The 57,671-nt window shown below is 70.4% G+C and carries 41 protein-coding genes (2 of these 41 running past the window's edge); 19 read left to right on the top strand and 22 right to left on the bottom strand.

The annotated features are described in order from the left end of the window. Positions 1-1,336 carry the 3' portion of a glycoside hydrolase family 95-like protein gene (locus ACFRMN_RS20370; protein WP_383021394.1) on the top strand. 932 nt of this gene lie to the left of the window's left edge, so the window shows 1,336 of its 2,268 coding nt (coding positions 933-2,268); the start codon falls outside the window, past its left edge; it ends in the stop codon at positions 1,334-1,336. Between the two features lie 270 nt (positions 1,337-1,606). Beyond that, positions 1,607-1,804 (top strand): AlpA family transcriptional regulator, encoded by a 198-nt coding sequence (locus ACFRMN_RS20365; protein ID WP_030352509.1) that lies wholly within the window; start codon positions 1,607-1,609, stop codon positions 1,802-1,804. Positions 1,805-1,947: 143 nt separating this feature from the next. On the opposite strand, the gene ACFRMN_RS20360 is transcribed toward ACFRMN_RS20365, so the two are convergent. Further along, a complete protein-coding gene (locus ACFRMN_RS20360; RefSeq protein WP_383021391.1) occupies positions 1,948-4,209 on the bottom strand; it encodes an MMPL family transporter in 2,262 nt (753 codons plus the stop codon). A 144-nt stretch (positions 4,210-4,353) separates the two neighbouring features. Between ACFRMN_RS20360 and ACFRMN_RS20355 the strand changes: the two genes are divergently transcribed. Then, positions 4,354-4,995 (top strand): TetR/AcrR family transcriptional regulator, encoded by a 642-nt coding sequence (locus ACFRMN_RS20355; RefSeq protein WP_383021389.1) that lies wholly within the window; start codon positions 4,354-4,356, stop codon positions 4,993-4,995. Positions 4,996-5,131: 136 nt separating this feature from the next. Next, complete coding sequence (locus ACFRMN_RS20350; protein WP_383021386.1) at positions 5,132-5,356, top strand: heavy-metal-associated domain-containing protein; 225 nt, start codon at positions 5,132-5,134, stop codon at positions 5,354-5,356. Positions 5,357-5,870: 514 nt separating this feature from the next. On the opposite strand, the gene ACFRMN_RS20345 is transcribed toward ACFRMN_RS20350, so the two are convergent. The 5 genes from ACFRMN_RS20345 to ACFRMN_RS20325 all read right to left on the bottom strand — a co-directional run bounded on the left by ACFRMN_RS20345 (position 5,871) and on the right by ACFRMN_RS20325 (position 13,029). Continuing rightward, positions 5,871-7,169 (bottom strand): citrate synthase, encoded by a 1,299-nt coding sequence (locus ACFRMN_RS20345; RefSeq protein ID WP_365748483.1) that lies wholly within the window; start codon positions 7,167-7,169, stop codon positions 5,871-5,873. A 133-nt stretch (positions 7,170-7,302) separates the two neighbouring features. Next, the gene (locus ACFRMN_RS20340; RefSeq protein WP_383021383.1) at positions 7,303-9,552 is read right to left on the bottom strand and encodes an ATP-dependent RecD-like DNA helicase; all 2,250 of its coding nucleotides are present in this window, start codon (positions 9,550-9,552) and stop codon (positions 7,303-7,305) included. A 323-nt stretch (positions 9,553-9,875) separates the two neighbouring features. Continuing rightward, on the bottom strand, positions 9,876-10,700 hold the full coding sequence (locus ACFRMN_RS20335; RefSeq protein WP_383021438.1) for a sugar phosphate isomerase/epimerase family protein: 825 nt from the start codon (positions 10,698-10,700) through the stop codon (positions 9,876-9,878). A gap of 11 nt (positions 10,701-10,711) precedes the next feature. Further along, positions 10,712-11,881, bottom strand: a complete 1,170-nt coding sequence (locus ACFRMN_RS20330; RefSeq protein ID WP_383021380.1) for a dihydrodipicolinate synthase family protein — start codon at positions 11,879-11,881, stop codon at positions 10,712-10,714. Beyond that, positions 11,878-13,029, bottom strand: a complete 1,152-nt coding sequence (locus ACFRMN_RS20325) for a Gfo/Idh/MocA family protein (protein WP_383021378.1) — start codon at positions 13,027-13,029, stop codon at positions 11,878-11,880. The genes ACFRMN_RS20330 and ACFRMN_RS20325 overlap by 4 nt, the downstream gene beginning before the upstream one ends. Positions 13,030-13,200: 171 nt before the next feature. Here ACFRMN_RS20325 and ACFRMN_RS20320 point away from each other — a divergent pair, with 171 nt between their 5' ends. From ACFRMN_RS20320 to ACFRMN_RS20310, 3 genes are all read left to right on the top strand, one after another. Then, on the top strand, positions 13,201-14,322 hold the full coding sequence (locus tag ACFRMN_RS20320; protein WP_383021375.1) for a LacI family DNA-binding transcriptional regulator: 1,122 nt from the start codon (positions 13,201-13,203) through the stop codon (positions 14,320-14,322). 156 nt (positions 14,323-14,478) lie between these two features. Beyond that, positions 14,479-15,462 (top strand): GNAT family N-acetyltransferase, encoded by a 984-nt coding sequence (locus ACFRMN_RS20315; protein ID WP_383021372.1) that lies wholly within the window; start codon positions 14,479-14,481, stop codon positions 15,460-15,462. Next, positions 15,459-16,256, top strand: coding sequence for a sugar phosphate isomerase/epimerase family protein (locus tag ACFRMN_RS20310; protein ID WP_383021436.1), 798 nt, complete (start codon positions 15,459-15,461; stop codon positions 16,254-16,256). Before ACFRMN_RS20315 ends, ACFRMN_RS20310 begins: the two co-directional genes overlap by 4 nt. Positions 16,257-16,332: 76 nt before the next feature. Here the strand turns inward: ACFRMN_RS20310 and ACFRMN_RS20305 are convergent, their stop codons facing one another. Next, complete coding sequence (locus ACFRMN_RS20305; RefSeq protein ID WP_383021370.1) at positions 16,333-17,430, bottom strand: EamA family transporter; 1,098 nt, start codon at positions 17,428-17,430, stop codon at positions 16,333-16,335. A 97-nt stretch (positions 17,431-17,527) separates the two neighbouring features. Here ACFRMN_RS20305 and ACFRMN_RS20300 point away from each other — a divergent pair, with 97 nt between their 5' ends. Together ACFRMN_RS20300 and ACFRMN_RS20295 are read left to right on the top strand one after the other, a co-directional pair. After that, positions 17,528-18,436 carry a LysR family transcriptional regulator gene (locus ACFRMN_RS20300; RefSeq protein ID WP_383021367.1) on the top strand — a complete coding sequence of 303 codons (909 nt, stop codon included), beginning with the start codon at positions 17,528-17,530 and terminating at the stop codon, positions 18,434-18,436. A gap of 165 nt (positions 18,437-18,601) precedes the next feature. Beyond that, positions 18,602-20,467, top strand: coding sequence for a glycoside hydrolase family 3 protein (locus ACFRMN_RS20295; protein WP_383021365.1), 1,866 nt, complete (start codon positions 18,602-18,604; stop codon positions 20,465-20,467). Positions 20,468-20,627: 160 nt separating this feature from the next. On the opposite strand, the gene ACFRMN_RS20290 is transcribed toward ACFRMN_RS20295, so the two are convergent. The 7 genes from ACFRMN_RS20290 to ACFRMN_RS20260 all read right to left on the bottom strand — a co-directional run bounded on the left by ACFRMN_RS20290 (position 20,628) and on the right by ACFRMN_RS20260 (position 32,239). Then, entirely contained in the window at positions 20,628-22,067 is a 1,440-nt protein-coding gene (locus ACFRMN_RS20290) for a S28 family serine protease (RefSeq protein WP_383021362.1), read from the bottom strand. Between the two features lie 104 nt (positions 22,068-22,171). Further along, positions 22,172-22,525: a hypothetical protein gene (locus ACFRMN_RS20285; RefSeq protein ID WP_383021434.1), complete on the bottom strand. Its 354-nt coding sequence runs from the start codon at positions 22,523-22,525 to the stop codon at positions 22,172-22,174. A gap of 183 nt (positions 22,526-22,708) precedes the next feature. Next, positions 22,709-26,686 (bottom strand): ABC transporter ATP-binding protein, encoded by a 3,978-nt coding sequence (locus ACFRMN_RS20280; protein ID WP_383021359.1) that lies wholly within the window; start codon positions 26,684-26,686, stop codon positions 22,709-22,711. A gap of 85 nt (positions 26,687-26,771) precedes the next feature. Next, complete coding sequence (locus tag ACFRMN_RS20275; RefSeq protein WP_383021357.1) at positions 26,772-27,632, bottom strand: serine hydrolase; 861 nt, start codon at positions 27,630-27,632, stop codon at positions 26,772-26,774. Between the two features lie 202 nt (positions 27,633-27,834). After that, entirely contained in the window at positions 27,835-29,514 is a 1,680-nt protein-coding gene (locus tag ACFRMN_RS20270) for a thiamine pyrophosphate-binding protein (RefSeq protein WP_383021355.1), read from the bottom strand. Then, on the bottom strand, positions 29,511-30,521 hold the full coding sequence (gene speB, locus ACFRMN_RS20265) for an agmatinase (RefSeq protein WP_383021352.1): 1,011 nt from the start codon (positions 30,519-30,521) through the stop codon (positions 29,511-29,513). Before speB ends, ACFRMN_RS20270 begins: the two co-directional genes overlap by 4 nt. A 221-nt stretch (positions 30,522-30,742) precedes the next feature. Next, the gene (locus ACFRMN_RS20260; RefSeq protein WP_383021350.1) at positions 30,743-32,239 is read right to left on the bottom strand and encodes a sodium:solute symporter; all 1,497 of its coding nucleotides are present in this window, start codon (positions 32,237-32,239) and stop codon (positions 30,743-30,745) included. 114 nt (positions 32,240-32,353) lie between these two features. Here ACFRMN_RS20260 and ACFRMN_RS20255 point away from each other — a divergent pair, with 114 nt between their 5' ends. Beyond that, complete coding sequence (locus ACFRMN_RS20255) at positions 32,354-33,805, top strand: PucR family transcriptional regulator ligand-binding domain-containing protein (protein ID WP_383021347.1); 1,452 nt, start codon at positions 32,354-32,356, stop codon at positions 33,803-33,805. Between the two features lie 113 nt (positions 33,806-33,918). On the opposite strand, the gene ACFRMN_RS20250 is transcribed toward ACFRMN_RS20255, so the two are convergent. Together ACFRMN_RS20250 and ACFRMN_RS20245 are read right to left on the bottom strand one after the other, a co-directional pair. Next, complete coding sequence (locus tag ACFRMN_RS20250; RefSeq protein ID WP_383021344.1) at positions 33,919-34,104, bottom strand: hypothetical protein; 186 nt, start codon at positions 34,102-34,104, stop codon at positions 33,919-33,921. A gap of 105 nt (positions 34,105-34,209) precedes the next feature. After that, positions 34,210-40,437, bottom strand: coding sequence for a DNRLRE domain-containing protein (locus ACFRMN_RS20245; protein WP_383021432.1), 6,228 nt, complete (start codon positions 40,435-40,437; stop codon positions 34,210-34,212). A 272-nt stretch (positions 40,438-40,709) separates the two neighbouring features. Between ACFRMN_RS20245 and ACFRMN_RS20240 the strand changes: the two genes are divergently transcribed. Beyond that, complete coding sequence (locus ACFRMN_RS20240; protein WP_383021342.1) at positions 40,710-41,951, top strand: sensor histidine kinase; 1,242 nt, start codon at positions 40,710-40,712, stop codon at positions 41,949-41,951. On the opposite strand, the gene ACFRMN_RS20235 is transcribed toward ACFRMN_RS20240, so the two are convergent. Continuing rightward, positions 41,892-42,476: a response regulator gene (locus tag ACFRMN_RS20235; RefSeq protein ID WP_383021339.1), complete on the bottom strand. Its 585-nt coding sequence runs from the start codon at positions 42,474-42,476 to the stop codon at positions 41,892-41,894. The two genes, ACFRMN_RS20240 and ACFRMN_RS20235, sit on opposite strands and share 60 nt — an antisense overlap. 334 nt (positions 42,477-42,810) lie before the next feature. Here ACFRMN_RS20235 and ACFRMN_RS20230 point away from each other — a divergent pair, with 334 nt between their 5' ends. Next, entirely contained in the window at positions 42,811-43,968 is a 1,158-nt protein-coding gene (locus tag ACFRMN_RS20230) for an acyl-CoA dehydrogenase family protein (RefSeq protein ID WP_383021337.1), read from the top strand. A gap of 37 nt (positions 43,969-44,005) precedes the next feature. Here the strand turns inward: ACFRMN_RS20230 and ACFRMN_RS20225 are convergent, their stop codons facing one another. Continuing rightward, a complete protein-coding gene (locus tag ACFRMN_RS20225) occupies positions 44,006-44,785 on the bottom strand; it encodes a phosphatase (RefSeq protein WP_383021334.1) in 780 nt (259 codons plus the stop codon). A 190-nt stretch (positions 44,786-44,975) separates the two neighbouring features. Continuing rightward, positions 44,976-45,653 (bottom strand): TetR/AcrR family transcriptional regulator, encoded by a 678-nt coding sequence (locus tag ACFRMN_RS20220; protein WP_383021332.1) that lies wholly within the window; start codon positions 45,651-45,653, stop codon positions 44,976-44,978. A 114-nt stretch (positions 45,654-45,767) separates the two neighbouring features. On the opposite strand from ACFRMN_RS20220, the gene ACFRMN_RS20215 reads away from it, so the two are divergent. From ACFRMN_RS20215 to ACFRMN_RS20200, 4 genes are read left to right on the top strand one after another with little or no spacing between them, the layout of a single operon-like run. After that, a complete protein-coding gene (locus ACFRMN_RS20215) occupies positions 45,768-47,399 on the top strand; it encodes a carboxyl transferase domain-containing protein (protein WP_383021329.1) in 1,632 nt (543 codons plus the stop codon). Positions 47,400-47,407: 8 nt separating this feature from the next. Then, on the top strand, positions 47,408-49,381 hold the full coding sequence (locus ACFRMN_RS20210) for a biotin carboxylase N-terminal domain-containing protein (protein WP_383021327.1): 1,974 nt from the start codon (positions 47,408-47,410) through the stop codon (positions 49,379-49,381). Further along, on the top strand, positions 49,378-50,325 hold the full coding sequence (locus ACFRMN_RS20205; protein WP_383021325.1) for a hydroxymethylglutaryl-CoA lyase: 948 nt from the start codon (positions 49,378-49,380) through the stop codon (positions 50,323-50,325). Before ACFRMN_RS20210 ends, ACFRMN_RS20205 begins: the two co-directional genes overlap by 4 nt. Before the next feature lie 6 nt (positions 50,326-50,331). Continuing rightward, positions 50,332-51,507: an acyl-CoA dehydrogenase family protein gene (locus ACFRMN_RS20200; RefSeq protein ID WP_383021323.1), complete on the top strand. Its 1,176-nt coding sequence runs from the start codon at positions 50,332-50,334 to the stop codon at positions 51,505-51,507. 60 nt (positions 51,508-51,567) lie between these two features. On the opposite strand, the gene ACFRMN_RS20195 is transcribed toward ACFRMN_RS20200, so the two are convergent. Beyond that, positions 51,568-53,235: a beta-N-acetylhexosaminidase gene (locus ACFRMN_RS20195; protein WP_383021320.1), complete on the bottom strand. Its 1,668-nt coding sequence runs from the start codon at positions 53,233-53,235 to the stop codon at positions 51,568-51,570. A gap of 125 nt (positions 53,236-53,360) precedes the next feature. Between ACFRMN_RS20195 and ACFRMN_RS20190 the strand changes: the two genes are divergently transcribed. From ACFRMN_RS20190 to glmS, 3 genes are all read left to right on the top strand, one after another. After that, on the top strand, positions 53,361-54,287 hold the full coding sequence (locus ACFRMN_RS20190; RefSeq protein ID WP_383021318.1) for a DUF4429 domain-containing protein: 927 nt from the start codon (positions 53,361-53,363) through the stop codon (positions 54,285-54,287). 187 nt (positions 54,288-54,474) lie between these two features. Next, positions 54,475-54,750 (top strand): hypothetical protein, encoded by a 276-nt coding sequence (locus ACFRMN_RS20185; RefSeq protein WP_383021316.1) that lies wholly within the window; start codon positions 54,475-54,477, stop codon positions 54,748-54,750. Between the two features lie 54 nt (positions 54,751-54,804). Continuing rightward, a complete protein-coding gene (glmS, locus tag ACFRMN_RS20180; RefSeq protein ID WP_249949546.1) occupies positions 54,805-56,634 on the top strand; it encodes a glutamine--fructose-6-phosphate transaminase (isomerizing) in 1,830 nt (609 codons plus the stop codon). A 127-nt stretch (positions 56,635-56,761) separates the two neighbouring features. On the opposite strand, the gene ACFRMN_RS20175 is transcribed toward glmS, so the two are convergent. Together ACFRMN_RS20175 and ACFRMN_RS20170 are read right to left on the bottom strand one after the other, a co-directional pair. Beyond that, positions 56,762-57,340 (bottom strand): acetate uptake transporter, encoded by a 579-nt coding sequence (locus ACFRMN_RS20175; RefSeq protein WP_383021312.1) that lies wholly within the window; start codon positions 57,338-57,340, stop codon positions 56,762-56,764. A 288-nt stretch (positions 57,341-57,628) separates the two neighbouring features. Next, positions 57,629-57,671 carry the 3' end of a universal stress protein gene (locus ACFRMN_RS20170; protein WP_383021309.1) on the bottom strand. The gene runs 479 nt beyond the window's last position, so the window shows 43 of its 522 coding nt (coding positions 480-522); its start codon lies off the right edge, out of view; its stop codon occupies positions 57,629-57,631.

Raw genomic sequence — 57,671 nt, 5'->3', positions numbered from 1 at the left:
ACTGCCCGTCTTCGGGCCGTGGTTCCCGGAGACCGGCAACAACTGGACCAATATCTGGTGGAACCTCAACACCCAGGTCGCGTATCCGCTGATCAACGGCTCCAACCAGCTGGAACTGGACGCGATCACCCCCACCTTCCGTACGTACCACCGCAATCTGGAGCTCAATATCCACCCGGCCCACCGGGACGGGTCGAGCTATGCGCTGTGCCACCCGGGCGACCGGGAGCTGCGTCCGGGCCCGCGCTATGTGGGAGTGCCCGGCGTCAGCCCCAACGATCACACCGGCAATCTCACCTGGGCCATGCACAATGTATGGCTGTCCTACCGGCACTCCATGGACCGGCGGATTCTTCGGGACGTGCTGTATCCGGTGCTCAGCCGGGCCATCGCCTATTACGCGCGCTTCCTGACCGAAGGGTCCGACGGTCTGCTGCATCTGCCGGAGACCCGGTCACCGGAGTACGCCAACGCGTCCGACTGCACCTACGACCTGTCATTGATCCGCTGGGGCTGCCGGACACTGCTGGAGGCGGCGCGGGTACTGCGGATCGACGACGCGCCGACCGCGCGTCTGCGCGACATCCTGGCCCGGCTGGTGCCGTACCACCGGGGCGAGCAGGGTGTGCTGATCGGCGCGGAGGTGCCCCTCGCGGAGTCGCACCGGCACTACTCGCATCTGCTGTGGCTCTACCCCCTCCAGGAGTCGCTGGACCGTACGAGCTTCGAGCACTGGGCGAGCATGAGGGAGCGCTGGCACGGCTACAGCTTCGCGGCCGCCGCCTCGATGGAGACCCTCTTCGGCAACGCGGACCGGGCGCTGTCGTATCTGAAGTTCTTCACCGACGGGAACACCGTCGACGGCACGCAGTTGACGCCGAACACCATGTACCGGGAGGGCTCCAACTTCGCCATGGAGAGCCCGCTCGCCGCCGCCCAGTCACTGCTGGACATGCTGGTCCAGAGCCATGGCGGTACGGTCCGCGTGTTCCCCGCCGTCCCCTCGGGCTGGGCGGACGCGTCGGTCCAACGCCTGCGTACCCAGGGCGCGTTTCTCGTGGACGCGTCACGTTCGGCCGGCCGCACCGACTGGGTGACGGTACGGAGCGAGGCGGGTGCCCCGCTGGCGCTGGAGCACGGCATCGAGGGCGCGATCGACGTACGTGACGAGCACGGCCGGAAGCTGCCGTACCGGGGCACCGGAACCATCACCGTCGATCTGCCGAAGGGCCGTACCGCCGTGGTCACCCGAAGGGGCTCGAACCCGGTGCTACGAGCGCGCGACGTACGGGCGGACGGCACGTACCCGCGATGGGGGCTGCCCGAGCCGGACTGATGTGACGCGCCTGACGTCAGGCACCTGACATGAGTTATCCGCACCTCATGAGATGTACGCGTCATATGTGCCGCATGTGCCACAAAGATCCCTCTACCGTCACACATATCTCGATTACACGGTCCTTCCGTCACAGACAAGTGACAAATCCGCTCTCCTCATCACTCTGCGTCGCTCAGAGGGCACAGGCTGGTTGATCACCAGCGTCGTGCCGCAGCTCCCCCGACGGCCCACCGGCCTCCCTGCGGCGGACGCGGGGAGGTGCCACTGATGACGGACAAAAGGCTCTGGTCCTACAAGGAGATCGCGGCGCACATCAGGGTGCAGCCGGACACCGTCCGCTCGTACCGCAAGCACGGACTGCTTCCGCCGCCCGACCATGTGGAGAACGGAAAGCCCTACTGGTACGCGGACACCGTCCGCGCCTGGGTGGCCCAGCGTCCCGGCAACAGAAGCAACAGAGGCTGAGCGAGGCACCGGCTGTCCGCCCGCCGCGGGCCCGCACCGATCCGGTACGGGCCCACGGCCCCCGTTCCGCCCTCCGCACGCCCCCGTCCGCACGCCCTCGTTCCGCACGGCTGCCGCTGCGCACGGCCTCCGTTCCACCTCGGTCAGACGCCCGCCGTATCCCGGTCCCGGGCACGGAGCCCCGTCCGAGCGGGATCTCCCGCATCCCCTTCGGCGATCGGCTTCGACTCGCCCTCGCTCAGCCCGAACCGGTCATGGAAGCGGCGCAACGGCCCGGGAGCCCACCACGTCGCTCTGCCCGTCAGCTTCATCACCGCGGGCACCAGCAGGCTGCGGACCACCATCGCGTCCATCAGCACGGCGAGCGCGATACCGAGCCCCAGCATCTTGGTATTGGTCACCCGGGAGGTGCCTATGCCCACCATGACCACCGCGAGGATCACGGCCGCCGCGGTGATCAGTCCACCGGTGCGCCGGAGGCCGAAGGTCACCGCCTGTTCGTGGTCACCGCCGCGGTCGTACTCCTCCTTGATCCGGGAGAGCAGGAAAACGCCGTAGTCCATGGAAAGTCCGAAGGCGACACAGAACATCAGAACAGGGAGGTTCGTCTCGATATCGCCAGTGGCGGTGAAGCCGAGCAGCCCGGAGAGGTTGCCGTCCTGGAAGACCCAGACCACCGCCCCGAACATCGCCGTGAGACTCAGCGCGTTGAGCACGACCGCCTGGACCGGAATCAGCACGCTGCCGGTGAGCAGGAAGACCAGCAGCAGGGTCACCACCACGATGATGGCCACCGCCCAGGGCAGCCGGTCGGCGATCGCGTCCTTGGAGTCGACCAGGACGGCGGCCGTGCCGGTCACCGACGTGTCGAACGCGGCTGGTTCCGCGCGGATATCGCGGACGAGCTGCTGGGCCTGCTGCCCCACCGCCTCTCCCTCGGCCCGCACCGTGAAGTACCCGTGTTCGCCCGAGGTGACCGGACCGTCGACCCCGAGCGCCCCTGGCAGAGCCGCTATCCGGCTGCGGTAGTCGGAGTATTCGGCGGGCGTGGCGGCGCCCTCCACGAACACCTCCAGGCTTCCGCTGGGACTGCCGGGAAAGCCGTCCCGTATCTCCTCCTGGACCACCCGGGAGTCGGCGCTCGCCGGCAGCTGTCGGTAGTCGGCGGTACCGAACGTGGCTCCCAGGAAGGGCAGTCCGAGCACTATCAGCCCGGCCGCCGTCGCGAGGGCGAAGACCGGCGCCCTGCGCATCACCAGCGCTGCCGTACGCCCCCAGCCGGCCCCCGGCTCGGCGGGCGCGCCCGCGGCTCCCGATCCGTCCCGCGCCCCGGACTTCCGCCGCCGGCGCAGCAGCACCCGCAGATCCAGCGCGTTGACCCGATGGCCCAGCAGCATCAGCGCGGCCGGCAGCAGTATCAGCGCGGCGGCCGCCGCCAGCAGCACCACCGCGATCCCGGCATAGCCGAAGGAGCGCAGGAAGTACTGAGGGAAGACCATCATGGCGGCCAGCGACACCGCCACGGTGAGCGCGGAGAACAGCACCGTCCGCCCGGCGGTGCGCAGCGTGATTCCCACGGCGTCCCGTACCTCGGCGCCCTCGGCCAGCTCCTCGCGGAACCGGCGCACGATGAACAGGGCGTAGTCCACGGCCAGTCCGAGCCCCAGGGCCGTGGTGAGGTTCTGCGCGAAGACCGAGACGTCGGTGAGCTCGGTGATCCCGCGCAGTACCGCGTTCGTCCCCAGGATGGCGACGATGCCGAGCCCCAGCGGCAGGAGTGCGGCGACCGCGCTGCCGAAGACCATCACCAGCAGGACCAGCGTCACCGGCAGGGCGATCAGCTCGGCCCGCAGCAGGTCCTCCTGGATGATGTCCTGCATCTCGTGCTGCACGGCGACGGGTCCGCCGATCGAGACCTCCAACGGCCCGTGCGAGCCGCGGAATTCGGGCGTGATCCGGTCCAGGGCCGCGGCGGCCGTCTTCTCGTCGCCCTCGATCCTCGCCGCGATCAGCGCTTCCCGGCCGTCCTCGGCGCGCAGCGCGGCCGATCCGGTCGCCCAGTAGGACCCGACCCCGCTGATGCCCCGCTCGGCCGCGAGCCGGTCGGTGAGGCGCTTGGCCTCCGCGGCCACCGCGGGGTCGTCCACACTCCGGCTCCCGCTGTCGACGAGCAGCAGCAGATTGGGCTGGGAGGCCGGGAACTCCCGCTCCAGCGCCTGGGTCGCGTAGGTCGACTCGGCGTCCGGATCCGCCCAGCCGCCACTTCCCATCCGGTCGGCGACGCCGCTTCCGGCGAAGACGGCCAGGGCCGTGATCACCAGCGCGACCAGCAGAGAAAGCCTCGGGCGCGCGGTGACGAACCGGGTCCATCCCCCAAGACTCGGTCCAGTATTGACTTCGGACATGGTGCGGTGTCCCCTTCACCGTGACCCGTGGCATGGGTCAGTCATTGCCATAGAATAGACAAACACGAGTCATCGCTCGCATTGATCAATAATGCGAGCCACCACTCGCGTTTGTCAACCGATCCAGGAAAGCCGGGGAGTCACATGCCGGAGGCCATGAACGGCAGCGAGAACGGGACGGAAAAGCCGCGCCGCCGCCAGGCCCGCGGCCAGCGCCGCATCGCCCAGCTCCTCGAAGCGGCGGCCAACGTCTTCTGCACCACCGGCTACACCGCGGCGAGCACCAACTCCATCGCCCGCGAGGCCGGCGTCTCCCCGGGCACGCTCTACCAGTTCTTCCCGAACAAGGAAGCCATCGCCGTCGAGCTGGGCGACCACCTGCTGACGCGCTGGCGCACCACCTACGGCCAGGCGTTCACCCCGGCCCATCTCGAACTGCCGCTGGACCAGCTGCTGGACGCCGTCCTCGACCCGTTGATCCAGTTCAACTTCGAGAACCCCGCCTTCGGCGTCCTCATGCACGGACCCGACATCCCCGGCCAGGTCACCCGGGAGCACGACGCCCTGCACTCCTCGATGCTCACCCGGGTCGAGGAAGTCCTCGCCGGCTACCTCCCCGCGACACCTGAGCCCGACATCACCCGCGTCGCGCATACGGTCTTCGCCGTGTTCAAAGCGGGCCTGGATCTGGTTCTCGCCGCGCAGCCCGCTGAGCGGGACGCGTACATCGCCGAGCTGAAGACGGTCCTCTTCCGCTACCTGGAACCACTCGTCACGAATCCCTGAGCCCGCACCGGCCATCGGACCGGGTTCTACTCCATACCCCCTAGGGGTAAAGTCGTAGATGCTGGGGTGCCCCGTGGCCCACGCGCACCTTGGCGCATCACCCGCCCCTACGTCAGCCCCGAAGAGGAGAAACACCATGACCGCCGAGACGAAGAGCCAGGTCACCACCGTCTATCAGGTCACCGGTATGACCTGCGGACACTGCGAGGGGGCCGTCTCCAGCGAGATCTCCGGGATCGCGGGCGTCACGTCCGTGGAGGCCACAGCCGCCACGGGACGGGTGACCGTCATCTCCCAGGCCCCACTGGACGAGGAGGCCGTGCGCGCCGCCGTCGACGAGGCCGGTTACGAACTGGCCTGACGAGCCGCTCGCACGATCAGAGGCAGGAACCCGTCCACCCCTCCGTTTATGTGGTTAGCACCTCCTATGCGCCTGCGGTCCTTCACATGCACCACAGGACCTTCACAAAGAGATCTAGATCACATAGATTGAGGGGTAACCATTAGGTCGACTCGCGAGTCTAAGAGGACGATGCCAGAGAACGTCTTGGGGGACGTTCGATGGGATCGTGTGGGACGTCTTGGGGGACGTCTCATGCACGCGATTGGCCGGGGCACGTGCACCGGGGAGCTTTGAGCGGCCCTCCCGTACGTACCCCGGTCCGACCGCCAGTAGCCGTTGATGGTTACGGCAGACGCCCGGCCCGGATCCCGTGGGGGGAATCCGCTCCGGGGATATGGAAAGCGCCCCGTTCGCCGACCCGTGGGGGGATCGGCGGCGGGGCGCTTTTCGCTGCGTACACCAGGCGTATTACCGGCGCGCACGGTACGAGCCGACGCGCCGGGCCACGGGGGCCGAGCGCGGGAAGCGTGGGTCAGCGGGACTCGACCGGGACGAAGTCGCGCAGGACCTCGCCGGTGTAGATCTGGCGCGGACGGCCGATACGGGAGCCCGGCTCCTTGATCATCTCGTGCCACTGGGCGATCCACCCGGGCAGCCGGCCGAGCGCGAAGAGAACGGTGAACATCTCGGTCGGGAAGCCCATGGCCCGGTAGATCAGACCGGTGTAGAAGTCCACGTTCGGGTAGAGCTTCCGCTCGACGAAGTAGTCGTCGGCGAGCGCGTGCTCTTCGAGCTTGAGCGCGATGTCGAGCAGCTCGTCGGACTTTCCGAGAGCCGAGAGGACGTCGTGCGCCGCCGCCTTGATGATCTTCGCCCGGGGGTCGAAGTTCTTGTAGACGCGGTGCCCGAAGCCCATGAGCTTCACGCCGTCTTCCTTGTTCTTCACCTTGCGGATGAAGGAGTCCACATCGCCGCCGGAGGCCTGGATGCCCTCAAGCATCTCCAGCACCGACTGGTTGGCACCACCGTGCAGCGGGCCCCACAGGGCGCTGATGCCGGCGGAGATCGAGGCGAACATGTTCGCCTGCGAGGAGCCGACCAGACGCACGGTGGAGGTCGAACAGTTCTGCTCGTGGTCCGCGTGCAGGATCAGCAGCTTGTCGAGGGCGGAGACCACGACCGGGTCCGGCACGTACTCCTGCGCGGGGACCGAGAAGGTCATCCGCAGGAAGTTCTCGACGTACCCGAGATCGTTGCGCGGGTAGACGAAGGGGTGGCCGATCGACTTCTTGTACGCGTACGCCGCGATGGTGGGCAGCTTGGCGAGCAGCCGGATCGTGGAGAGATGACGCTGCTTCTCGTCGAACGGGTTATGGCTGTCCTGGTAGAACGTGGACAGCGCACTGACCACGGAGGACAGCATCGCCATCGGGTGGGCGTCGCGCGGGAAACCGTCGTAGAACCGCTTGACGTCCTCGTGCAGCAGCGTGTGCTGGGTGATCTCGTTCTTGAACGAGGCCAGCTGGTCGACCGTCGGCAGCTCGCCGTTGATCAGCAGATACGCCACCTCGACGAAGCTGGAGCGCTCCGCCAGCTGCTCGATCGGATAGCCGCGGTAGCGCAGGATGCCCTGTTCGCCGTCGAGATAGGTGATCGCGGACTTGTAGGCGGCGGTATTGCCGTATCCACTGTCCAGTGTCACCAGACCGGTCTGAGAACGGAGCTTCCCGATGTCGAAGCCCGTATCGCCGACGGTGCTGTTGATCACCGGGTAGGTGTACTCGCCGTCGCCGTACCGCAGTACTACCGCGTTGTCGCGTTTCTCGCTCACGTCATCCCTCACCGACGTAGTGCCTCTTCTTCGAGGTGCCCTGACTGTCTCTACCATCCCCCATTTGGCTCAGGAGAGTGCACTCGGGGTCGGCCTTTAGGCCTTTTGGCGGCACTCAGTGCCGCCAACCTGTTCATCCTGCCCCCTTCGCCCCAGTTGTGGGAAGCCGAGGTGCGGAAAGTCCCGTCAGCCGGTGGTCGAGGGCGGTAAAACGCCTGCCCGCGGAGACCGTGCGCACCGCCTGCCCTATGGCCTTGCGGGAGCCGACCAGCACGACGAGCTTCTTGGCTCGGGTGACCGCCGTGTAGAGCAGATTCCGCTGCAGCATCATCCAGGCACCGGTGGTGACCGGAATGACCACGGCCGGATACTCGCTGCCCTGGGAGCGGTGGATCGTCACGGCGTACGCGTGCGCCAGCTCGTCCAGCTCGTCGAAGTCGTACGGCACCTCCTCGTCCTCGTCCGTCAGCACCGTCAGCCGCTGGTCGTCCATGTTGAGTGAGGTGACGACACCGACCGTGCCGTTGAATACGCCATTCTCCCCCTTCTCGTAGTTGTTGCGAATCTGGGTGACTTTGTCGCCGACGCGGAAGACCCGGCCGCCGAGCCGCTTCTCGGGAAGATCGGGTCTGGCGGGGGTGATGGCCTGCTGGAGCAGGGCGTTCAGCGCGCCCGCGCCGGCCGGGCCGCGGTGCATCGGCGCCAGCACCTGCACATCGCGCCGGGGGTCGAGACCGAATTTGGCGGGAATCCGCTGGGCCGCCACCTCGACGGTCAGCCGGCCCGCGTCCTCCGTCTCCTCCTCGACGAAATGGAAGAAGTCGACGAGGCCCCGCGTGATGGGCGGTACCCCGGAGTTGATGCGGTGGGCATTGGTGACCACCCCGGACTGCTGCGCCTGCCGGAAGATACGGGTGAGCCGGACGCGGGGCACCGGGCCGCTTTCCGCCAGCAGATCGCGCAGGACCTCACCGGCCCCGACCGAGGGAAGCTGGTCCACATCCCCGACGAGCAGCAGATGCGCGCCCGGGGCCACTGCCTTGACCAGCTTGTTGGCCAGCAGCAGATCGAGCATCGACGCCTCGTCGACCACCACCAGGTCGGCGTCCAGCGGGCGGTCCCGGTCGTACGCCGCGTCCCCGCCCGGCTTGAGTTCGAGCAGTCGGTGGACGGTGGACGCCTCGGCCCCGGTCAGCTCGGCGAGGCGCTTGGCCGCCCGTCCGGTGGGCGCCGCGAGCACCACCTTGGCCTTCTTGGCCCGCGCCAGCTCCACGATCGAGCGGACCGTGAAGGACTTGCCGCAGCCGGGGCCGCCGGTCAGAACGGCGACCTTCTCGGTGAGCGCGAGCCGGACCGCCTGCTGCTGCTCGGGGGCCAGCTCGGCGCCCGTACGGCCCGCAAGCCAGGTCAGCGCCCGGTCCCAGGCCACGTCCTGGAAGGCCGGCATCCGGTCCTCCCCGGTGCGCAGCAGCCGCAGCAACTGGGCGGAGAGGGACAGCTCGGCGCGGTGGAAGGGGACCAGATAGACCGCCGTGACCTCCTCCTCGCCGCCGTCCGGCCCCGGCACCCTTTCCCGTACGACCCCCTCGTCCTCGGCGGCCAGCTCGGCAAGGCACTCGATGACCAGACCCGTGTCGACCTGGAGCAGCTTCACGGCGTCCGCGATGAGCCGCTCCTCCGGCAGGAAGCAGTGGCCCTGGTCGGTGGACTGGGACAGGGCGTACTGGAGCCCGGCCTTGACCCGCTCCGGGCTGTCGTGGGGGATCCCGACGGCCTGGGCGATCCGGTCGGCGGTGAGGAAGCCGATCCCCCAGACGTCGGCCGCCAGGCGGTACGGCTCGTTCTTGACGACGGAGATCGAGGCGTCCGCGTACTTCTTGTAGATGCGGACGGCGATGGAGGTGGAGACCCCCACCCCCTGGAGGAAGACCATGACCTCCTTGATGGCCTTCTGCTCCTCCCAGGCGGCGGCGATCCGCTTCGTCCGCTTGGGGCCGAGGCCGGGGACTTCCACGAGCCTCTTGGGCTGCTGCTCGATGATGTCGAGGGTGTCCAGGCCGAAGTGCTCGACGATCCGGTCGGCGAACACGGGGCCGATGCCCTTGATCAGACCGGAGCCGAGATAGCGGCGGATGCCCTGGATCGTGGCCGGCAGGATCGTGGTGTAGTTCTCCACCGTGAACTGCTTGCCGTACTGGGGGTGCGAGCCCCAGCGGCCCTCCATACGCAGTGACTCACCGGGCTGCGCGCCGAGCAACGAGCCGACCACGGTGAGGAGATCGGCGCCGCGGCCGGTGTCGACGCGGGCGACCGTATAGCCGTTCTCCTCATTGGCGTAGGTGATCCGCTCAAGGACGGCTTCGAGCACAGCGGGATTGGACATGATCCGACGCTACCGCCAGGCTCCGACATCCTCGCCGCCCTGTGGACAACTCTCCGTCCGTGGACAACTACCAGGGGCCCGGTCCACTGGACCGGGCCCCACACGCTCCCCCTCGGCAGAGCCCTCCTGATCCCCCCGGATCCCTCCCCCGAGAGCCCTGTTGACGTATATGACTCACGTCACCCCGGAAGGGTTGCACGGCTCCTGTGCGTAATTTTCCGGGCCCCGCGTCGGGCGTCCACGGATGAACGGACGTTCCGCGGTTCCCACGGAAGGCCTCTATAGACGGAAGGCCTCTATGGAGCGTGTCCTGCGGAACGCGTCTATAGAGCGTGCCGTACGTACCGTTCGATGACCTCGGTAAGCAGCTCCACGCCGTCCCGCGCCCACAGTTCGTCGTTGAACAGCTCCACCTCGATCGGGCCGGTATAGCCCGCCGCGTCGACCCGTTCCCGCCAGGCGCGCATATCGACGGCGCCGTCCCCGATCTGGCCGCGGCCGTTCAGCACCCCGGCCGGGAGCGGCGTCGTCCAGTCGGCCAGTTGGAAGGTGAAGATCCGCGAAGCCGCGCGGGCGACGGCCGCGGGTGCCCGGTCGTCCCACCAGATGTGGTACGTGTCGACGGCCACCCCCACCTGATCAGCGGGGAAGCGTTCTGCCAGGTCAAGAGCCTGGTCGAGGGTGGAGACCACGCAACGGTCGGCCGCGAACATCGGGTGCAGCGGCTCAATGGCGAGCCGCACCCCACGCTCCGCCCCGTACGGCGCCAGTTCGCCCAGGGCGTCGGCGATACGTTCGCGCGCCCCGGGGAGATCCCGGCTTCCCTCCGGGAGCCCGCCGGAGACCAGGACGAGGGTGTCCGTGCCCAGCGCCGCGGCCTCGTCGATCGCCGCGCGGTTGTCGGCCAGCGCCTCGGCCCGCCGGCCGGGGTCGACGGCGGTGAGGAAGCCGCCGCGGCAGAGCGTGGTGACCGCGAGCCCCGCGTCGCGTACGAGCTTGGCGGTGGCCTCGATTCCGTACGTCCGGACGGGCTCGCGCCACAGCCCGACCCCTGGCACACCGAGACGTACGCACGCCTCGGTCAGCTCGGGCAGCGGCAGCTGTTTCACCGTCATCTGATTGATGCTGAAGCGCTTCAGCTCCGCCATGGGTCGATCGGTCACTGGTCCACTCCGTACACGCTGAGCAGGGATGTCATCCGGGCCTCCGCCACCGACGGGTCGGGGAACAGACCGAGCCCGTCGGCCAGTTCGTACGCCCGCGCGAGATGGGGCAGCGAGCGGGCCGACTGGAGGCCGCCGACCATCGTGAAATGGTCCTGGTGTCCGGCGAGCCAGGCGAGGAACACCACACCCGTCTTGTAGAAGCGGGTCGGCGGCTGGAACAGATGACGGGACAGCTCGACGGTGGGATCGAGGAGCGCCCGGAAACCTTTCGTGTCGCCCGTGTCCAGGACGCGTACGGCTTCCGCGGCGAGCGGCCCCAGGGGATCGAAGATCCCGAGGAGGGCATGGCTGAAGCCCCGTTCGTCGCCCGCGATCAGCTCGGGGTAGTGGAAATCGTCACCGGTGTAGCAGCGCACACCCTTGGGCAGTGCGCGGCGCAGCTCGATCTCGCGCCCGGCGTCCAGCAGGGAGATCTTGACGCCGTCGACCTTGTCCGGATGCTCGGCGATGACCTGGAGGAACGTCTCGGTGGCCGCGTCGAGGTCCGCGCTGCCCCAGTAGCCCTCCAGCGCGGGGTCGAACATCGGGCCGAGCCAGTGCAGCACGACCGGCTCCGACGCCTGGCGCAGGAGATGGGCGTAGACGGCGAGGTAGTCGTCGGGGCTCGTGGCGGTCGCGGCGAGGGCCCGGGAGGCCATCAGGATGGCCTGTGAGCCGGTCTCCTCGACGAGCGCCAACTGCTCCTCGTAGGCCGCCCGGACCGCGGCCAGGGAATCGGAACCACCTGTTCCAGGGGCCAGTTGGTCGGTACCCACGCCACACGCGATCCGGCCGCCCACCGCCTTCGCCTCGGCGGCGGAGCGGCGGATCAGCTCGGCCGCGCCCGCCCAGTCCAGGCCCATGCCGCGCTGCGCGGTGTCCATGGCCTCGGCGACACCGAGGCCGTGCGACCAGAGATGACGGCGGAAGGCGAGCGTCGCGTCCCAGTCGACGGTGGCGGGCGCGTCAGGGCCGATGTCGGCGTACGGGTCGGCCACGACATGGGCCGCGGAGAAGACCGTACGAGAGGCGAGGGGCGCCCCACCCGCGGCGAGGCGGGCGGGCTCGGAGCGAGGCGTGTACGTACGCGATCCGCCGCCCGGGGAAGGCAGCCGGAGAGTCACAGCGACAGCTCCGGTACCTCGAAGCGGCGGCCCTCCGCCGAGGACCGCAGCCCCAGTTCGGCGAGTTGTACACCGCGCGCGCCCGCGAGCAGATCCCAGTGGTACGCCTCACCGAGCGCCACATGGCGCAGGAACAGCTCCCACTGTGCCTTGAAACCGTTGTCGAACTCGGCGTTGTCCGGCACTTCCTGCCACTGGTCGCGGAAGGATTCGGTGGCGGGCAGATCGGGGTTCCAGACGGGCTTGGGGGTGGTGCTGCGGTGCTGGACACGGCAGCGGCGCAGACCCGCGACGGCCGAGCCATGTGTGCCGTCCACCTGGAACTCGACCAGCTCGTCGCGGTTGACCCGGACCGTCCAGGAGGAGTTGATCTGGGCGACCGCCCCGCCGTCCAGCTCGAAGATGCCGTAGGCGGCGTCGTCGGCGGTCGCGGCGTACGGCTTGCCCTGCTCGTCCCAGCGCCGCGGGATGTGTGTGGTGATGTGCGCCTGGACGGTGGTGACCCGGCCGAACAGCTCGTGCAGGACGTACTCCCAGTGCGGGAACATGTCCACCGTGATACCGCCGCCGTCCTCGGCTCGGTAGTTCCAGGAGGGGCGCTGGGGATCCTGCCAGTCGCCCTCGAAGACCCAGTAGCCGAACTCTCCCCGTACGGAGATGATCTCGCCGAAGAAGCCGCCGTCGATGAGGCGCTTCAGCTTGAGCAGGCCCGGCAGGAAGATCTTGTCCTGGACGACGCCGTGCTTGATCCCGGCGTCACGGGCCAGCCGGGCCAGTTCGAGGGCGCCGTCGAGATCGACCGCGGTCGGCTTCTCGGTGTAGATGTGCTTGCCGGCGGCGATCGCCTTCTTGATGGCCTCGACCCGCGCGGAGGTGACCTGGGCGTCGAAGTAGATGTCGATCGTGTCGTCCGCGAGGACGGCGTCAAGATCGGTGGACCATTCGGTGAGGCCGTGCCGTTCGGCGATCTCCCTGAGGGCGTGTTCGCGGCGGCCGACGAGTACGGGCTCGGGCCACAGCGCCTCGCCGCCCCCGAGGTCCAGTCCGCCCTGCTCGCGGATCGCGAGGATGGAGCGGAGCAGATGCTGCCGGTACCCCATCCGCCCCGTGACGCCGTTCATGGCGATCCGCACTGTCCTGCGTGTCACGAAGGTTCCTCCATGTTGCCGTAGCAAGCGCTTTCTATTGGGTAAGAAGCTAGCCTGCGACAGCGAACCGGACAAGAGCCCGGCTCCGATCCCGCACCGGTCACACCCCGATCTCGCCCCGATCTCGTCCCGAACGCACCTCGATCACCCTCGTCCCCTCGGAGGAAAGCGATGACAGTCACCCTGGCGGATGTGGCGGCCCGCGCCCGGGTGTCGCCCGCCACCGTCTCCCGCGTACTGAACGGCAACTACCCGGTCGCCGCCGCCACCCGGGAACGCGTGCTGCGCGCGGTGGACGATCTGGATTACGTGCTCAACGGGCCCGCGAGCTCGCTGGCCGCCGCCACCTCCGATCTGGTCGGCATCCTCGTCAACGACATCGCGGACCCCTTCTTCGGGATCATGGCGGGCGCGGCGCAGACCGAGATCGGCGGCCAGGAGGGCACCGGCCGGGCGGGCGGCGAGAAGCTCGCCGTCGTCTGCAACACGGGCGGTTCGCCCGAGCGTGAACTCACCTATCTGACCCTGCTCCAGCGCCAGCGGGCCGCGGCCGTCATCCTCACCGGCGGGGCGCTCGAAGACCCGGGCCATATCGCGGCGATGACCACGAAGCTGGCGAAACTCGCGGACGCGGGGACCCGGGTGGTGCTGTGCGGACGCCCGCCGCTGCCGGGCAGCGACGCGATCGTGGCTTCACTGGCCTTCGACAACCGGGGCGGCGGGCGGCGGCTGACGGAGCATCTGCTCACGCTGGGGCACCGGCGGATCGGCTATGTCGCGGGCCCGCTGGAGCGGACGACGACCCGGCACCGGCTGGAGGGGCACCAGGCGGCGATGGCGGCCGCGGGACTGGAAAGTCCGACGTCGGGCGCGGGGTCCCGCGAGGGGCGGCCGGGGCGGGAGGCGCTGATCGTGCACGGTCCCTACAGCCGCCGGTCGGGATATGAGGCGACGCTTGAGCTGCTGCGCCGCGCACCGGATCTGACCGCCGTGGTCGCGGCCAACGACACGGTAGCGCTGGGCGCGTGCGCGGCGGTACGTGACCAGGGGCTGCGTATCCCGGAGGACGTCTCGGTGGCGGGCTTCGACGATCTGCCGTTCTCGGTCGACGCGACGCCGGCGCTGACGACGGTGCGGCTGCCGCTGCACGAGGCGGGGGCGCGCGCGGGCCGGCTGGCGATGGGCACGGAGACACCGCCGCCGGGCGGGATCGCCACGATCACGGCCGAGTTGATGGCGCGGGCGTCGACGGCGCCGCCGCGGGCGGACCGGGGCCGGGGACCGGCCCTCTGACCGGCTGACCGGCTGACCGGCTGACCATTTGCGGGGTGGGGGACGGGTGGCGGATGGCTGGTGGCGAGCTGACGCCAATGCGGGGATGAGGCCTTGCCGAGTGTCGGCGCAGCGACGTAGCGTTGACTCAGTCAAAGAAAAGCTCGGGGGTGGATCATGGCCGTCCAGGAAATCCGCGCGTTCAACCGCTTCTACACGAATCTCATCGGGGCGCTCGACTACAGCAGGCACCTCTACACCCCGTACACGCTCACCGAGTCACGGGTGCTGTACGAGCTGGCCCACGCGCCGCGCACCGACGCCGCCGATCTACGGGTCGAGCTGTCGCTCGACGCCGGCTATCTGAGCAGACTGCTGACCAAGTTCGAGAAAGAAGGGCTGGTCGGACGCGCGCCCTCCGAGCGGGATTCCCGGCGCCAGCGGATCACGCTCACACCGCAGGGGCGCGAGGCCGCGGCGCTGCTCGACGAGCGGTCACGGGAGGCGGTGGGCTCGCTGCTCGCCCGGGTCGAGCCGGCGCAGCGGCCCCGGCTCGCGGACGCGATGCGTACTGTGCGGGACATCTTCGGCGCCGACCGCCTGGCGGCGCCCCACCGCGACGAGCCGGTCCTGCGTGATCCGATGCCCGGCGAGCTGGGCTGGATCGTGCAGCGCCATGGCGCCGCGTACGCCGCGGAGTACGGCTGGAACACCGAGTTCGAGGGGCTTGTCGCCCGGATCGTCGCGGACTTCGCGGAACACCACGATTCGCGGCTGGAGCGGGTCTGGATCGCCGAGCTGGACGGCATCCCCGTGGGGTCCGTGATGTGCGTACGGGACGACGCGCCGGAGGTACGGGACAAGGCCCCCGGCACCGCGAGGCTGAGGCTGCTGCTGGTCGAGCCCGGCGCCCGGGGACACGGCCTCGGGGAGCGGCTGATCGGGACGGTGGTGGATTTCGCGCGCGAGGCGGGGTATCAGGAACTGACGCTGTGGACCAATGACGTCCTCGCCGCCGCCCGCACCCTCTACCAGCGCGCCGGATTCACGCTGGTCTCCGAGACCCCGCACCACTCGTACGGAGCGGATCTGGTCGGCCAGGACTGGCGGCTCCCTCTCGGGAAAGGAGCCACCACATGTCAGAAAGGGATAACACCGTGAAGTTCGCCTTCTCCACCCTTGGGGTACCGGGTCTGCCCATCCCCGACGTCCTCGCGCTCGCCGCCGGGACCGGCTACCAGGGGGTGGAGCTGCGCGCCCACCCGGAGGAGCCGGTCCATCCGGGCATCGGACCACGCGAACGGGCCGCGGTGGTTGAGGAGTTCCAGCGCGCCGGAATCGAGATCCTGACGGTCGCCGGGTACGTGCGGGTGGCGAAGGCCGACGCCGACGAGGAGCGGCCGCGCCAGGAGCTGGACGAACTGCTGCGGCTGGCACGGGATCTGGGCGCCTCCTTCGTCCGTGTCTTCCCCGGCGGCGGCGACCAGCCCGCGGCCGAGGCAGACGCGACGGCCGCGCGACGGCTGGGCACCGCGGCCGAGTCGGCGGCGGACCTCGGCGTACGGATTCTGCTGGAGACACATGACTCGCACCGCACGGGTACGGACGCGGCCCGGGTGCTGGGGACGGTGGGACACAAGCACGTGGGGGCGCTGTGGGATGTGATGCACACCTGGCTGGGCGGCGAGGCGCCGGCCACCACGCACGCGGCGCTCGCCCCGTACCTGGGCTATGTCCAGGTGAAGGACATCGCCTCGGCGGAGGACACGACACCGCTGGCGCTGGGGGCGGGGGTGCTTCCCCTGGGCGAGTGCCTGGCGCTGCTCGATGACGACAGTTGGGTGTGCTGGGAGTACGAAAAGCGCTGGTATCCGCGGGCGGAGGAGCTGCCGGGGCTGCTGGCGGCAGGGCGGGAGCATCTGGAGGGCCTGATCGCCGCGAGCCGCCAGGGCTGAGGAAGCCGGAGGGGGAGACGGAGGTGAAGAGGGTCAGGGCGTCGGGGGCCTCGGGCCCGTGTCGGCGGGGCACTCCCTAGGACTCCGGCGTCAGGGGCCGGGAGGCGGTGTTCGCGGCGTGGGTGGAGGTGGCGTGGGCGGAGGTGGCGGGAGCCGGCTCGGCAGGCGCCGGTCCGGCGGAGGCGGACGCGGCGGGTATCGGCTCATCAGAAACCGGTTCGGCAGGCAACGGCTCGGTGGGGAGCGGCCCGGCAGGCACCAGCTCGGTGGGGAGCGGTGTGGCGGGGAGCGGTGTGGCGGAGGCGGGCGTGGCGGGGCCTCCGGCGCGGGGCAGTGAGGTGAGGGCCACTCCCCCGACCAGCAGCGCCGCCGCGCACCAGCGCAGGGGGCTGATGGACTCGCTCAGCAGCAGCGCCGCCGACGACATCCCGAAGACCGGGACGAGCAATGAGAAGGGCGCGACGGACGAAGCGGGGTAGCGGCGCAGCAGGAAGCCCCAGGCGCCGAAGCCGAAGACGGTGGTGACCCAGGCGACGTAGAGGATGACGCCGATGCCGGTCGCGTCCAGGGCGCGCAGTGCGGCCAGGTCGGCGCCCGGGCCCTCGAACAGCAGCGAGAGCCCGAGCAGCGGCAGTACGGGTACGGCCGACACCCACACCATGAAGTTCAGGGCGTCGGGCGGGGACGCCTTGCGGGTGAGCACGTTGGAGACGCCCCAGCAGGCCGCGGCGGCGATGACGAGCGTGAAGGCGAGCAATGGGCCCGAGGTTCCCTCGTCGACCGCCGCGACCGCGATACCGGCCAGCGCGACAGCCATGCCCAACAGCCTTACGCGCCCGGGCCGTTCACCGAGGGCGACCGCCGCGAACAGGGCCGTGAAGACGGCCTGGATCTGGAGGACGAGCGACGAGAGACCGGCAGGCATGCCCTGATCCATGCCGACGAAGAGCAGTCCGAACTTGGCCACACCCAACACCAGTCCGATCCCGATCACCCACTTCCAGGCGACCTTCGGCCGGCCCACGAAGAAGACCGCGGGCAGCGCCGCCGCCAGAAAGCGCAGAGCGGAGAAGAGCAGCGGCGGGAAGTGGCCGAGCCCGACCTCGATGACGACGAAGTTCACTCCCCAGACGGCGGTGACGAGAACGGCGAGAGCGATATGAGTGGTGCGCATGCACAGAGGATCACCGGAGCGGACTATGTAGCACCAGCGCGGGTTTCTTCATGGTGGAATTCAGTGTTGCTTACGATTCTCCGAGAAAGGGGCAGCGATGCTCGATCTGGCCAGGCTGCGCGCGCTGCACGCCGTCTCCGTCCACGGTTCCGTAGCGGCGGCGGCCGCCGCTCTCGGCTATACGCCCTCGGCCGTGTCGCAGCAGATCACCAAGTTGGAACGGGAGACCCGTACGACTCTGCTGGAGCGGCGCGGGCGCGGCGTGGCGCTCACCGATGAGGCGCGCCATCTCGCCTCCACCGCCGAGGAGTTGCTCGCGATAGTGGAGCGCGCCGAGACCACCCTGGAGGAGCGCAGGGGGCAGCCGACCGGGCAGCTCGTCGTCGGGGCGTTCGCCTCCTCGGCGCGTGGCCTGCTCCCCGGCGTCCTGGCGGAGCTGGCCGGGCGCCACCCCACCCTCGATGTCCGGCTGCGGGAGATCGATCCGCATCTCTCCATTGATCTGGTGGCCCGCGGCGCGATCGATCTGGCGGTCGCCCATGACTGGGACATCGCGCCGCTGCCCGCCCCCGAAGGCGTGGAGCAGGCGATCATCGGGGACGATCTGTGCGATGTGCTCGTACCGGTGGCGCATCCGCTGGCGGCGCGGCCCTCCGTACGGCGGGAGGATCTGTCGCGGCAGCGCTGGATCTGCCAGCCACCCGGGACGGTCTGCCACGACTGGCTGGTGCGTACGCTGCGCGCGGCCGGGTGCGAGCCCGATCTCGCACACCAGGCAGAGGAGAACCACACACAGCTCGCGCTGGTGGCGGCGGGGCTCGGCATCGCCATGATTCCGCGGCTGGGGCGCGGGCCGCTGCCCGAGGGGGTACGCGCGATCGCCCTCGACCCCGTACCGATACGCAGGCTGTACGCGCTCTGGCGGACGGGAGCCGCCAGACGTCCCGCGGTCACGGCGACCGTGGAGACATTGCGGCGGCACTGGCCGGCGGTCGCCGCCGCCTGATCCGCGGGCCTGATCGGCCGGCCTGACCAGCGAGCCGGGCCGGCCCTCGTGGCCGGCGGGCGCTTTCCGTGGCGCGTCCCTTGACTGGCAGTTATTTTCCGGATATCCGTAAATCTTGGAAGTTTCCTTCACTTCCCTCGCAGCGCACGGCCGGAAGGAGCACCAGTGCACGACCGGACCATCTCCAGACGCGCCCTCCTCACCGCAACCGCCGTAGCGGCGGCGGCTGTTACCACCGCCGCCGTCCCCGCGGCCGCCGTTCCCCCGCCCCATGAGCGAGCCCCCGACCGACTCCCCCTCGACCGCCTCGACCGCCTCGACCGCCGCGATCACCTCCGCCGTCTCATCAGCCGTATGAGCCTGGAGGAGAAGGTCGGCCAGCTCTTCGTCATGCGGGTGTACGGGCACTCCGCCACCGCGCCCGACCAGGCCGACATCGACGCCAACCTCGCCGAGATCGGGGTCCGCACGGCCGCCGAGCTGATCTCCACATACCACGTCGGCGGCATCATCTACTTCGCCTGGGCGCACAACACCCGTGATCCGCACCAGATCGCCGGTCTCTCCAACGGCATCCAGAAGGCGGGCCTGGCCCAGCGCGTCCCCGTGCCCCTGCTCATCGCCACCGATCAGGAGCACGGCATCGTCGCCCGGGTCGGCAAGCCCGCCACGCTGCTGCCGGGCGCGATGGCGCTCGGCGCGTCCCGTTCGCACTCCGACGCCCGCGAGGCCGCCCGGATCGCGGGCACGGAGCTGGCCGCCATGGGCATCAACCAGAATTACGCGCCCGACGCGGACGTCAACGTCAACCCGGCCAATCCCGTCATCGGTGTACGGTCCTTCGGCGCCGATCCTGAGGCCGTGGCCGGGATGGTCACCGCCCAGGTCAAGGGGTACCAGAGCGCCGGAATCGCCACCGCCGCCAAGCACTTCCCCGGTCATGGCGACACCAAGGACGACAGCCACTACGCGCTGCCCACCATCCATCACACCCGCGAACAGTGGACGGAGCTGGACGCGCCGCCGTTCCGGGCCGCGATCGCCGCCGGTGTCACCTCGATCATGACCGCGCATATCGTCGTCCCCGCCCTGGACCCCAGCGAGGACCCGGCGACTCTCTCGCACCCGATCGTTACCGGCGTCCTGCGCGAACAGCTCGGCTACGACGGCCTGGTGATCACCGACGCGCTCGGGATGGCGGGCGTACGGCAGAAGTACGGCGACGACCGGGTGCCCGTCCTCGCGCTGAAGGCGGGCGTCGACCAGCTGCTCAATCCGCCGGATCTCCGGGTGGCGTGGAACGCCGTCCTGACCGCGGTCAAGGGCGGCGAGCTCAGTGAGCGGCGCGTCGAGGAGTCGGTCCTGCGCATCCTCGAACTGAAAGAGCGGCTGGGGCTGTTCCGCGGTGATCCCTATGTCTCGCCCCGGGACGTGGACCGCGAGGTCGGCACCCGGGCGCATCTCGCCGCCGCCGACCGGATCGCCGAGAGCACCACCACCCTGCTCGTCAACGAGCGGGGACTGCTGCCCCTGAGCCGCCGCAGGGAGAAGGACCTGCTGGTCGTTGGCGCCGATCCGGCCTCCCCCTCCGGAACGACGGGTCCGCCGACGACCGTCCTGGCCACCGCCCTGACCGAACTGGGCTTCACCGCCACGGCCCTGTCCACCGGTACGGCGCCGACCGCGGCGCGTATCGAGTCGGCGGTGGAGGCCGCGCGGGGCAAGGACGCGGTGATCGTGGCCACGTACAACGTCTCGGCCACCAGCACGCAGCGCACGCTGGTGAGCGCGCTGGCCGCGAGCGGCGTGCCCGTCGTCACGGTCGCCATCCGCAATCCGTACGACATCGCGCTGCTGACCGGTGTCACCGCGTCTCTCGCCGCGTACTCATGGACCGATGTCGAACTGCGGGCCGCGGCGCGGGTGATCGCGGGCCGGACGCGGCCCAGAGGCCGGCTGCCGGTGCCGGTGCAGCGCACGGACGATCCGGCGCGGGTGCTGTATCCCATCGGCCATGGACTGGGCTACTGAACTGACGGACACGGACCGGCGCTGACCCCCACTGACCCCCACTGACCAGCCTGACCCCCACTGACCGCCACCGACCAGCACCGAAGACAGCGAAGTGCCCGCCGTTCACAGGTCCTGATGGCCTGGTGAACGGCGGGCACCTCACGGAGCCACCGAGGGGCTACGGCCTCAAGGTCTGCTGCCGCTCGACCTTCTGACGGTCGAGCTTGGAGTCGAACGGAGCCAGCGGCTTCGCCTTCGACTCGTCCTTCTGCACAGCGGCCGGGGAGACGCCCGCCCAGGCGAGGATCCTGGCCGTGGCCTTCGCCTGCTGGTCCGGGACCAGACCCGCGACATTGGCGCCGTGGTTGGCGCCCGGCGCGACATACACATAGCTGTCACGCGCGCCGCGGCCGAGGCGGAACTGCTCGGCGCCCCACGGGTCGTTCTCGCCGTACACGAACAGCATCTGGTTCGCGTGGTGACGGACCCAGTTGTCGACATCCGGCATCGTCAGCGGGTTGAACTTCATGGGGATGTCGCGCGGTACGAAGTTCCGCGGCGGCTGGTATCCGTAGCGGCTCAGATTGCCCAGGTGCGGCTGCTTGATATCGGGCGAGCCCAGCTGGGTGCCGGCCTGGTAGTAGTACGGCGTGTACGTCGCCAGGCCCTGGTCCGTGTAGGCGGAGAAGCCGGAGATCGTGTCGACGGTGTCGTAGATCTCCTGGTCGGAGACGGTGGCCGCCGGGATGGTGTCGCAGTCGGCGAGCAGGCTGTACTGCCAGAAGCCCCAGACGAAGTCGAGCACGGTGGCCTCGTAGGCCTTGTCGAGCGTGCCGATCGTGTTGAACGTGGCGCCGTTGGCGTCCGCCCACTCCTTGAACTTCTTCTCCAGCGGCTCGCGCCGGACCAGCGCCTCGCGCTGCACGGCGTTGAGCTTGTCGCGGCACTCCTTGGTGCCGACGCGCTCGAAGAACCGGTCGTACGCGGAGTCCTCGTTGTTCCACACGTCGTTGGGCGCCACGTACGCGACGACGCCGTCCATGTCGCGCGGGTAGTAGCGCTCGAAGTACGTGGCGGTCATACCGCCCTTGGAACCGCCCGTGGAGAGCCAGTTCTTGGGGTAGATCTTCTTCAGCGCGGTGAAGATCCGGTGCTGGTCGCTGGCCGCCTGCCAGATGTCCAGCTTCGACCAGTCGGCCGGCTGCGGGCGCGACGGGGTGAAGAAGCGGTACTCCATCGAGACCTGGTTGCCGTCGATGATCCGGGTCGGCTCACTGCGGCTCGGGTTGGTGGAGACGTTGTAGCCACCGGTGAAGAAGACCGTGGGCCGGCTGGTGTCCTTGTGCAGCAGCGTGACGCGCTGCTGGAACGTGCCCTTGGACGGCTTCCGGTGGTCCACCGGCTGCGTGTAGTTGAGAACGAAGTAGCGGTAGCCCTCGTACGGCTTCTCCTGGATCAGGCTCATCCCCGGGATCGCGAGGATTCGGTCCTTGATGTCAGTGGTGTCGGCGGCGGTCTTCTGATCCGCACTCCGGTCGGCGGCGGTGGCCGCGCCGGCTGTGGCCACCGTGCCTATGACCAGCACGAGCGACAACACCCATCTCAGCGCCTTGCGCATTCACACTCCCTGTGTTCATGACAGACGCCGTGAACCTAGCCCGGTCACCGCCCTACCCGCCAGTCCTCTTGACCGTTTTATCCCGCCGGGCTCGCGCACAATCCTCAGCAGAGGATCCAGCCGGTCGATCCTTTCTTCCCCGAGACGACACCCGTCGCCCGTACACAGCGGTTCAGCGCGTGCACCGTGACCGGGCCCGCCCGCTGTGTGTAGTCGCCGCTGTCCACGACCGGGCTTCCGCCGCGCGGTTGGAGACTGACCGACATCGCGCGCCTGGCCCCGGGGTTCTTGGCCACGGTGACCGCGCAGGCGTAGGCGCGGTCCTTGTAGACCCGCAGCTCACCGGTGGCGAAGCTCACCGTCTTCTGCGCCCTGCCCGAACAGACCGACGCGGCCTCGGCTCCTGACGCACCTGGACCGGCCAGGACCGTGGCTCCCGTGGCGATCAGCACCACCAGACAGTGCAGAAGCGCTCTTCTGACCCCGATTCCGCTCCGGGCCGCCCCAGCCCAACCGAACACGAATGCCCCCCATGACGACTCGGGTGTACACGCGTACGACGCACAGGGAGCCTGAACGGTTGCGGAACCGCCCCCGCACCACTGGGTACACCCCCCGTACGCCCCCCGCGCCCCCGCGTCTCACCGCACCGCCGCGGGCTCCTCCTCGCCGATGAAGCTGCTCCACAGCCGGGTGTACCGGCCGTTCAGGGCGAGCAACTGCTCGTGTGTGCCGTCCTCCACGACCCGGCCGTGGTCCATCACTATCACCCGGTCCGCACGGGCCGCGGTGGTCAGCCGGTGGGCGACCACCAGGGTGGTACGGCGGCCGGTGAGCCGGTCGGTGGCCTGGTTGACCAGCGCCTCGCTCGCCAGGTCCAGCGCGGCGGTCGCCTCGTCGAGCAGCAGGATGTCCGGGTCGACCAGTTCGGCGCGGGCCAGGGCGATCAACTGGCGCTGTCCGGCGGAGAGATTACGGCCGCGCTCGGCGACCTCGTGCAGATAGCCGCCGTCCAGTGTGGCGATCATCTCGTGGGCGCCGACCGCGCGGGCCGCCGCCTCCACCTCCGCGTCGGTCGCCTCGGGGCGCCCGTACGCGATGGCGTCCCGGACCGTACCGGCGAAGAGATATGCCTCCTGCGGTACGACACCGAGCCGGTGCCGGTATGCCGTCAGATCCAGCTCGCGCAGATCCGTACCGTCCGCGGTCACCCGGCCCGCGGTCGGGTCGTAGAACCGCGCGACCAGCTTGACCAGCGTGGACTTGCCCGCGCCGGTCTCACCGACGAAGGCGACGGTCTGGCCGGCCGGTATGCGCAGATCCACCCCGGTCAGCGCGGCCTCCGCACCTCCGCCGCCGGAGACGCCGTCGCCCGAGACGCCGTCGCCCGAGACGCCGTCGCCCGAGACGCCGTCGCCGGGGACTCCGCCGACCGGGACGGTGTCGGCGGATTCACCTCCGTACGAGAACTCGACGCCCTCGAAGGCGATCTCACCACGCAGCGACAGCACGTCCAGCGGCTCCTTCGGGGCGGCCGTCGATGTCCGCTCCCGCAGCAGTTCCTGGATCCGGCCCAGCGAGACGGTCGCCTGCTGGTAGCCGTCGAAGACCTGCGAGAGCTGCTGCACCGGCGCGAAGAAGAGATCGATGTAGAGGAGATACGCGACCAGCGCACCGGTCGTCAGGGTGCCCGCCTCCACCCGCCCCGCGCCCACGATCAGCACAGCGGCGGCGGCCACCGACGAGAGCAGCTGAACGAAGGGGAAGTAGACCGATATCAGCCACTGACCCCGCACCCGCGCCGAGCGGTAGTGGGCACTGCGGGCCGCGAAGCGCTCGCCGCCGTCCTTCTCGCGCCGGAATGCCTGGACGATCCGCAGCCCGGACACGGACTCCTGGAGGTCCGCGTTGACGACACTGATGCGCTCGCGCGCCAGTTCGTACGCCTGCACGCTCTTGCGGCGGAAGAAGTACGTACCGACGATCAGCACGGGCAGGGTCGCGAAGACCACCAGTGCCAGTTCCACATCGATCACCACCAGCACCGCCAGGATGCCGAAGAAGGTGACGACGGAGACGAACGCGGTGACGAGACCGGTCTGCAGGAAGGTCGACAGGGCATCGACATCGGTCGTCATCCGGGTCATGATGCGGCCGGTCAGCTCACGCTCGTAGTAGTCGAGTCCGAGCCGCTGGAGCTGGGCGAAGATCTTGAGCCGTAGCGCGTAGAGGACACGTTCGCCGGTGCGGCCCGTCTTGCGGGTCTCGCCGATCTGCGCCGCCCACTGGACGAGTACGGTCAGCAGACCGAGCGAGGCGGCCGTCCAGACGGCGCCGAGGGCCAGTTGCTCGACGCCCTGGTCGATGCCGTGCCGGATGAGGACCGGGAGCAGCAGGCCCATGCCCGCGTCCACGGCGACGAGCGCCAGGCTGACCAGCAGCGGCAGTCCGAACCCGCGCAGCAGCCGGCGCAGCCCGTACGCGTCCTCGGCGGCCACGGCGCGCGCCTCGTCGATCTCGGGCAGGTCGGTGGCCGGGGGCAGCGCCTCGACCTGGGCGAGCAGTTCGGGCGTGGCGCCGGGGGCCGCGGAGTCGGACGAGCCACCGCCGGGCGCCTCGTCCCGTTCCCACAGGGCGGGGGTGACGCCACGCTCGGCGTCGAACTCCGCGTCGATCTCGGCCTGGAGGGCGCGGGCGTCCTCCACGGACCCCGGCGACTCCAGGGGCTCGACGGACGCCTCGGCCTCGACCGCCCCCGCCTCGCCACCGGCCCCGGCCCCGGACAGGGACTCCACGGCGACCGGGGTGTGACCGGGCGAGACCCCGCCCAGTTCGTCGGGCTCGGTCAGCAGCCGCCGGTAGAGGGCGGAGCGCCGCTGAAGTTCCTCGTGCGTACCGATGTCGGCGAGCCGGCCGCCGTCCAGTACGGCGATACGGTCCGCCAGTCCGAGGGTGGAACGGCGGTGGGCGATGAGCAGCGTCGTACGGCCGGCCATCACCGCGCGCAGCGCGTCATGGATCTCGTGCTCCACCCGGGCGTCCACTGCGGAGGTGGCGTCGTCGAGGACGAGCAGCCGGGGGTCGGTGAGGATGGCCCGCGCGAGCGCGATGCGCTGGCGCTGTCCGCCGGAGAGGGTGAGGCCCTGCTCGCCCACCTTGGTGTCGTAGCCGCCGGGCAGTTCCGAGATGAAGCCATGGGCCTGGGCGGCGCGGGTGGCCCGGAGGATCTCCTCCTCGGTGGCGTCCGGCTTTCCGTAGGCGATGTTGGCGCGGACGGTGTCGGAGAAGAGGAAGCTGTCTTCCGGTACGAGTCCGATGGCGCCCCGCAGCGAGTGGAGGGTCAGCTCGCGTACGTCATGGCCGCCGACGAGGACCGCGCCGTGCGTCACGTCGTAGAAGCGGGGCAGCAGCAGCGAGACGGTGGATTTCCCGCTGCCCGAGGAGCCGACGACGGCGACGGTCTCGCCGGGCCGTATCTCCAGCGAGAAGCCTTCGAGAACGGTCCGCCCGTCCTCGTACGCGAACGACACGTCGTCGAACTCGACCGATGCCTCGGCGTCCGCCGGCAGTTCCTTCGTACCGTCCTGGAGGGTCGGTTCGGTGTCGATCAGCTCCAGCACCCGTTCCACCCCGGCCCGCGCCTGCTGCCCGATGGTCAGCACCATGGCGAGCATCCGGACGGGGCCGACGAGCTGGGCGAGATAGGTGGAGAAGGCGACGAACGTCCCGAGGGTGATCTGCCCGCGGGTGGCCAGCCAGCCGCCGAGCGCCAGCATCGCGACCTGCCCGAGCGCGGGGACGGCCTGGAGTGCGGGGGTGTAGCGGGCGTTGAGTCTGATGGTGCGCAGCCGTCCGGCGAACAGCTTGCGGCCTGCCTCGCGGAGCTTTCCGGTCTCCTGGTCCTCCTGGCCGAACCCCTTGACCACGCGTACGCCGGAGACGGCCCCGTCCACGACTCCGGCGACGGTGGCGGCCTGCGACTGCGCGTACCAGGTGGCGGGATGCAGCCGGGTGCGGCTGCGGCGGGCGATGAACCAGACGGCGGGGGCCACCGCCAGGGCTATCAGCGTCAGCGGCGGCGACAGCCACGCCATGATCACGAGGGAGATCAGGAACAGCAGCACATTGCCGATGGTCATCGGCAGCATGAAGAGCAGGCCCTGTATGAGCTGGAGGTCGCTGGTGGCGCGGCCGATGACCTGGCCGGTGGAGAGCGTGTCCTGACGCCGCCCGTCGAGCCGGGCGATGGTGTCGTACATCTCCGTACGCAGATCGTGCTGGACGTCGAGGGCGAGCCGCCCGCCGTAATACCGGCGGATGAACGTGGTGACGTAGACGGCGAGCGCCGCGACGATCAGCAGACCGGTCCAGACGAGGAGGGAGCGGTCGCCGCCCCCGATGACATCGTCGATGACGACCTTGGTGATCAGCGGGACAAGAGCCATCACCGCCATCCCGGCCAGCGAGGACCCGAGAGCGAGCACCACATTGCGCCGATACCGCCACGCGTACCCGGTAAGCCGCCGTGCCCAGCCCTGCTTCGCCGCCGCCGCCACTGAGTGCCTCCCGCTCGACCTGATCTGCCGGAAGGCACCAACGCGGGCCGTCGCGGATTTCATCCCTCCGCAACAAATACCGGTCCTCGGACCCAGACGCACCAGCACCAGGGTCCTAGGACCCCGGTGCTGAGACCTCCAGCGCCGGCTAGGCGCCGGCCCGGACGAGATCCTTGTGGACGGCCCTGGCGACGGCCTGGATGGTGTTGATGCCGTCGTCCATCGTCTTGTCGTCGTAGGTGAGCACGGTGATCGTGTAGTCGTGGCCCTTGCCCGTGAACGCCCCGACGCTGTGCACGCGCCAGCCGTGGGTGGTCCGCTGGAGCCAGCCGTTCTTGACCTGGACGGTGGCGGTGGCCGGGGCGCCCGCCGGTACGCCCCAGCGCTGGGACGGGACGACCTCGCTCATCCGGTCCAGGATGAAGGCGCGCGAGTCGGCGCTGAGCACGGTGTTCTTGGCGGTGATCAGGGACAGCAGCCGCTGCTCGTCCTGCGCGGTGATCTGGGTGAGGCCCCAGGAGCCCTTCGCGCCCGGAACCGTCCGGGTCATCCCCGCGGCCTTGAGGAAGCCCCCGACCTTCGTCCGGCCGAGCTGTTTCCACAGCGCGCTGGTCGACGCGTTGTCCGACTTGGTGATCATGGCCGTGGCGAGATCGGTCTCACGCTCGGTCAGTTCGCGGTTCGTCTTCCCCGCGTCCCAGAGCAGGGTCGCGAGGACAGTGACCTTGACCACACTGGCGGAGTCGAACTGCTGCGTGGCCCGCAGGCCGCAGTGCGTATTGGTCGTACGGTCGTGGACCACGAGGGCCGTGGTGGCCTTCCGGCCCTTGAGGGACGCGGTGATGTCCTTGGCGAGCTCGGCCCCGAGCCCGGTCCTGTCCGAGGTGCAGGTGACGGCCGGAACCGCCGTGGCGGGCACCGCTCCCGCGGTCACCGGCACGACCACGCCCGCCGCCAGGGCAGCGGCGAGCGGGCCCCGGGCACGCCGGAGTATTCGCTGGTGAGTCATGAAGGATTCCCACCCCTGGTGCGTCAGCGAGCGCGCTCTCCGCGGCGCGCTCGCTGAACATGATGCACACGAACGAGTGAATGGTTGTACGGCCAATCGATGTCGCGATTGTCACAACTGTCGCCCTTGCCACAACCGTCCCCCGATCACCCGCTGGCCCTCCGCTCACCCATGAGCCCTTCGCTCACCCACGTGCTCCCCGTCAGAGGTGGGTCGGGGCGAACATCCTGAGCAGAGCGGGCAGTACGACCACCGACGGGCCCGGTTCCGCGAGGGCCTTGGCCAGGTCCGCGCGCAAGGACTCCGGGGTGGTGCGGACCGCCGGGACGCCGAAGGACTCGGACAGGGCCACGAAGTCCGGGCGGGAGAGCTCCGTGCCGGTCGCTTCACCGAAGGCGTCCGTCATGTACTCGCGCAGGATCCCGTAGCCGCCGTCGTCCACGATCAGCCAGGTGACGGGCAGGTCGTACTGGCGGGCGGTGGCCAGCTCCGCGAGCGAGTACATCGCGCCACCGTCGCCCGAGACCGCGAGGACCGGTTTCGTACGGTCGGCCGCCGCCGCGCCCAGGGCGGCGGGGAAGGCGTAGCCGAGGCCGCCCGCGCCCTGGCCGGAGTGCATCGGGCCCGGCCAGGCGGACCAGGCCCAGTAGGCGAGGATCGTCATGTCCCAGAAGCTGGGGGCCGTCGCGGGCAGGGCTTCGCGTACGGAGGCAAGCACCCGCTGTTCCAGGGTGAGGTCCTGGGCGGCGATCCTCGCCCGTACCTTCGCCAGGACCGTACGGACCGACTCGGCGACCGCCGGGTCCCGGCGCTCGCTCACCGCGTCCAGCAGCACGGCCAGCGCGTTGCGGGCGTCGGCGTGGATGCCGAGGGCGGGGTGGTTGGACTCCAGCTTGCCGAGGTCCGCCTCGATCTGGATCACCCGGCCGCGCGGGCGGAACGTGTGGTAGTTCGAGGAGAGTTCGCCGAGCCCGGAGCCGACCACCAGCAGGACGTCCGCGTCTTCGAGGAAGTCCGTGGTGTGGCGGTCCTCCAGCCAGGACTGGAGCGAGAGCGGATGCTCCCAGGGGAAGGCGCCCTTGCCGCCGAAGGTGGTGACGACCGGCGCGGACAGCTTCTCGGCGAGCGCGCGGAGCTTGCCGGCGGCGTCGGCGCGTACGACTCCACCGCCCGCGATGATCGCCGGGCGGGCGGCGTTCGACAGCGCGTGGGCGGCCACCGCGGTCAGTTCGGGACGGGGCATCAGCTCGCGCGGTGTGGCGTCCATGGCGGTGACGACCGGCAGGGATGTCCCGGCGAGGAGGACGTCCTGCGGGATCTCGACCCAGACGGGGCCGTGCGGCGCGGTGAGCGCGGACTCCCAGGCAGCGGCGATCGCGGACGGGATCTGGGAGGCGGCTCGGACGGGGTGCACGGACTTCACGATGTCGCGGAAGGACGCCTGCTGGTCGCGGAGTTCATGCAGATAGCCGTGCCGGCCGCCGCCGAGCCCCGCCGTCGGGATCTGACTGGAGATCGCGAGGACGGGCGCCGAGGCGGCCGCCGCCTCCTGGAGCGCGGCGAGCGAGGTCAGGGCGCCGGGGCCGGTGGAGAGCAGCAGCGGGGCGACCTCGCCGGTAACCCTGCCGTACGCGTCGGCGGCGAAGCCCGCGTTGTTCTCGACGCGGAGGCCGACGTACTGGAGCGAGGAGCGGCGCAGGGCGTCGAACATGCCCAGCGCGTGCTGCCCCGGCAGCCCGAACACGGTGGTGGCGCCGAGCCCGTACAGCGTCTCGACGACCAGATCACCGCCGTTGCGCCCGGCGGGCGGCGCCAGGGCCGCGGCGGTCTGTTCCGGGGTGAGGGGCCGGGGCCCGTGGTCATGGTCGTGGTCGTGGGTCACTTCGACGCCCTTCCCGCGGCGATCTGCCGGGACATGATCGTCGTCAGTTCGTACGCCGTGTGGGAGGCGGCGACGGAGGTGATCTCCGCGTGGTCGTACGCGGGCGCGACCTCGACGACATCCGCCGAGACCAGATCGCAGGAGGCCAGCCCCCGCACGATTTCGAGGAGTTCACGGGAGGTCAGCCCGCCCGCCTCGGGCGTGCCTGTGCCCGGCGCGTGCGCCGGATCGAGCACATCGATGTCGATGGAGATGTACAGCGGACGGTCCCCGATGCGCCGGCGCAGCTGGTCGGCGATCTCGTCCACGCCCCGGCGCATCACATCGGCGGACGTGACGATCCCGAAGCCCATCTTGGCGTCGTCGTCCAGATCCCGCTTGCCGTACAGCGGGCCGCGCGTACCGACGTGGCAAAGCGCCTCCGTATCGAGGATGCCCTCCTCGACGGCCCGGCGGAACGGCGTGCCGTGGGTGTACTCGGCGCCGAAATAGGTGTCCCAGGTGTCCAGATGGGCGTCGAAGTGGAGCAGCGCGACCGGGCCGTGCCGCTTGGCCACCGAGCGCAGCAGCGGCAGCGCGATGGTGTGGTCGCCGCCGAGGGTCATCAGGCGCGCGCCGGTGCCAAGCAGTTCGTCGGCCGCGGCCTCGATCGTGTCGACGGCCTCGTTGATGTTGAACGGGTTGGCGGCGATGTCCCCGGCGTCGGCGACCTGCGCGAGCGCGAACGGGGAGGCGTCCTGGGCCGGGTTGTACGGGCGCAGCAGGCGCGACGCCTCTCGGATCGCGTTCCCGCCGAAGCGGGCACCGGGGCGGTAGGAGACGCCGGTGTCGAAGGGGACGCCGACGACGGCGACATCGGTGGTGCCGACCTCGTCGAGGCGGGGCAGCCGGGCGAAGGTGGCCGGGCCCGCGTAGCGCGGGACGCGGGACGAGTCGACCGGGCCGCGTGGGCCGTCGTCGCGGCCCCCGGCGCCGGGGACCTGGGATTCGTTGCCGTTGCTGCTCATCGTCGGGCCTCTCCGGGTATCGCTCGCGCGGCTCCGCGCGGCTGCGTACTGCTGCGTAGTGCCGTGTATGTGTAATGCCGTGTATGTGTAATGCCGTGCATGTGTAGTGCCGTGTACCGATACACGCCGCTGCGTGCTGCTGTGTGGTGCCGTGTGGTGCTCTGTCAAGAATGGACCGGCCCACTGACAATGGGCCGGTCCGGGTCGTACGTCCCGCGCCCTCAGCCCACGGGAACGGTTGGTTCGGACGGGGTCTCGGGGCTCTCGTCGTCCGCCTCGCCCGCGAGCCGGCGCCGCCACGCGGCCAGCACCGCTTCGTCCGTGGGCCTGGTCGCCAGGCTGACGATCAGATAGGCGGCCAGCGAGGACAACAATCCGTAGTAGACGGGCTCGTTGGCGAGGATGCCGTATGTCGCCATCAGCCCCACGACGGCCAGGCCGCCGACGATCACACCGGCCAGCGCGCCGTACACCGTCCCGCGCTTCCAGAGCAGACCGCCGAGGATGGGCACCAGCAGTCCGCCGACGAGCAGGTTGTACGCGACGGTGAGCGCCTCGACGACATCGTTCAGCGCGATCGCGATGGTGATGACGCCGATCCCCATGATCAGGATGAACAGCCGGTTCCCCTTGACCTCGTCGCGCTCGGAGCCGTCCGCCGCGCCGTCCGCCCCGCCGCCCCGGCCGCCGGCCCTCCGCAGCCGCGACCAGATGTCGTTGTTCGCGACGGTGGCGCAGGCGATCAGCGCGCCCGAGGAGGTCGACATCACGGCCGCGAGGGCGGCTGCCAGCACCAGCCCCCGTACGCCCATGGGCAGTTCGTCCTTGACGATGGTCGCGAAGGCGTCGTCCGCGCTGCCCAGGTTCGGGTAGAGCACCTTGGCGGCGGTCCCGATGACCGCTCCGGCCAGCGCGTACACCAGACAGTACGTACCGGCGACGGTGCCGCCCCAGCGCGCCACCTTGTCGCCGCGCGCCGTGAACACCCGCTGCCAGATGTCCTGTCCGATCAGCATGCCGAAGGTGTAGATCAGTACATAGGTGAAGATCGTCTCGCCGCCGATGCCGAACGGCGCGAAGTACTCGTCCGGCAGCTGCGCCCTCATCTCACTGAACCCGCCCGCCTTGACCACCGCTATGGGCAGCAGAAGCAGCAGCACCCCGACGGTCTTGACGACGAACTGCACCATGTCGGTCAGCGTGATGGACCACATGCCGCCGAGCGTCGAGTACGCGACGACGATCGCCCCGCCCAGGATGATCGAGACGGTGCGGTTCAGATCGAAGAGGACGTCGAAGATCGTGGCGTACGCGATGGTCGAGGTGACCGCGAGCATGAGCGTGTACGCCCACATCACGATGCCCGAGATGACCCCGGCCCGGCCGCCGTAGCGCAGATCGAGCATCTCGGAGACGGTGTAGACCTTCAGCCGGGCGATCCGCGCGGAGAAGAAGACGGAGAGGGCGAGCAGGCCGAGGCCAATGGTGAAGACCATCCAGGCGCCGGAGAGCCCGTGCTTGTAGCCGAGGCCGACCCCGCCGATCGTGGAAGCGCCGCCGAGGACGATCGCGGCCATAGTGCCCGAGTACATCCAGGGGCCCAGCCTGCGGCCCGCGACCAGGAACTCGCTCTTGGACTTGGCGCGGCGCATGCCCCACCAGCCCATGGCCAGCATGCCGGCCAGATAGACCACGATCACCGCGTAGTCGACAGCCATGGGCTTCCTCCGTCTTGACTCAGACTTTTCATCCCGCGTTCTTGTGGGTCATGACGGTAGGTGGCCGGAAAGCATCGCTGAAGTGTACGTTTCATCCATTCCGCAGACGAAATAATGGATGGAACATCCATGACGAACCCCACCGCGCGCCCCGCCGCTCCCCCGCCCACTCCGCCGATTCCGCTGGCCGCACTGCTCGCGGACCGGGATCTCGGGCTGCGCCGGATCGCCGGGCCGCCGGACGACGGCTCCCAGGTGGTGCACTGGGTGCACACCTCCGAGATGGCCGATCCGTATCCGTATCTGCTCGGCGGGGAGCTGCTGCTGACCGCCGGTGTCCAGCTCAGCGACGCGTACGCGGACGAGTACGCGGCGCGGGTGGTCGAGGCGGGCGCGGGGGCGCTCGGTTTCGGGGTGACGCCGGTGTACGACACGGTGCCGCCCGCGCTCGTCGAGGCGTGCGACCGGCACGGTCTGCCCTTGCTTGAGGTACCGCCCCGTACCCCGTTCACCACTGTCGCACGCGGGGTGTGGCGGCTGATGGCGGAGGCACGCCACCGTGAGCTGCGCCGGGTGACCCAGGCACAGCAGGGTCTGGCCGCCGCCGCCGCGCGCCAGGACCCGGTGCCCGCGGTGCTGCGGCAGCTGGCGACGCGGCTGAGGGGCCGCGCGGTGCTGTTCGCGCCGGACGGCGCGGAGCTGCACACCACGGGCCAGGCCCCGTCCCCCGGAGCGCGTACGGCCCTCGCCCGGCTGGCCCTGGTGGTACGCGGCGGACCGGCGTCCGCCACCGACACCGCCCAGGGCGCCCATCTCGCCGCGTACGCGCTCGGCGGCGGGCAGGGCCTCGTCCTCGGCGTGGTCACCGAGGGACGGGAGGCCGGGGACCACACCGTCGCGGGCGTCGCCGTCGTCCTCCTGTCCCTGCTCACGGCTCCGCATCAGAGCGCGGCCGAGGCGGGCCGCTCGGCGGCGCTCGTACGGCTGCTGCTCGGGGCCACCCCCGCCGAGGCCGCGCCACTGCTGGGGCCGGGTCCGTGGAGCGTGGTCCACGCGCGCGGCGGCTCCACGCCCTTCGCGGCGGGCGCGCTGGCGGCGGCGCTGGGCAGCGCGCTGGTCGAGACGGACGGCACCACGACCCGGATCGTCACCGACCGCGAGGTCACCGCCCGGCCCGGCTGGACCCTGGGCGTCAGCGAGCCGGTGGAACCGGTGGAACTGGCCGCCGCCGACGCCCGCGCCGGGCGCGCGCTGCGCCGGGCGGAGGCCACCCGTACGCCGCTCGTTCGCCACCAGGGGGAGGGACTTACCGGCCTGTTCGCCCCCGAGGAGGCCGCCGCCCACGCCCGTACCCGCCTCGCGCCGCTCGCCGGCTCCCCGGCCCTGGCCGAGACGCTGCGCGTCTGGCTCTCACTGCACGGCAGCTGGGACCGTACGGCGGTGGCCCTGAGCGTCCACCGCAATACCGTCCGCCAGCGGATCGCCCGCTGCGCGGCCCTGCTGGACGTGGATCTGGACGACGCCGACGTACGGATGGAGCTGTGGTTCGCACTGCGCTGGGCGTGACGTGAGGCGGCGGACCGGCCCGGGGCGACGGGCCGTATGTCCTGGCGACCGGAGCGGTCAGCCTGACTTCCGCCGCGTACTCCTCATGACCGGCGCGCGGGAGGCCGTGGGCGTCACTGTTCCTCTCCCCGCCGCGAAATCCTCTCGAACAGCCACGCACCCGCGAATACGACGGACGAACAGGCGAAGCTCACGGTCGACGCGGCCCTGCCCGAGACGATCCAGAAAACGATCCCCGTAATGAAGGCGACCGCACCGAGAAGGAAAAACGCGCCCGAATTCCTGCCTGACTCACTCACTTCGACTCCTTTTTCTTTCCGTTCGCGATTATCAGTCCAGCTCTCGGCACCGCCGCTCTCCGCCCCCTGGTTTCCCAGGGAGCGGAGAGCGGCGGAGGCACTATGTCATCGCCGCCAACTCGACCACCACGACGACTTCTTGCGGTGGCTTCCGCCGGCCACGCGATGCGCCCCGCGAGCGGGGTACCGCTTGACGGCCCACCTCGTGACAGCCCTCTTCACGCCGTAGCGGCCAACGGCGCCGAATACGGAGCCGAAGGGGCCGATGCCCGTGGCGCCCGCCACTCCAGCGCGCGCGATCGAACCGAATGATGCCCTCCGGTTCCCGTACCACTTGGCCCCGGCGCCGGCGGCCGCTCCGGCGACGACGGCGCATCCGGCCGCGGCCAGACCGGCGGTGAACAGACCGCAGCCGATTCCCGCCGCGGTCGCGGCGATGCCGACCCGGTGCCTCTTGACCCATCTCTTGGTCTTCTTCCAGCTCCACCACTTGCCATCGAGGTCGAACTGGTTGACGGGGTCGCCCGGGTAGGCGTACGCGTTGTCGCCGCCGCTGTACACCGGGTCCACGGACAGGAAGCGGCCGGTGGCCGGGTTGTAGAGGCGTACACCCATAAGGACGAGGCCGGTCACCGTCTCCGCGGACCGCTGCTTGGCGCCGAGCCAGCCATAGCGGGCGGCTGCCCTGCCCGGCCTGGGGTTGCCGTACTCGTCCGAGTCCAGGGCGACCGGGGCCTTGCTGGTGTCCAGCGGCAGCTGGAGGGCGATGTCGCCATGGATCGTGGACAGTTGCAGGACTGTGTCGCCGGTCTTGCCGGTGGTGGCGGCGAGGTCTCCGGACGCGGAGTCGACGTTGCGGGTCAGCGCGCCGCTCGTGGTGTCCTCGACGATCCAGCGCGGGTTGTCGCCGTCACTGTCGTAGTGGTTGAGCTTGGCCGCGGTCCGCGTCCAGGTGCTGCCACTTCCGGTCTCCGTCGTCCAGGAGCGGAAGCGCAGTGCCGCGTCGAGCTGCCAGGTCTGCCGCTTGCCGTCCGCGGTCTGCTGGTACGCCAGGTCGTTCGCGTAGTAGCCGACGGTGCCACCGCCGGGCAGGGTGGTGGTGCGGCCGAACGCGTCATAGACGTAGCCGGAGTTGACGATCCGGTCACCGCTGTCGTACGTGGAGGTGGCGGTGGTGCCTCCGCCGGCCGGGCAGTCGGCGCCGGGCGTGCCGGTCGCGGCGGTCAGGGACTTGCGGTTGGTACGCGCGTCGAAGGCGTACGCGCGGCGGGTGCAGATCGTCTCGGAGGTGTCCTCGACGGTGGTGAGCCGTCCCACGGCGTCGTAGCGATACGTCTGGTCCGACCAGCCGGCATGGCTCGCGACCTGGCCGTGGATGGACTCGGTCACGGTGTCGGAGTAGACGATCGTGCCGTCGCTGTCGCGGGTGTAGGTGCGGTCGACGGCGGAACCGGTGGTGTCCTCGGTCTGCTTGAGGGTGTAGCCGCCGGGCAGCTTCTCGGTGGCCACCGAGCCGTCCGCGTCGTAGGTGGACCTGAAGGTGCCCGCGACCGAGTCGGTGGTGCTGGTGGCGAGGCCACGGGGTTCGGCGGTGTGGTCGTATGTGTACGTGACGGTGGACGGAGCGGTGTCGGTGACCTTGACCGGTCGGCCCAGCAGGTCGTACGCGGTCGTGGTGGTGCCGTTGTCGGCGTCGGTGTAGGAGATCTGGCGGCCGAGCTTGTCGTACACCTTCGTGAGGGTGCCGCCGGTGGGTGAGGTGGTCCTGACGGCCTGGCCGGTGGCCGGGTCGTAGTCCGTGGTGGATTCGGGCACCGTCTGGCCGACGCCCCCGGTGACGGCGGTCCTGGTCCGGCGGCCCGCGTTGTCGTACGTCGTGGTGGTGGTGCGGGCGGTGCCGTTCGCGGTCTCGGTGACCTGGCTCGGGTTGCCCCACCAGTCGTACTCGGTCGTGGTGACCGGCAGCCCGGCCGGGTTGCCGCCGCCGCCGGTTATCGCGCCGCCCGCGGAGGTGGCGCAGACCAGGTCCGCCCACTCGGGACGGCCGGCGCACGCGCCGGTGCCGGTCGCGGACCAGTAGGTCGTCACGCGGGTGGCGGCGTCGGTGCCGGTGGCTCCGGGCAGCAGCTGCTTGATCGTGCGGCCCTGGGCGTCGTACTCCGTGGTCTCGCTGATGGCCAGCCCACCGGGGTCCTTGACCGTCGTGGCCGGCAGGCCCTTGGCCCAGTCGAACACGGTCTGGGTGACCCGGGTCTCGCCGGGTACGGACGGCTGCTCGCGCACCTGCGCGCCGACCGTTGCCTTGGTGACCTGGTCCTTGACCTTGGCGGTGCCATCGGTAGGACGTCCGGTGTCGTACTCGTTGACCGTCCAGGCGCGCGCGGTGACCGACGTACCCGCCGGGATCAGGGTGGTGGCGCCCTGCTTGAGGTCGGCGGTCAGGTCGATCCGGCGCAGCGGCCCGAATTCCTCCAGTTCCCGGGTGCCGGTGTCGTTGTGGACCGAGCGGGTCGCCAGCAGGTCGGCCCGTTCCGCGCTGGTGAGCCGCGCGATGCCGAGGTCGGCCTGCGCGGCCCTGTCGTCCGCCGTCAGGCCGAGCGCCACGGCCCGGTTGGCCGCGTTCAGTTCACGGACGGTGTTGCCGAACCGGTCGTACTCGGTGGTGGTGAGGTACCCGCCCGGGGTGGCCGAGTTGACCTCACGGCCGGAGACGCCGAGGTAGTGGACCGCGGCCCGCTTGTAATCCGTCGCGCCCAGCGAGCCGCCGGAGTTCGAGGCGGGGACCGCGTCGGCCGGGAAGACCGCGGTCGCGTCGGTCGGGGCATCCAGCTGCCCCCACGCCTTCACGTCCGCCGCGCCCATCGCGTACGGGGCGGCGGCGCCGGTCGGCGGCACGTCGTAGACGACGCTGGTGGCGGCGGTGCCTTCCTCGACGTCCGCGGTGCCCTGCTTCAGCCCCGGGCGACCGGCCTTGAGCAGCATGCCGTCACCGGCGGTCGCGGCGTTGCCCGCCTTGCCGTAGGTGAACGTCCAGGGAAGTTCACCGGGCGGCGTGAGCTTGGTGACGCGGCCGGCGGCGTCGTACTCGTACCGCGTCTTGAGGGCCGGGGAGATACGGGGGTTCCAGGTCTCGCGCAGCCGCCCCTCCGTGTCGTACGCGTACGACGCGATCGCGGAGACCTTGGAGGTCGCGGCCCCCGGCTCGGTGGCCCACAGGCGGATGGACTTCACCCTGCCGACCACATCACCGAACGCGGTGTCCGTCGCGGTGGTGGACACCGGATACAGATACTCCAGGACCCGGCAGCCCTTGGTGGCCGGATCGGCGGCGCACTCCGCCGCGGTCACCGCGGAGGTGGGCGCGATGATCCACTTGGGCCGGGCGACGGCTTTGCCGTCGTAGGTGGTCTTGGTGGAGATGACCGTGGTCGTGGAGTTGGACAGCCCGTCAAGGAGCGTGCTGGAGACCTGCCAGGTCGGCACGGACGGGTCGGGCTTCGTGAATTCTGTGACGGTGCCTTCGGTGTCGGTGAGCGTGAAACCGCCGCTCACGGCGCCCTTGAGGGTCAGGTCCTCCGAGCCCGGCTCCGGGATCCATCCGGTCTTGGCCGCGTTGGCGGTGAAGTGGGTCTCCTCGCCTTCGGAGTCGACGATGGCCACCGCGGTGTCGGAGATCCTGCGGATGTGGGAGTAGTCGGAGTCCGTCATCTCGGCGGTGGTGCCCGATACCCACTCCTTACCGAAAATCGGCGCCTGCCCCTCTTGCTTGGCGCCCTTGTCGGGGGTGCGGGACGAGGCCGTACGCGAGACGGACAGGTCGAAGGCGGAAGCATCCGTGGCCGACAGGCCGTAGTCACCGGTCAGCAGGTTCACCGTGCCGGGGCCCACCTCCTGGGTGGCGGCGCCGTCCGCGTTACGGTCGACGACCACGCTCAGCGGTTCGGTGCTGCCCGAGGCGCTGCCCGGTCCGGTGAAGTCGGCCTTGATCTGCACGGATCCGTCAGGGTCGACGGTCCCGGCGGCGTTCCACACGAGCCGCGCGTTCTTGCCACCCGTCAGCGGTACCGGCCAGGCGGTCAGCGCCTGGCCGCCGGAAGTGACGTCCCCGACCGGGATCCGCACCCACGGGTCCGCCTCGGAGCGGCGCCAGGAGAAGGAGACGCTGTCGTACTTGCCGGACTCGGCCTCGGCGACCAGCGGCAGCCGGCGCGCCGTGCGCTCGCCCTCGGAGGGCTGGACGAAGCCTCCGGGACCGGCGTGGAAGGTGTACTCGACGGCCTCGGACTTGTTGTCCGCCTTGTCCACCGCCCGCACCTGGAGTGTGTGGGTGCCGTCCTTCGGCGGGGCGATGCCGATGGCCTTGTCCGCGCTGGACCCCCCGGTGGCGACCTTGGCCCAGGTCACGCCGTCCAGCGACCATTCCAGCCAGTTGTGGTCCGCGCCGGGCGGGGTGACGGTGAAGGTGCCGGTCTGACCCGCGCCCTTGACCCACTTGTCCTTCGGGTAGTCCGCGGAGGTGATCTTCGAGGGCGCGGAGGGCGCCTTGGCGTCGACGGTGAACGTCTTCCAGGCCGACCAGCCGGTGTTGTAGTGCGCGCCGTCGTACGGCGAGGTGCGGAACTTGTACGTCCTGCCGTCGGTCAGCACCCCGGACGGCACGGTCACCGAGGCGACCTGCCCGGAGGGCACGTACTTCGACACCAGTACATTGCCGACCTGGGTGTCGGTGGCGCTGTCGAAGATCTGGAACGTGCCGTTGACCTTGTCGCCGTCGGCGTCCACGAAGGTGTCGCGCAGCGTGGGTGTCACGGTGCTGACCATGTAGGCGCCGCTGTACGAGAAGTACGGCGGTCCGGCCTCCTGCTTGGTGCCGGTGCGCGGCCGGTAGTTGTACGTGACGACCAGCTTCGGCGGGTTCGAGGCGGCGTTGGCGGAGTTGACCCGCTTCCACTGCGCGGTCACGGCTTCGTCCGAGGCACGCAGGCCCAGGTGGCCCCGGGTCGCCTTGGCCGAAGCCCACTCCTGCACGAGCGTTGTCACATCGGCCTTGATCCACCCGTCGGGCTGCGTGGCGCAACCGGCGTTGCCGGTGGTCTCCGTGGAGGTGGCCTTCTTCGCGGTCATGACCGGGCGATTCGTCCACCGGCTGGAGGTGGACGCCGCGCCGGAGGACCACACTTCCCACGGATAGAGCTTGCAGTCGGTGTTGCCCGAGTGAAAGTTCCACAGGCTCAGCTTCGCGTCCAGCACCAGCGCGTCCTGGACCGGCGTGGTGTTCCAGGAGATGAACGACTGCGCCGTGCGAGGCGTACCGTCGGCGTTCTTGGTGCCCGGGTTGCCGAAGTCCAGCTCGGTGTCGGCGGACCAGTCGACGGTCTCGCCCTGCTGTACGTACGTGTCGAAGACGTTGCCCAGCGACGAGGTGGACGGGTCGACGGTGACCGGGTACGTGGTGTCCGGGTCGGCGAGGAACTTCGCGTCCGGGGTGATCACCAGGTCGAAGGACGAGCCCTTCCGTATGACCTCCAGGCCGACGTCGGCCCGGTTCGTGTGCTCACCGGACCGCGCGTCGACGGCGGCGTCCCACATCACCGGCGCGGGCATCACGGCCTGCTTCTTGTTCTTCCTGTCGGTGAACTGCACGCTGCCGTCGGGCAGTTGCTTCACCGTCAGCCCCTTGGCCTTCAGCGGCAGCGTGTAGGAGTAGCCGCCGCCGTCGGGGCCACCGGCATCGGGGCGCTCCTTGATCTCGACGTACTGCTCGAATCCGGTACGCGTGGCCTCGACGACCACGTCCGCGCCCGGGACGGCGTTGACGTACTCCGCCCGCGTGCCGGTCAGCTTCGGCTTCGGCAGTCCGCCCTTCCACTGGAGCGTGATCTGCTGGTCACCGTCGCCGAGCGTCACCAGGTCGGTGGCCTTCGCCTCGCGTGTGGCGCGCAGGGAGGGGGCGGGTGTCCCCGTCCGGCCGGCCAGCCGCAGCCTGCCCGGGTGGGCCTTCGGCTCGACCCCGCCGGAGACTTCCCGGAGGTTCACGTCGACATCGGTCCACCGGCCGTCCCGCTCGAAGCGGACCGGTCCCGCGGCCAGTTCGGTGGTGAGACTGCCGTCCTTGTTGGCCCACGTCGTGGACGTCTCGGTGCGCTCGCTCAGCGCCTCCACGCGGTGGCCGTACAGCCGGGCGGCGACGCGGGCCGAGGGGATCGTCGCCGCCTCGCGCGCGCTCGGGCTCGCCGGCTCGGCGGCGGCTTCCTGGCGCGGACGGGCGAGGTTCAGGGCCACGGCGTCGCCGGAATTGGCCACCAGCAGCGCGGTTTCAGCGGCGAGGAGCATGGCGGCGCCGAGCGCGATGCGGGGCAGTACGCGTCTTCGGCGGCGGAAGGCCAACCCGGACCCTGCCCACTCCTGTGACGGTGGCACGGTATGTCTCATCGAACAGTCCCCCTAGCACGTCAGGAAATACGAGCGCCCGTTACATACGAGCGCCCGATCTGATCACCTCCGTGATCGCCAAAGAAGTGAGATCTTCACCAATCCCGCGCACAACCTTTCCGCCCTTCACGCGGTCGTCCATGAGCGGTGAGGTGTGTCGGAAGGGAAGTGCCGTGCGGCGTCGAACGCGGATGACTCAGGCGACCGGAGTGGCCTCCGTCTCCCTCGCCCTGCTGGTGACCGGGTCACTCGCGCTGATCGCCGTGGACGTGCTGGCGCAACCCCTGAGCAGGGGAACGCTGATCACCGGCCTCATCCTGCTGATCCTGCTGCCCGCCGTCCTGCTCGGCCAGTACGCTCCGCCGCCCTACCGTCTCCCGTACCGGTGGCGCTGGGGTCTGCTCGGCCTACAGGTGCTTCTCACCTATCCGCCGGTCCTCGTCTTCGAGTTCAAGTGGCTGAGCCTGCTGGGTTTCCTGGCCGGTGCCGTACTGCTCACCGTGCCCCGGCCCGTGTCGATCGTCATCGCGCTGGCGGTGGCGGCGAGCGGTCCTCTGCTGGTGCACAGCAGCCTGGTGAGCACGTCGCGCGGCGGCATGAGCGTGCTGGTGTCCACGGTGATCACGGGCAGCGGCGTGTACGCCGTCGTCCATCTCGCCCTGCTCGCCGCGCGCCTTCAGGCCTCACACAGCCAGGCCGCCCGGCTCGCCGAGCACCGCGAGCGGGCCCGTATCGCGCAGGACCTGCACGACCTGGTCGGCTCATCGCTCGTCTCCATCGCCGTACAGAGCGAGAACGCCCTGCGCCACACGCCGGCCTCCACCCCTGGTCACCAGGTGCTGAGCGAGATCGCGACGCTGGCACGGCGGGCCCACGGCGAAGTGCGCGGCATCACCGGAAACCGCGCCTCCGCCCAGCTGCACACGGAACTGGCTCACGCCCAGCGCCTGTTGTCCCAGGCCGGGATCAGCACCCGCACCACACTCCCGCCGCGGGTGGACCCGCCCGGCCTCGTGAGCGACTGCCTCGGTGCCGTACTGCGCGAAGGCATCGGCAACGTCCTGCAGCACAGCCGGGCGTCCCGCTGCGACATCGAGGTGACGACGACCGCCGCGGGACGCCTTCGGCTGTCCGTCGACAACGACGGCGTGCCGCCGACGGAGGGCGGGACCGGATCAGCGGGCGGGACCGGATCGGTCAGTGGATCGGGCAGTGGCCTGGCAAACCTGAGATTCCGAACACTGGCCCTGGGCGGCACGCTCACCACGCACATCAGCGGCGGACACTGCGTCCTGACCGCGGAGCTCCCACTTGATCCGCCAGCTCCGCCAGATCCGCCAGCTCCGCCAGATCCGCTAGATCCATCCATGACGCTCGGCGATACGGATCGCGTCCACAAGGGAGCGGGCGTGTAGCTTCCCCACCGCCGCGGACAGCCGGTTGCGGACGGTGCCCAGGCCGAGGAACAGCTCGGCGGCGATCTCCCGCGCGTCCGCCCCGCCCGCGGCGAGTCTCAGCGCCTCGGCCTCGCGCGCCGTCAGTGGAGTGACCGACCCCAACGAGTCCGCGAGCTCCCGGGGTTCGATCACCCGGCCGCCGGCACTGACCGTACGCACGGCGTCCGCGAGCCCCTTCGGAGACACACTCTTGAGCAGATAGCCCGCCGCCCCGGCGTCGAGGGCACGCCGGACGTAACCGGGCCGGTCCATGGCCGTGAGCATGATCGTGCGGCAGGCCGCCACCCGCACCGCCAGCTCACGCGCCAACGCCAGTCCGTCCATGCCGGGGAGGTCGATATCAAGCAGCGCGACATCGGGCGAGGTGCGTCCGAAGACCTCCAGGGCTTCCCGCGCGTCGGCCGCCTGCCCCACGACCTCGATACCGAACGCGCTGCCGAGCAGCGCCACCAGGCCCGCCCTGACCACCTGCATGTCTTCCACGACGAGCACCTTGATCACCCCGGCAAGCTACCCGCCCCTCCTCAGCCTCCGGACATGGCCTCTCCATGTCCGCGCCGCCGCCGTACACGGGCGGGGGCGCGGACAACCGGGCCGTACCGCGCCGCCGCCCCGCCGGGCGCCGGCTGCCGTAGGCCCTGACCGGCGGGTGCGCCGGCCTTCTCCGGGCCTGGACACCGGAACGAACCTCCGGGTAACTTGAGTGAGCAAGCGCTTAGCCATCGGGGCGGCACCCCATAGATTGAGGGACCCCGCTGGCGAGCAACCACCTCCGCGAGAGCGGCGGCGGTTCAGCCGCGAAGAGGGGAGGCACCTCGTGCGCCGCACCGTGTACAACGAGGACCACGAGGCGTTCCGGGAGACCATCCGCGCCTTCATCGAGGCCGAGGTCGTCCCCGTCCACGACGAGTGGTACGCGGCGGGGCAGGCGCCCCGCGACTTCTACCACCAACTCGGCGAGCTGGGCATCTTCGGGATCGAGGTCCCCGAGGAGTACGGCGGCGCGGGCGAGGAGTCGTTCAAGTTCCAGGCGGTCATCTCCGAGGAATGCGCACGCGCGGGTGTCTCCTTCGGCGGCTCCGGGGTCCATGTCGCGCTCTGTCTGCCCTACTTGAAGGCGTACGCCACCGACGAGCAGAAGAAGCGCTGGCTGCCGGACTTCGTCAGCGGCCGGACGATGTACGCCATCGCCATGACCGAGCCGGGTACCGGCTCCGACCTGGCAGGTATGAAGACCACCGCCAAGCTCTCCGAGGACGGCACGCACTACGTCCTGAACGGCGCGAAGACCTTCATCACCGGCGGGGTGCACGCGGACCGGGTCATCGTCTGCGCCCGTACCGCCGCCCCGACCGCCGAGGACCGCCGCCACGGCATCTCGCTGCTGGTCGTGGACACCAAGTCCGAGGGGTACGCGGTCGGCCGCAAGCTCGACAAGCTGGGCCTGCGGATCTCCGACACCGCCGAGCTGTCCTTCACCGATGTCAAGGTCCCGGTCGGGGATCTGCTCGGCGAGGAGAACAAGGGCTTCACCTACCTCGGCCAGAATCTGCCGCAGGAGCGGCTGGGCATCGCCGTCGGCGCGTACGCGCAGGCCGCCGCCGCGGTCAGGTTCGCGCAGGCGTACGTCCAGGAGCGGACGGTCTTCGGCAAGAGCGTCGCGTCGTTCCAGAACACGAAGTTCGAACTGGCCGCGTGCAAGGCCGAGGTGGACGCGGCGGAGGCGGTCGTCGACCGCGCGCTGGAGGCCCATGACCTGGGCGAGCTGTCCGCCGCCGAGGCCGCGTCCGCGAAGCTCTTCACCACCGAGGTCGCGCACCGCGTCATCGACAAGTGCCTCCAACTGCACGGCGGCTACGGCTATATGAACGAGTACCCGATCGCCCGGCTGTACGCGGACAACCGCGTCAACCGGATCTACGGCGGCACCAGCGAGGTCATGAAGATGATCATCGCCAAGTCGATGGGGCTGTAACAAGCCTCGTCAAGGGGCGGGCCGGCGCGACCATAGGTCAGAGCAGGCCCGCCTCGTTCAGCAGGTAGGCGGTCATCGGGTCGTAGAAGCGCGGGTCCGTGACATGGTCGTCCAGCGGGACGGTCACCTCCAGCGTGCCTTCCGCCTCGGCGATGAAGAGCGCCGGGTCGTTGCAGTCCGCGTATCCGACCGAGTCCAGTCCGCGCTGGCCCGCGCACCCCGCCCAGCCGTGGTCCGCGACCACCAGATCGGGCTGTGGTTCGCCCTCGCGCTCCAGACCGTCCAGGATCGCCCGCATCGGCTCCGGCGAGTGCGTGTGCCAGAGGGTCGCGGCGCGCTCCAGCATCGCGACATCGGCGAACTGGAAGACCATGCCCTCGTCGGCGGTGAGCCCGCCCGGGATCCGGACGATCTCGCAGCCCGCGGCCCGCAGGGCGTCCGCCGTCTGCCGGTGCACGTCCAGCAGCCCGCCGGGGTGGCCGGTCGCGAACAGTACGCGCTGCTTGCCGGCGGCGGCCTTGCGCAGCCGGGCGGCGAGCCGCTCCAGGCCGTCCACGGTCAGCTCGGGATCGATGGTGTCCTGGCCGGCCCGGTGCTCGGGGTCGTCGCTGACCCCGCACCGCTCGGCCATCACGGCGAGCACGTCCTGCTCGTCGGTCCAGCGGTCCCCCAGCTCCAGGCCGAGCCAGTAGTGGCGGTCTCCGTTGGCCAGCTTGCGGTAGTGGGAGAGGTTGTTGTCACGGGGCGTGGCGACGTTCCCGGCGATACGCGTTCGGACGAGATGGTCGACAAGGGCGGCACGGCTCGGTATCGGCATGAACCCATTGTGCCGTCCGGCCCGCGCGCCGCGCCGGGTGTCCCGGTTCCCGGACGGTCTTCGGCCGGTCTTCGACCAGCCCGGACATCGGTACGCACCCCGTTGTGGTGGTACGCCCCGGCCTCACCCGAGACCGGCGGCGTCCCCCTCAGCCCGTTGCGTACCGCTCGCCTCACCCCGTACCGCCGCCTCACCCGAGACCGGCGGCGTCCCCCGTCCCACCCGGCTCACCCGTCCCACCCGGCTCACCCGTCCCACCCGGCTCACCCGTCTCGCCCAGCGCCGCGAACGCGCCGTGCGCCAGGCGGCGCAGCAGGGATTCCGTCGCCGCGCGGCCCGGAAGGCCGCCGCCCGGTGAACCGAGGTGCGGCGTCGAGTTCAGCAGGCCGAAAACCGCGTGGACCGCGCCCCGCGCCTGGGATTCCGGGACGGTCGGGTGCAGCTCCCGTACGACCGTGACCCACAGCTCCACGTACTGCCGCTGGAGCTGGCGCACCAGCTTGCGGTCGCTGTCCCTGAGCCGGTCCAGCTCCCGGTCGTGGAGGGTGATCAGGGGGCGGTCGTCGAGCGCGAAGTCGATGTGCCCGTCGATCAGCGAGGCCAGTACGGCGGCCGGGTCGCCGGCCGCGCCCGCGCCCCGTACGCGCAGTTTCCCGCCGTCCAGCAGCCGTCCGCTGATGCCGACAAGCAGCTCGGCGAGCATCGCGTCCTTGCCCGCGAAATGGCGGTACAGACCCGGCCCGCTGATGCCGACGGCCGCCCCTATCTCGTCGACACCGACGCCGTGGAACCCCCGCTCGGCGAAGAGGCGCGCGGCCTCGCTGAGGATCTGCTCGCGGCGGGTCGGGGCCGCGGTCCTGGTGCTCATGAGAAATCATTCTAGACAGGGCCGTTAGCGGTCGTTAACCTGAAGGCAGCACGTTAACGCTCACTAACTCACCGAACCCGGCGACCAGTGAACCCAGCGAAGGGGCTACGAGCGATGCGGCAGGCACCAGTGCTGGCGAGCGCCGCCGATCCGGCGTCCGAGGCGTGGCAGGCCAACGAGGCGGCCCATCAGGAGCTGGCCGACGGCCTGCGCTCCCGGCTTCTCGCCGCGCGCCTCGGCGGCGGCGAGAAGGCCCGCGCCCGGCACACCGCGCGCGGGAAGCTGCTCCCGCGCGACCGGGTGGACACCCTCCTCGACCCCGGCTCGCCCTTCCTGGAGCTGGCGCCGCTCGCGGCCGAGGGGATGTACGGCGGAGCCGCCCCGGCCGCCGGGGTGATCGCCGGGATCGGCCGGGTCAGCGGGCGCGAGGTGGTGATCGTCGCCAATGACGCGACGGTCAAGGGCGGCACGTATTACCCGATGACGGTGAAGAAACACCTCCGCGCCCAGGAAGTGGCGCTGGAGAACCGCCTCCCCTGCCTGTATCTGGTGGACTCCGGCGGCGCCTTCCTGCCGATGCAGGACGAGGTCTTCCCCGATCGCGACCACTTCGGCCGGATCTTCTACAACCAGGCCCGGATGTCCGGCGCCGGTATCCCGCAGATCGCCGCGGTGCTCGGCTCCTGCACGGCGGGCGGGGCGTACGTCCCCGCGATGAGCGACGAGGCCGTGATCGTCCGCGGTCAGGGCACGATCTTCCTGGGCGGCCCGCCGCTGGTGAAGGCGGCGACCGGCGAGGTCGTCACGGCCGAGGAGCTGGGCGGCGGCGAGGTCCACTCCCGGGTCTCGGGCGTCACCGACCATCTCGCCGAGGACGACGCGCACGCGCTGCGCATCGTCCGCACGATCGTCTCCACGCTCCCCGCGCGCGGCCCGCTCCCCTGGTCCGTCGAGCCGGTGGAGGAGCCCAAGGCGGACCCCGCCGGGCTGTACGGCGCGGTGCCGGTGGATTCCCGTACGCCCTACGACGTCCGCGAGGTGATCGCGCGGCTGGTCGACGGCTCCCGGTTCGCGGAGTTCAAGTCGGAGTTCGGGACGACGCTGGTCACCGGCTTCGCGCGGATCCATGGCCATCCGGTCGGCGTCGTCGCCAACAACGGCATTCTGTTCTCCGAGTCGGCCCAGAAGGGCGCGCATTTCATCGAGCTGTGCGACCAGCGCGGCATCCCGCTGCTCTTCCTCCAGAACATCTCGGGCTTCATGGTCGGCCGGGACTACGAGGCGGGCGGGATCGCCAAGCACGGCGCGAAGATGGTGACGGCCGTCGCCTGCGCGCGGGTGCCGAAACTGACGGTCGTGGTCGGCGGTTCGTACGGCGCGGGCAACTACTCGATGTGCGGCCGGGCCTACTCCCCCCGCTTCCTGTGGATGTGGCCCAACGCCAAGATCTCGGTGATGGGGGGCGAGCAGGCCGCCTCCGTGCTGGCCACCGTCAAGCGCGACCAGATCGAGGCGCGCGGCGAGGAGTGGCCGGCCGAGGACGAGGCGTCCTTCAAGGAGCCGATCCGCGCGCAGTACGAGACCCAGGGCAACGCCTACTACGCGACCGCGCGCCTCTGGGACGACGGCGTGATCGACCCGCTGGAGACCCGCCAGGTGGTGGGTCTGGCCCTGACCGCGTGTGCCAACGCCCCGCTGCCCCCGAGGGACAGCGCGGCGCAGGGCTTCGGCGTCTTCCGGATGTGAGGGTGGCAATGTTCGACACCGTTCTGATCGCCAACCGCGGCGAGATCGCGGTCCGTGTCATCCGTACCCTGCGGGCCCTGGGCGTGCGCTCGGTCGCGGTGTTCAGCGACGCGGACGCGGACGCCCGGCATGTACGGGAGGCCGACACCGCCGTACGGATCGGGCCCGCCGCCGCGACCGAGAGCTATCTCCGCGTCGACCGGCTGCTGGAGGCTGCGGCCCGTACCGGCGCGGGGGCGGTCCACCCCGGCTATGGCTTCCTCGCCGAGAACGCCGGCTTCGCGCGCGCCTGCGCGGACGCGGGGCTGGTCTTCGTCGGCCCGCCCGCCCCCGCCATCGCGCTGATGGGCGACAAGATCCGCGCCAAGGAGACCGTACGGGCCGCCGGGGTCCCGGTGGTGCCCGGCTCCTCGGGCGGCGGCCTGAGCGATGACCAACTGGCCGAGTCGGCGCGCGGGATCGGCATGCCGGTGCTGCTGAAGCCCTCGGCGGGCGGCGGCGGCAAGGGCATGCGGCTGGTGCGGTCCGAGGCGGCGCTCACCGAGGAGATCGCGGCGGCCCGGCGCGAGGCGCGCTCCTCCTTCGGGGACGACACGCTCCTGGTGGAGCGGTGGGTGGACCGCCCGCGCCATATCGAGATCCAGGTCCTGGCGGACACGCACGGGAATGTGGTGCATCTGGGCGAGCGCGAGTGCTCGCTCCAGCGCCGCCATCAGAAGGTCATCGAGGAGGCGCCGTCCGTCCTGCTGGACGAGGCGACACGCGCGGCGATGGGTGAGGCGGCGGTGCGGGCGGCCCGCTCGTGCGGATACGCGGGCGCGGGCACGGTCGAGTTCATCGTCCCCGGCGGCGACCCGTCGTCGTACTTCTTCATGGAGATGAACACCCGCCTCCAGGTCGAGCACCCGGTGACCGAGCTGGCGGTGTCGGTCGGCGGGCGGCGCGGCCTGGATCTGGTGGAGTGGCAGCTGCGGATCGCCGCCGGTGAGGAACTGCCCTTCGGCCAGGACGACATCGCGTTCGACGGCCACGCGGTGGAGGCGCGCGTCTGCGCCGAGGATCCCGCCCGCGGCTTCCTGCCCTCCGGCGGTACGGTCCTCGCCCTGCGCGAGCCGGAGGGCGAGGGCGTACGGACCGATTCGGGCCTCTCCGAGGGCGCGGAGGTCGGCAGCGCGTACGACCCGATGCTCTCCAAGGTCATCGCGTACGGCCCCGACCGCGCCACGGCCCTGCGTAAGCTCCGCGCGGCACTGGCGGGGACGGTCACGCTCGGGGTCCCGACGAACGCCGGATTCCTCCGCCGGCTGCTGGCCCATCCCTCGGTGGTCGCGGGCGAGCTGGACACGGGTCTGGTCGAGCGCGAGGCGGCGGGGCTGCTGGCGGAGACGGTCCCGCCCGAGGTGTACGCGGCCGCGGCGGCGGTCCGTCAGGCGGGGCTGCTGCCGCCCGCGACGGCGGGATGGGTGGACCCCTTCTCCGTACCGGACGGCTGGCGGCTGGGCGGCGTACCCCACCCGGCCGGCCATCCCCTGCGAGTGACGGGACATGAACCCGTGACGCGCGAGGCGCCGCCCGCGGACCGGTCGCGGGTGGAACCCGGTCTGGTCACGGTCACCGTGGACGGGGTGACCCACACCTTCCACCGCGCGGGCGACTGGCTCGGCAGGGACGGGGACAGCTGGCACGTCCAGGACTTCGACCCCGTCGAGGCCGCCCTGCGCGGGGCCGCCGGGGCGGGCGGCGTGGACGCGCTGACCGCGCCGATGCCCGGGACGGTCACCGTCGTGAAGGTGGCCGTGGGGGACGAGGTGACGGCCGGTCAGAGTCTGCTGGTCGTCGAGGCGATGAAGATGGAGCACGTCATCTCCGCCCCGCACGACGGCACGGTCACCGAGCTGGACGTCACCCCCGGCGCCACCGTCGCCATGGATCAGGTGCTGGCCGTCGTCGCGCCGGCCGGCCCCGCCGAGGAGGAGTCATGACCGAAGGACTGCCCATGGCGGTGCCCGCGCAGGGCCTGCCGCCCCGGGTCCGTATCCATGAGGTGGGCGCGCGCGACGGGCTCCAGAACGAGAAGGCCGTCGTACCGACCGAGGTCAAGGCGGAGTTCATCCACCGCCTCGCCCGTGCCGGGCTGACCACCATCGAGGCGACCAGCTTCGTCCGCCCCGAGTGGGTGCCCCAACTGGCCGACGCCGAGCGGCTGTTCCCGATGCTCGCCGACCTCGGCGGCGCCCCCGACATCGAGCTTCCCGTGCTCGTGCCCAACGGGCGCGGGCTGGAGCGCGCCATGGCGCTGGGCGCCCGCCGTATCGCCGTGTTCGCCAGCGCCACGGAATCCTTCGCCAAGGCCAATCTCAACCGGACGGTCGACGAGTCGCTCGCCATGTTCGAGCCGGTCGTCGCCAGGGCCCGGGAGGACCGGATGTGGGTCCGCGGCTATCTCTCGATGTGCTTCGGCGACCCCTGGGAGGGGCCCGTCCCGGTCCACCAGGTCGTCAGGGTCGCCAGGGCCCTCAGGGACATGGGGTGCGACGAGCTGAGCCTCGGGGACACCATCGGAGTCGCCACCCCCGGCCATGTGCAGACGCTCCTGGCCGAGCTGAACGAGGAGGGGGTGCCGACCGACGCGATCGCGGTGCACTTCCACGACACATACGGCCAGGCGCTCACCAACACCCTCGCCGCGCTCCAGCACGGAGTGACCACCGTGGACGCCTCCGCGGGCGGCCTCGGCGGCTGCCCGTACGCGAAGAGCGCGACCGGCAATCTCGCCACCGAAGACCTCGTGTGGATGCTCGACGGCCTCGGTATCGAAACCGGCGTCGATCTCGGCCGGCTCGTCGCCACCAGCGGCTGGCTGGCCGAACGGCTGGGCCGCCCCAGCCCTTCCCGTACCGTACGCGCCCTCTCCCACAAGGAGTGACCATCGATGTCCCTGGACCACCGGCTCTCCGCCGAGCACGAAGAACTGCGCCGCACCGTCGAGGAGTTCGCCCACGAGGTTGTCGCGCCCAAGATCGGCGACTTCTACGAGCGGCATGAGTTCCCCTACGAGATCGTCCGTGAGATGGGCCGGATGGGGCTGTTCGGGCTGCCGTTCCCGGAGGAGTACGGCGGCATGGGCGGCGACTATCTCGCGCTCGGTATCGCCCTGGAGGAGCTGGCCCGCGTCGACTCCTCGGTGGCGATCACCCTGGAGGCCGGGGTCTCGCTCGGCGCGATGCCCATCCACCTGTTCGGTACGGAGGAGCAGAAGCGCGAGTGGCTGCCCCGGCTCTGCTCGGGCGAGCTGCTGGGAGCGTTCGGTCTGACGGAACCGGACTGCGGTTCGGACGCGGGCGGCACCCGCACCACCGCCGTGCGCGACGGCGACTCATGGGTGATCAATGGCGCCAAGTGCTTCATCACCAACTCCGGTACGGACATCACGGGCCTGGTCACGGTCACCGCAGTCACCGGCCGCAAGGAGGACGGCCGTCCGGAGATCTCCTCGATCATCGTGCCCTCGGGCACCCCCGGCTTCACGGTCGCCGCCCCGTACTCGAAGGTCGGCTGGAACGCGTCGGACACCCGCGAGCTGTCCTTCGCGGACGTCCGCGTCCCACTGGCCAATCTGCTCGGCGAGGAGGGCCGCGGGTACGCGCAGTTCCTGCGCATCCTCGACGAGGGCAGGATCGCGATCTCCGCGCTGGCGACCGGGCTCGCCCAGGGGTGTGTGGACGAGTCGGTGGCGTACGCACGCGAGCGGCACGCGTTCGGCCGGCCGATCGGCGCCAACCAGGCCATCCAGTTCAAGATCGCCGACATGGAGATGCGCGCGCACATGGCGCGGATCGGCTGGCGGGACGCGGCCTCCCGGCTGACGCACGGCGAGCCGTTCAAGAAGGAGGCGGCGCTGGCGAAGCTCTACTCCTCGACGGTCGCCGTCGACAACGCCCGTGAGGCCACCCAGATCCACGGCGGATACGGCTTCATGAACGAGTATCCGGTCGCCAGGATGTGGCGGGATTCGAAGATCCTGGAGATCGGTGAGGGGACGAGCGAGGTGCAGCGGATGCTGATCGCGCGGGAGCTGGGGCTGGCGGATCTGAGTCCGACGGGCTGAGACCCACCGGGCGCCGGGGGTGTGGCGGAGACCCCCGGCGCCCGCGCCTCGCGGGCTCTGTCAGCCGGCCGGCCAGTTCACCAGCGGCGAGCGGTAGTAGTCGATCCCGAGCGCCGCCATGCGCGGCCCCTGCGCCGCCAGCCGGGTCTTGTACGTGTCCCAGTCGTGCGTGGCGGCGGGCGACCAGCCCAGCTCGGCGATACCGGGCAGGCGCGGGAAGGCCATGGACTCCAGCTGGTCGCTCGTCGCGAGGGTTTCGGTCCAGAGTGGTGCCTCGACACCGAGCACCGCGTCCTCGGGCACGCCCGCGGCGGCGAGATAGGTGGCCGGGTTCCAGTCGTACGAGCGGTCCACCTCCGTATAGCCGGCCCAGGACTGGCCCAGCACGGTGGTCCTGTCGTACTTCATGTCGAGGTACACCCGGTCCGCCGGGGAGAGGATCAGCCGGGTGCCCTTCTTGGCCGCCGCCGCGACCTGCGCGCGCTCGGCGGCGCTCGTGGCGTCGTACCCCCAGTACTGGGCGACAGCCCCCTCCACCGGGGTGGCGCCGGTCAGCTGGTGCCAGCCGACGACGGTCTTCCCGTACTTCCGGACGACGGCCTGGGTCCGCTCCATGAAGGTCACATAGTCGGCGTGGCTGGTGGAGTGGGCCTCGTCGCCGCCGATGTGGAGATACTTCCCGGGTGTGAGGGCGGCCAGTTCGCGGATCACGTCGTCCACGAAGTCGTATGTCACCTCCTTGGGCGCGCACAGCGAGCTGAAGCCGACCGCCGTACCGGTGTAGAGCGGGGGCGCGACGCCGTCGCAGTTCAGCTCGGCGTACGAGGCGAGGGCGGCGTTGGTGTGGCCCGGCATGTCGATCTCCGGGATCACCTCCAGGTGACGGGAGGCCGCGTAGCTCACCAGCTGCCGGTACTGGGCCTTGGTGTAGTAGCCGCCGGGTCCGCCGCCGACCTGGGTGGAGCCGCCGTACGTGGCCAGCCGCGGCCAGGAGTCGATGGCGATCCGCCAGCCCTGGTCGTCGGAGAGATGCAGATGCAGTTTGTTGATCTTGTAGAGCGCCAACTGGTCGATATAGAGCTTGACCTGATCGACCGTCAGGAAGTGCCGTGAGACATCGAGCATCGCGCCGCGGTAGGCGTAGCGCGGGGTGTCGGTGACGGTGCCGCCCGCGACCGTCCAGGGGCCGCGCTGAGTGGTCCGCTTCTCCACGGAGGCGGGCAGCAGCTGGCGCAGGGTCTGGACGCCGTGGAAGAGCCCGGCGGGCTCCTGGGCGGTGATGGTGACCCCGCCGCGGCCGGACTCCAGGCGGTAGCCCTCCGCGCCCAGCTCCCGGTCCCGGCCCGCGGCGCGGTCGTCGGAGCCGACGAGCCGCAGCCGGATACCGGCCTCGCCGCGGCGCTCGGTGACGGGCAGCGCGTAACCGGTCGAGGGCCGCAGCAGCCCGGCCAGATACGAGGCGATCCGGCGGGCCTCGCGGGCGTCCTCCTGCGACCGGCCCTCCACCTGGATCCGGCTGCGCGCCGTGAGGGTGTACGCCGACCCGCCCGCCCTGACCTGGGCGGGAGCGGGCACGACCTGGTCGAGCGGGCGCGCGGTGGGCTCATGGGCGGGGCCCGGAGCGCCACCCGGCGCGCCACCCGGAGCGGCTCCGACGCCGGCGATACCGGCCGCCACGACGAGCAGCAGCGAACCGAACAGACGGGGTAACGAGCTGTGCTGTCTCACAAGATTGTCCCTTCGACGGGGCGACGGGGTACTCACCTGCGGTGCCGACCACCATGGGACCCGCACGTCCCACCGATGGTCAAGGTGTAGACCAATTTCCGACCACCTGATGGAAGAATCCCCGCATGGCGGAAATCATCCAGAAGGACGGCACATGGACCTTCGACGGGGACACGGTCCGTATCGTGCCCGGCACGGACAAGGGCGTGAGCCCGCTCCGCAGGGCTCTCGGTGAAGTCACCCTGCCGCTGGGCGCGTTGGCGGGGATCTCCTTCGAGGCCGGGCGCAAGTCGGGGCGGCTGCGGCTGCGCCTGCGGGAGGGCGCGGACCCGCTGCTCCAGATCACCGGCGGCCGGCTGGGCGACAGCTCCGACCCCTATCTGCTGACCGTCGACAAGGACCGCGTGGGGGTCGCCGAGTACTTCGTGGACGAGGTAAGGAACGCCCTGCTGCTCGACCAGGTGGAGCCCGGTCCCGTCGACCGCTATCTGCTGCCGGGACCGGCTCTGCCGATCACCGTGAGCGCGGGCGACGCGAGCGTCACCTTCGACGGGGAGCGGATCCGGCTGGAGTGGAACTGGAAGACGGAGGAGTCCAAATCCTCCGGCGGCCCCCGCACTCTCGTGCTCAGCGAGGTGGTGGCTGTGGAGTGGCTGCCCAGCGCCGGTCTGGAGAACGGCTATCTGCGCTTCCTCACCAGCAGGACGCCGGTGTCCACCCCGCCGAAGTACGACCCGCAGGCGGTGGAACTGTACGGGTTCAGGAAGGACCCGCTGATGGCGCTGGCCGGCGCGGCGGTGGTGGCCCGGCTGCCCCATCCGCGCGCCACGGCCCCTGAGCTCACCGCCGCCCCGGCTACGGCGCCGAGCCTCGCCAAGGCCGCGGTGACCACCACGGACACGGCGGACCCCACGAGCCCGGCGGCGGCGAGTGGCGACGACCATGACGCCCTGCTGCGCCGGCTGCGGGAGCTGGGCGAGCTGCACCAGGCGGGGATTCTCACCGCCGAGGAGTTCAGCACGGCGAAGAAGGCCATTCTCAAGCGGCTCTGATCCCCCGGGCCTTCACGTTCGGCCGACGTCCCTCCTCGGGCCCGCTACGTCCCTCCTCGGCCCTCCACGCCCCGGACCTCCACTCCATATTCCCGCCTTCCCTCTTTCGGCCCCTGTTTTCGGAGATTCCTGCCCGATTCCGGGCAGGATTCTTGCAAACCCTCTTCGCCGCGTTCAATATCAACACGTGCTCGAACGCCGCACGTCGTACGACGACCTCATCGACCATCTGGTCCGCAGCACCGCGCTCCAGCGCGGTGAGGCCGCCCGGGTGGTGCTCGACGTGCTGGCGTACTTCGACGAGACGACCGAGGAGTTCGTCCGCCGCCGCCACCGGGAGATGCAGTCCGGTGGGTCCACGAACGCGGAGATCTTCGAGCGGATCGCGGCCGAGCTGCCGCACCGCGCGGTGGCGCCCCCGGCGCTCTCGCTGCGGCAGCTGCGCCGCATCGTCTACGGCTGACCGTCCGGAGCACCGTGATCCAGGACAGCGTGACCCAGGAGGGACAGAGACTGTATGTGCGGAATCGTCGGATACATCGGAAAGCGTGATGTGGCACCGCTACTGCTGGAGGGCTTGCAGCGGCTGGAGTACCGGGGGTACGACTCGGCCGGCCTGGTCATCACCGGCAAGCCGGCGGCGGGCAAGCCGGCCGCGCTGAAGATGGTCAAGGCCAAGGGCCGGGTGCGCGAGCTGGAGGCCCGCGTACCCAAGCGCTTCGCCGGCACCACCGGGATCGCGCACACCCGCTGGGCCACCCATGGTGCCCCGAGCGACGAGAACGCCCACCCGCACATGGACCCGGAGGGCAAGGTCGCCCTCGTCCACAACGGCATCATCGACAACGCCTCGGAGCTGCGCGTCAAGCTGGAGGCCGACGGTGTGGTGTTCCGGTCCGAGACCGACACCGAGGTGGTGACCCATCTCATCGCCCGCTCCCAGGCCTCGACCCTGGAGGAGAAGGTCCGCCAGGCTCTTCAGCTGATCGAGGGCACCTACGGCATCGCCGTCCTGCACGCCGATTTCGCGGACCGTATCGTCGTCGCCCGCAACGGCTCACCGGTCGTCCTGGGCATCGGCGAGAAGGAGATGTTCGTCGCCTCCGACGTGGCCGCGCTGGTCTCCCACACCCGCCAGGTCGTGACGCTGGACGATGGCGAGATGGCCACCCTCAAGGCCGACGACTTCCGTACGTACACCACCGAGGGCTCGCGCACCTCGGCGACGCCGACCACCGTGGAGTGGGAGGCCGAGTCGTACGACATGGGTGGCCACGACACCTATATGCACAAGGAGATCTCGGAGCAGGTCGACTCCGTGGACCGGGTGCTGCGCGGCCGGATCGACGACCGGTTCTCCACTGTGCATCTGGGCGGTCTCAACCTCGACGCCCGGGAGGCGCGCGGGGTGCGCCGGATCAAGATCCTCGGCTGTGGCACCTCGTACCACGCCGGGCTCATCGGCGCGCAGCTGATCGAGGAGCTGGCCCGGATCCCGGCGGACGCCGAGCCCGCCTCCGAGTTCCGCTACCGCAATCCGGTCGTGGACCCCGACACCCTCTATGTCGCGGTGTCCCAGTCGGGCGAGACGTACGACGTGCTGGCGGCGGTGCAGGAGCTGAAGCGCAAGGGCGCGCGCGTCCTGGGCGTGGTGAATGTCGTCGGCTCGGCGATCGCCCGGGAGACCGACGGCGGGGTGTACGTGCACGCGGGCCCGGAGGTCTGTGTCGTCTCCACCAAGTGCTTCACCAACACCGTGGTCTCGTTCGCGCTGCTCGCGCTGCATCTGGGCCGGATCCGTGATCTGTCGGTCGCGGACGGCAAGCGGATCATCGACGGGCTGCGCAGGCTGCCCGCCCAGATCGCCGAGATCCTGGCGACGGAGGACGACATCGCCAAGCTGGCGGCGCAATACGCGCAGGTCAGTTCCATGATGTTCATCGGCAGGGTACGGGGCTATCCGGTGGCGCTGGAGGCCTCGCTGAAGCTGAAGGAGATCTCGTACATCCACGCCGAGGCGTATCCGGCCTCGGAACTGAAGCACGGCCCGCTCGCCCTGATCGAACCGGCGCTCCCGACGGTCGCGATCGTCCCGGACGACGATCTGCTGGAGAAGAACCGGGCGGCGCTGGAGGAGATCAAGGCCCGCAGCGGCCCGATCCTGGCGGTGGCGCACCAGCCGCAGGAGAAGGCCGACCACACCATCGTCGTACCGAAGAACGAGACGGAGCTGGACCCGATCCTGCTGGGCATCCCGCTCCAACTGCTCGCCTACCACACGGCGCTGGCGCTGGGCCGGGACATCGACAAGCCCCGTAACCTCGCGAAGTCCGTGACGGTCGAGTAGCGGCTCGCCCCCCGCTCGTGAGGGGGGGCGCGTACGGCGAGAGCGCCCCCAGCGCGTGCCACCCATCGCGCTGGGGGCGCTCCCCGAAGGGGCCGGTGCTTGCCCTGGGCACCGGCCCGCGGCTGCCTCAGCCGGTGGCCGTCACTCCCCGGCCGGCAGCCCGACGGCGCGGCAGGGCGGTCGGCCACTTGGCGAGCGCGGCCGTCGCCGCGTACCAGGAGGCGAGGCCCGCCACGACGGCGAACCAGCCACCGATCTTGGTGAGGCCCGTACTGTCGGCGAACTGGCCCACGGCGAGCAGCAGCAGCCCGACGCAGAACAGTCCGTACGCGCTCTGCACCAGCGGCCCCGCGCCCGCGCCACCGACGGCCAGGCTGAAGGCCAGGAGTGCCCAGAGGACGAGGAAGAGGCCCGCGGCGTCCGCGGAGACCTGATGGCCGACTCCGGTCCCCCAGGTGAACCAGAAAGCGCCAAGGCCCGCGAAGGCCGTACCGGTGAATGAGTCACCCGCCCGGAATTCGAGCAGTCCGGCGAGGAAGAGGGCGATGCCGCCGACATAGAGCGCGAGCGAGACGGCGGCGACCGCCGTCACTCCGTCCACGACGCCGGTGTGGCCGATTCCGAAGGCGAGCAGGGTGAGGCCCAGGGCGAGATGGCCCAGGACCCAGGTCGAAGTTGCGCTTCCCGCAGAGACGGCGTTGTCCACGGCGGGCTCCCTTCACGATGTGCGTGGTGCTGTGTCCCAGCGGCCGATATGTACCCTTCACAAGCACGCAATCCACCTCTACCTGTGAGTAGATTCACACTGCGGACAAGGGAGTTGACATGGCGTCAGCGTGAGGTTGACGCCAACGCGCCTGATGCACAGGGAGAGTTGCGGGCACAGAGGATTCGCGCACGGAGACGGCGGCACGCGTGCGGATGACAACACGCGTGGAAATGACGGCACGCGGGGACCGTGGCGGGCGACACGCGGAGAGGCGTGGCGCGAGGGTTACGGAATCACCACTACGGGCCGCTGCGCGCGCCGCGCCAGC

The organism is Streptomyces sp. NPDC056835 (assembly GCF_042789485.1).
Classification (GTDB): domain Bacteria; phylum Actinomycetota; class Actinomycetes; order Streptomycetales; family Streptomycetaceae; genus Streptomyces.
Note: the sequence above shows the minus strand (reverse complement) of the source record. Positions and strands in the feature narration are given on the sequence as shown.

Bases quoted from the DNA above. Each gene is read 5' to 3' on its own strand.
- ACFRMN_RS20210 (WP_383021327.1), top strand. From the start codon at position 47,408: ATGTTCGACACCGTTCTGATCGCCAACCGCGGCGAGATCGCGGTCCGT.
- ACFRMN_RS20360 (WP_383021391.1), bottom strand. From the start codon at position 4,209: ATGTCCGAAGTCAATACTGGACCGAGTCTTGGGGGATGGACCCGGTTC.
- ACFRMN_RS20365 (WP_030352509.1), top strand. From the start codon at position 1,607: ATGACGGACAAAAGGCTCTGGTCCTACAAGGAGATCGCGGCGCACATC.
- ACFRMN_RS20260 (WP_383021350.1), bottom strand. From the start codon at position 32,239: ATGGCTGTCGACTACGCGGTGATCGTGGTCTATCTGGCCGGCATGCTG.
- ACFRMN_RS20255 (WP_383021347.1), top strand. From the start codon at position 32,354: ATGGATGGAACATCCATGACGAACCCCACCGCGCGCCCCGCCGCTCCC.
- ACFRMN_RS20300 (WP_383021367.1), top strand. From the start codon at position 17,528: ATGCTCGATCTGGCCAGGCTGCGCGCGCTGCACGCCGTCTCCGTCCAC.
- ACFRMN_RS20245 (WP_383021432.1), bottom strand. From the start codon at position 40,437: ATGCTCCTCGCCGCTGAAACCGCGCTGCTGGTGGCCAATTCCGGCGAC.
- ACFRMN_RS20315 (WP_383021372.1), top strand. From the start codon at position 14,479: ATGGCCGTCCAGGAAATCCGCGCGTTCAACCGCTTCTACACGAATCTC.
- ACFRMN_RS20215 (WP_383021329.1), top strand. From the start codon at position 45,768: ATGCGGCAGGCACCAGTGCTGGCGAGCGCCGCCGATCCGGCGTCCGAG.
- ACFRMN_RS20355 (WP_383021389.1), top strand. From the start codon at position 4,354: ATGCCGGAGGCCATGAACGGCAGCGAGAACGGGACGGAAAAGCCGCGC.
- ACFRMN_RS20340 (WP_383021383.1), bottom strand. From the start codon at position 9,552: ATGTCCAATCCCGCTGTGCTCGAAGCCGTCCTTGAGCGGATCACCTAC.
- glmS (WP_249949546.1), top strand. From the start codon at position 54,805: ATGTGCGGAATCGTCGGATACATCGGAAAGCGTGATGTGGCACCGCTA.
- ACFRMN_RS20275 (WP_383021357.1), bottom strand. From the start codon at position 27,632: ATGACTCACCAGCGAATACTCCGGCGTGCCCGGGGCCCGCTCGCCGCT.
- ACFRMN_RS20220 (WP_383021332.1), bottom strand. From the start codon at position 45,653: ATGAGCACCAGGACCGCGGCCCCGACCCGCCGCGAGCAGATCCTCAGC.
- ACFRMN_RS20190 (WP_383021318.1), top strand. From the start codon at position 53,361: ATGGCGGAAATCATCCAGAAGGACGGCACATGGACCTTCGACGGGGAC.
- ACFRMN_RS20280 (WP_383021359.1), bottom strand. From the start codon at position 26,686: ATGAAATCCGCGACGGCCCGCGTTGGTGCCTTCCGGCAGATCAGGTCG.
- ACFRMN_RS20200 (WP_383021323.1), top strand. From the start codon at position 50,332: ATGTCCCTGGACCACCGGCTCTCCGCCGAGCACGAAGAACTGCGCCGC.
- ACFRMN_RS20290 (WP_383021362.1), bottom strand. From the start codon at position 22,067: ATGCGCAAGGCGCTGAGATGGGTGTTGTCGCTCGTGCTGGTCATAGGC.
- ACFRMN_RS20320 (WP_383021375.1), top strand. From the start codon at position 13,201: ATGACAGTCACCCTGGCGGATGTGGCGGCCCGCGCCCGGGTGTCGCCC.
- speB (WP_383021352.1), bottom strand. From the start codon at position 30,521: ATGAGCAGCAACGGCAACGAATCCCAGGTCCCCGGCGCCGGGGGCCGC.
- ACFRMN_RS20205 (WP_383021325.1), top strand. From the start codon at position 49,378: ATGACCGAAGGACTGCCCATGGCGGTGCCCGCGCAGGGCCTGCCGCCC.
- ACFRMN_RS20305 (WP_383021370.1), bottom strand. From the start codon at position 17,430: ATGCGCACCACTCATATCGCTCTCGCCGTTCTCGTCACCGCCGTCTGG.
- ACFRMN_RS20225 (WP_383021334.1), bottom strand. From the start codon at position 44,785: ATGCCGATACCGAGCCGTGCCGCCCTTGTCGACCATCTCGTCCGAACG.
- ACFRMN_RS20335 (WP_383021438.1), bottom strand. From the start codon at position 10,700: ATGGCGGAGCTGAAGCGCTTCAGCATCAATCAGATGACGGTGAAACAG.
- ACFRMN_RS20350 (WP_383021386.1), top strand. From the start codon at position 5,132: ATGACCGCCGAGACGAAGAGCCAGGTCACCACCGTCTATCAGGTCACC.